General features: G+C 69.7%; 40 protein-coding genes and 2 pseudogenes. 22 read left to right on the forward strand and 20 right to left on the reverse strand.

From position 1 onward, the window contains the following. Window positions 1–63: 63 nt before the first annotated feature. Window positions 64–348, forward strand: a pseudogene (locus HV783_RS29675) (hypothetical protein); the annotation flags it as partial. Here HV783_RS29675 and HV783_RS22790 read toward each other — a convergent pair. From HV783_RS22790 to HV783_RS22800, 3 genes and pseudogenes are all read right to left on the reverse strand, one after another. Then, window positions 265–480 (reverse strand): annotated as a pseudogene (locus HV783_RS22790) (pentapeptide MXKDX repeat protein); the annotation flags it as partial. The pseudogenes HV783_RS29675 and HV783_RS22790 overlap by 84 nt on opposite strands. Window positions 481–527: 47 nt before the next feature. After that, a complete protein-coding gene (locus HV783_RS22795; protein ID WP_064523105.1) occupies window positions 528–1,319 on the reverse strand; it encodes a molybdopterin-dependent oxidoreductase in 792 nt (263 codons plus the stop codon). Between the two features lie 10 nt (window positions 1,320–1,329). Beyond that, window positions 1,330–1,968, reverse strand: coding sequence for a cytochrome b/b6 domain-containing protein (locus tag HV783_RS22800; RefSeq protein WP_175143813.1), 639 nt, complete (start codon window positions 1,966–1,968; stop codon window positions 1,330–1,332). Between the two features lie 211 nt (window positions 1,969–2,179). Between HV783_RS22800 and HV783_RS22805 the strand changes: the two genes are divergently transcribed. Then, on the forward strand, window positions 2,180–2,911 hold the full coding sequence (locus HV783_RS22805) for a response regulator transcription factor (RefSeq protein WP_049074082.1): 732 nt from the start codon (window positions 2,180–2,182) through the stop codon (window positions 2,909–2,911). Next, entirely contained in the window at window positions 2,908–4,380 is a 1,473-nt protein-coding gene (locus HV783_RS22810; protein WP_175189907.1) for a sensor histidine kinase, read from the forward strand. The genes HV783_RS22805 and HV783_RS22810 overlap by 4 nt, the downstream gene beginning before the upstream one ends. Window positions 4,381–4,429: 49 nt before the next feature. Here the strand turns inward: HV783_RS22810 and HV783_RS22815 are convergent, their stop codons facing one another. The 4 genes from HV783_RS22815 to HV783_RS22830 form a co-directional block, all read right to left on the reverse strand. Next, window positions 4,430–5,587, reverse strand: a complete 1,158-nt coding sequence (locus HV783_RS22815) for an NAD(P)H-dependent flavin oxidoreductase (RefSeq protein WP_054504273.1) — start codon at window positions 5,585–5,587, stop codon at window positions 4,430–4,432. A gap of 182 nt (window positions 5,588–5,769) precedes the next feature. Further along, a complete protein-coding gene (locus HV783_RS22820) occupies window positions 5,770–7,158 on the reverse strand; it encodes a tripartite tricarboxylate transporter permease (protein WP_175189908.1) in 1,389 nt (462 codons plus the stop codon). Beyond that, entirely contained in the window at window positions 7,155–7,628 is a 474-nt protein-coding gene (locus HV783_RS22825; protein ID WP_047990889.1) for a hypothetical protein, read from the reverse strand. Before HV783_RS22825 ends, HV783_RS22820 begins: the two co-directional genes overlap by 4 nt. Before the next feature lie 94 nt (window positions 7,629–7,722). Beyond that, complete coding sequence (locus HV783_RS22830) at window positions 7,723–9,012, reverse strand: hydroxymethylglutaryl-CoA reductase, degradative (RefSeq protein ID WP_175189909.1); 1,290 nt, start codon at window positions 9,010–9,012, stop codon at window positions 7,723–7,725. A gap of 141 nt (window positions 9,013–9,153) precedes the next feature. Between HV783_RS22830 and HV783_RS22835 the strand changes: the two genes are divergently transcribed. After that, entirely contained in the window at window positions 9,154–10,584 is a 1,431-nt protein-coding gene (locus tag HV783_RS22835; RefSeq protein ID WP_059270258.1) for an aminotransferase-like domain-containing protein, read from the forward strand. Here the strand turns inward: HV783_RS22835 and HV783_RS22840 are convergent. The 7 genes from HV783_RS22840 to HV783_RS22870 form a co-directional block, all read right to left on the reverse strand. Further along, window positions 10,575–11,366, reverse strand: a complete 792-nt coding sequence (locus tag HV783_RS22840; RefSeq protein WP_175189910.1) for an anaerobic ribonucleoside-triphosphate reductase activating protein — start codon at window positions 11,364–11,366, stop codon at window positions 10,575–10,577. The two genes, HV783_RS22835 and HV783_RS22840, sit on opposite strands and share 10 nt — an antisense overlap. Beyond that, window positions 11,332–11,514 carry an anaerobic ribonucleoside-triphosphate reductase gene (nrdD, locus tag HV783_RS22845; RefSeq protein WP_006395259.1) on the reverse strand — a complete coding sequence of 61 codons (183 nt, stop codon included), beginning with the start codon at window positions 11,512–11,514 and terminating at the stop codon, window positions 11,332–11,334. The genes HV783_RS22840 and nrdD overlap by 35 nt, the downstream gene beginning before the upstream one ends. A gap of 64 nt (window positions 11,515–11,578) precedes the next feature. Next, window positions 11,579–13,579: a ribonucleoside triphosphate reductase gene (locus tag HV783_RS22850; RefSeq protein WP_175189911.1), complete on the reverse strand. Its 2,001-nt coding sequence runs from the start codon at window positions 13,577–13,579 to the stop codon at window positions 11,579–11,581. A gap of 139 nt (window positions 13,580–13,718) precedes the next feature. Continuing rightward, window positions 13,719–14,069 carry a DUF3325 domain-containing protein gene (locus tag HV783_RS22855; protein WP_064525435.1) on the reverse strand — a complete coding sequence of 117 codons (351 nt, stop codon included), beginning with the start codon at window positions 14,067–14,069 and terminating at the stop codon, window positions 13,719–13,721. Next, window positions 14,066–15,679 (reverse strand): PepSY-associated TM helix domain-containing protein, encoded by a 1,614-nt coding sequence (locus HV783_RS22860; protein ID WP_081273492.1) that lies wholly within the window; start codon window positions 15,677–15,679, stop codon window positions 14,066–14,068. The genes HV783_RS22855 and HV783_RS22860 overlap by 4 nt, the downstream gene beginning before the upstream one ends. A 166-nt stretch (window positions 15,680–15,845) precedes the next feature. Beyond that, window positions 15,846–16,838 carry a Bug family tripartite tricarboxylate transporter substrate binding protein gene (locus HV783_RS22865; protein ID WP_054504269.1) on the reverse strand — a complete coding sequence of 331 codons (993 nt, stop codon included), beginning with the start codon at window positions 16,836–16,838 and terminating at the stop codon, window positions 15,846–15,848. Between the two features lie 12 nt (window positions 16,839–16,850). Then, window positions 16,851–18,275 (reverse strand): M20 family metallopeptidase, encoded by a 1,425-nt coding sequence (locus HV783_RS22870; protein WP_175189912.1) that lies wholly within the window; start codon window positions 18,273–18,275, stop codon window positions 16,851–16,853. Window positions 18,276–18,387: 112 nt separating this feature from the next. On the opposite strand from HV783_RS22870, the gene HV783_RS22875 reads away from it, so the two are divergent. After that, complete coding sequence (locus tag HV783_RS22875; protein WP_175189913.1) at window positions 18,388–19,314, forward strand: LysR family transcriptional regulator; 927 nt, start codon at window positions 18,388–18,390, stop codon at window positions 19,312–19,314. A gap of 28 nt (window positions 19,315–19,342) precedes the next feature. Here the strand turns inward: HV783_RS22875 and HV783_RS22880 are convergent, their stop codons facing one another. From HV783_RS22880 to HV783_RS22895, 4 genes are read right to left on the reverse strand one after another with little or no spacing between them, the layout of a single operon-like run. Then, window positions 19,343–22,411, reverse strand: a complete 3,069-nt coding sequence (locus HV783_RS22880; protein WP_175189914.1) for an efflux RND transporter permease subunit — start codon at window positions 22,409–22,411, stop codon at window positions 19,343–19,345. After that, the gene (locus tag HV783_RS22885) at window positions 22,408–25,485 is read right to left on the reverse strand and encodes a multidrug efflux RND transporter permease subunit (RefSeq protein WP_175189915.1); all 3,078 of its coding nucleotides are present in this window, start codon (window positions 25,483–25,485) and stop codon (window positions 22,408–22,410) included. The genes HV783_RS22880 and HV783_RS22885 overlap by 4 nt, the downstream gene beginning before the upstream one ends. Before the next feature lie 4 nt (window positions 25,486–25,489). Further along, on the reverse strand, window positions 25,490–26,662 hold the full coding sequence (locus tag HV783_RS22890; RefSeq protein ID WP_175143824.1) for an efflux RND transporter periplasmic adaptor subunit: 1,173 nt from the start codon (window positions 26,660–26,662) through the stop codon (window positions 25,490–25,492). A gap of 58 nt (window positions 26,663–26,720) precedes the next feature. Then, window positions 26,721–27,698: a LysR family transcriptional regulator gene (locus HV783_RS22895; RefSeq protein ID WP_054504263.1), complete on the reverse strand. Its 978-nt coding sequence runs from the start codon at window positions 27,696–27,698 to the stop codon at window positions 26,721–26,723. 128 nt (window positions 27,699–27,826) lie between these two features. Between HV783_RS22895 and HV783_RS22900 the strand changes: the two genes are divergently transcribed. Further along, window positions 27,827–28,981, forward strand: coding sequence for an FAD-dependent oxidoreductase (locus tag HV783_RS22900; RefSeq protein ID WP_175189916.1), 1,155 nt, complete (start codon window positions 27,827–27,829; stop codon window positions 28,979–28,981). Between the two features lie 70 nt (window positions 28,982–29,051). Next, window positions 29,052–29,867: a hypothetical protein gene (locus HV783_RS22905; RefSeq protein WP_175189917.1), complete on the forward strand. Its 816-nt coding sequence runs from the start codon at window positions 29,052–29,054 to the stop codon at window positions 29,865–29,867. A 23-nt stretch (window positions 29,868–29,890) separates the two neighbouring features. Here the strand turns inward: HV783_RS22905 and HV783_RS22910 are convergent, their stop codons facing one another. After that, window positions 29,891–31,141 carry an NnrS family protein gene (locus HV783_RS22910; RefSeq protein ID WP_175189918.1) on the reverse strand — a complete coding sequence of 417 codons (1,251 nt, stop codon included), beginning with the start codon at window positions 31,139–31,141 and terminating at the stop codon, window positions 29,891–29,893. A gap of 240 nt (window positions 31,142–31,381) precedes the next feature. Between HV783_RS22910 and HV783_RS22915 the strand changes: the two genes are divergently transcribed. The 15 genes from HV783_RS22915 (at window position 31,382) to ubiT (ending at window position 48,999) form a co-directional block, all read left to right on the forward strand. Then, a complete protein-coding gene (locus tag HV783_RS22915; RefSeq protein ID WP_026384268.1) occupies window positions 31,382–32,641 on the forward strand; it encodes an MFS transporter in 1,260 nt (419 codons plus the stop codon). Window positions 32,642–32,660: 19 nt separating this feature from the next. After that, window positions 32,661–34,046 carry a NarK family nitrate/nitrite MFS transporter gene (locus HV783_RS22920; protein WP_175189919.1) on the forward strand — a complete coding sequence of 462 codons (1,386 nt, stop codon included), beginning with the start codon at window positions 32,661–32,663 and terminating at the stop codon, window positions 34,044–34,046. 148 nt (window positions 34,047–34,194) lie between these two features. After that, window positions 34,195–37,950, forward strand: a complete 3,756-nt coding sequence (locus HV783_RS22925) for a nitrate reductase subunit alpha (protein WP_175189920.1) — start codon at window positions 34,195–34,197, stop codon at window positions 37,948–37,950. Then, a complete protein-coding gene (narH, locus tag HV783_RS22930; RefSeq protein WP_175189921.1) occupies window positions 37,947–39,509 on the forward strand; it encodes a nitrate reductase subunit beta in 1,563 nt (520 codons plus the stop codon). The genes HV783_RS22925 and narH overlap by 4 nt, the downstream gene beginning before the upstream one ends. 14 nt (window positions 39,510–39,523) lie before the next feature. Next, complete coding sequence (gene narJ, locus HV783_RS22935; protein ID WP_175189922.1) at window positions 39,524–40,171, forward strand: nitrate reductase molybdenum cofactor assembly chaperone; 648 nt, start codon at window positions 39,524–39,526, stop codon at window positions 40,169–40,171. 17 nt (window positions 40,172–40,188) lie between these two features. Further along, window positions 40,189–40,872 (forward strand): respiratory nitrate reductase subunit gamma, encoded by a 684-nt coding sequence (gene narI, locus HV783_RS22940; protein WP_054504255.1) that lies wholly within the window; start codon window positions 40,189–40,191, stop codon window positions 40,870–40,872. A 17-nt stretch (window positions 40,873–40,889) separates the two neighbouring features. Further along, entirely contained in the window at window positions 40,890–41,660 is a 771-nt protein-coding gene (locus HV783_RS22945; RefSeq protein ID WP_116791124.1) for a peptidylprolyl isomerase, read from the forward strand. Window positions 41,661–41,707: 47 nt separating this feature from the next. After that, a complete protein-coding gene (gene moaA / locus HV783_RS22950; protein ID WP_175189926.1) occupies window positions 41,708–42,703 on the forward strand; it encodes a GTP 3',8-cyclase MoaA in 996 nt (331 codons plus the stop codon). 3 nt (window positions 42,704–42,706) lie between these two features. Continuing rightward, window positions 42,707–43,366 carry a carbonic anhydrase gene (locus HV783_RS22955; protein ID WP_116791125.1) on the forward strand — a complete coding sequence of 220 codons (660 nt, stop codon included), beginning with the start codon at window positions 42,707–42,709 and terminating at the stop codon, window positions 43,364–43,366. Further along, complete coding sequence (gene mobB / locus HV783_RS22960; protein ID WP_175189923.1) at window positions 43,363–43,860, forward strand: molybdopterin-guanine dinucleotide biosynthesis protein B; 498 nt, start codon at window positions 43,363–43,365, stop codon at window positions 43,858–43,860. The genes HV783_RS22955 and mobB overlap by 4 nt, the downstream gene beginning before the upstream one ends. 100 nt (window positions 43,861–43,960) lie before the next feature. Beyond that, window positions 43,961–45,898, forward strand: a complete 1,938-nt coding sequence (locus HV783_RS22965; RefSeq protein ID WP_175189924.1) for a type IV pili methyl-accepting chemotaxis transducer N-terminal domain-containing protein — start codon at window positions 43,961–43,963, stop codon at window positions 45,896–45,898. A 12-nt stretch (window positions 45,899–45,910) separates the two neighbouring features. Next, window positions 45,911–46,582, forward strand: a complete 672-nt coding sequence (locus HV783_RS22970; RefSeq protein ID WP_116791128.1) for a response regulator — start codon at window positions 45,911–45,913, stop codon at window positions 46,580–46,582. 82 nt (window positions 46,583–46,664) lie between these two features. Continuing rightward, complete coding sequence (ubiU, locus tag HV783_RS22975; RefSeq protein WP_054504250.1) at window positions 46,665–47,681, forward strand: ubiquinone anaerobic biosynthesis protein UbiU; 1,017 nt, start codon at window positions 46,665–46,667, stop codon at window positions 47,679–47,681. Then, complete coding sequence (locus HV783_RS22980; protein WP_175189927.1) at window positions 47,678–48,568, forward strand: U32 family peptidase; 891 nt, start codon at window positions 47,678–47,680, stop codon at window positions 48,566–48,568. Before ubiU ends, HV783_RS22980 begins: the two co-directional genes overlap by 4 nt. Further along, window positions 48,565–48,999 carry a ubiquinone anaerobic biosynthesis accessory factor UbiT gene (ubiT, locus tag HV783_RS22985; protein ID WP_054504248.1) on the forward strand — a complete coding sequence of 145 codons (435 nt, stop codon included), beginning with the start codon at window positions 48,565–48,567 and terminating at the stop codon, window positions 48,997–48,999. Before HV783_RS22980 ends, ubiT begins: the two co-directional genes overlap by 4 nt. Before the next feature lie 38 nt (window positions 49,000–49,037). Here ubiT and HV783_RS22990 read toward each other — a convergent pair. Continuing rightward, on the reverse strand, window positions 49,038–49,796 hold a 759-nt coding region (locus HV783_RS22990), incomplete at its 5' end, for an amino acid ABC transporter permease (protein ID WP_175189925.1).

A 49,796-nucleotide genomic window follows, 5' to 3' on the forward strand; every position in this document is an offset into this window, starting at 1 on the left:
CCAGCAGCGGCGCCAGGCCGGCGGCGGCCGCAAAGGCGCCGCCCGCGCCCAGGAAATGCCTGCGTGTCAGTCTCATGGGGGCTCCTCGGGAAAGCGGGCCCGCGCGCGGCGCGGCCGGGGCGGCGCACGCGGGACGGTTGGCGGGCGGGCTTACTTGCCCATGCTGTCCTTGCTCATGGAGCCGCCCTTGGACATGCCGTCCTTGGACATCCCTTCCTTCGACATGCCATCCTTGGCCATGCCGTCCTTCTTCATGCCGTCGTGCGACATGCCGTCCTTGGACATGGAGTTCTTCGACATGCCGTCCTTGGACATGCCGTCCTTCGCCATGCCATCCTTGGCCATGCCATCCTTCGACATGCCGCTCTTGGCCATGCCGTCCTTCGACATGCCGTCCTTGGACATGCTGTCGGCCGCGTGCGCGGCGACCGCGCCAAAAGCCAGGCACAGCGAGAATGCGGCGGTGGTGAGTGTCTTCATGATGCGTTCCTCTGGTGTGTCGTGGTGGGAAAAAAAGTGAAAACCACCTAGCTGCCGCCGAACCAGTTGTAGCCCTGGTCCTCCCAGTAACCGCCCGGGTAGGTGTTGGTGACGAAAATCGCCTGGATGTGCTTGGGGTTCTTGTAGCCAAGCTTGGTGGGCATCCGCAGCTTCATCGGGAAGCCGTACTCCGGCGGCAGGGTCTTGCCGTCGTAAGTCAGCGCCAGGATCGTCTGCGGATGCAACGCGGTCGGCATGTCGATGCTGGTGTAGTAGTCATCGGCACACTTGAATCCCACATATTTCGCGGTCAGGTCGGCGCCCACGCGCTTCAGGAAGGTCGAGAACGGCACGCCGCCCCATTTGCCGATGGCGCTCCAGCCCTCGACGCAGATGTGGCGCGTGACCTGGTCGATCTGCGCCATGGCGCGCAGCTCTTCCAGCCGCCAGCGGCGCTTGTCCGCCACCATGCCGGTGACTTCCAGCCGGAAGCTCTCTTCCTCGACCTGCCGCACCTCGTCGATGCCGTAATAGGCATTGAACGGGAACGGGCGGGTGATCATCGATTCCGGGTAGGTGGGGGCCAGCTTGTTCGGATCGAAGATCCAGCCTTGCACCCGGTCGTTGAAGCGCGACACCGCGCTCAGTGCCTTTTCCACGTTTTCATCGTCGGACAGCGTGCAGCCGGACAGCATCGCCAGCCCGCCCAGCGTCAGGCTGCTGCGCAGGAAGGCGCGGCGCGAGGGCGCCTCGACCCGCTTGTCCAGGATCTTCACGGCTTCCTTCAGGATCGCCGGGCCATCCAGGCCCAGCAGCGACAGGCGTCGTTTTGCGCTCACGTCAGACTCCTTATTTGCCGCGGATCATGGCGATCAGGCTGCGCGGCACCAGCGCCACCATGACCAGGTGGACCGCCACGAACGCCACCAGCAGCGCCATGGCGAAGAAATGGATGCGGCGCGCGAATTCATAGCCGCCCAGCAGCGTGCGCAGCGTGTCGAACTGCACCGACTTCCACAGCACCAGGCCGGACAGGACCAGCACCGTGATATCCGCGATGACGAACAGGTAGGCCAGCCGCTGCACCTGGTTATAGTGGCGCGGGTCGGCATGCGACAGCTTGCCGCGCAGGGCGGCGGCCAGGTCGCGGGCGACGCCGCGCGGGCCGACCGGGAAGAACTTGCGCCACAGGCGGCCGGTGGTCAGGTTCAGCCCCAGGTAGAGCAGGCCGTTGACCAGCAGCAGCCACATGCCGGCGAAGTGCCATTGCAGCGCGCCGCCCAGCCAGCCGCCCAGGGTGGCGCCGTTGGGAAAGGTGAAGTCGAAGAACGGCGCGGCGTTGTAAATGCGCCAGCCGCTGGTCACCATGATGACCACGGCCAGCGCATTGAGCCAATGCATGATGCGCAGCCAGCCGGGATGGACCGGGCCGCGGCTGTCGGCCGCCGGGGCGGCGGGGGCGTCTGGGGTGGCGGGCGTGGCCATCATGGCGGGGCTCCTCGGGGAGGCGGTTGTTGTCGTTGGAGCCATTCTTCCCCGGGCCCGATATCGAAGTCCTCACGCAAACTTAAAATAAATGTGATAACTCGCCGGCCATGGATTGGCGACAATAGCGCTGCCGGGGGCGGATCGCCCGCGCCCGGCGTTGCCGGCCGCTGGCGGTCGGCTCACCCTGATTTCCACCCCTGACCGAGCCCCTATGGATACGCCCCGCCGCGTCCTGATCGTCGAAGACGACGCCCACATCGCCGAATTGCTGCGCCTGCACCTGCGTGACGAGGGGTACGCGGTCGAGCACGCGGCCGACGGCAACGAAGGCATGCGCCGGCTGGAGGAGGGCGGCTGGGACGCCCTGGTGCTGGACCTGATGCTGCCCGGCATCGACGGCCTGGAGATCTGCAAGCGCGCCCGCGCCATGACGCGCTACACCCCCATCATCATCACCAGCGCCCGCTCCAGCGAGGTGCACCGCATCCTCGGCCTGGAACTGGGCGCCGACGACTACCTGGCCAAGCCGTTCTCGATGCTGGAACTGGTGGCGCGGGTGCGCGCGCTGCTGCGCCGCACCGAGGCGCTGGAGCGCAATGCCCGCATCGACGCCGGCAGCCTGCGCCAGCACGGCGTGGCCATCGACCCCATTGCCCGCACCGCCTCGGTCGACGAGCGCCGGCTGGAACTGACGCCGCGTGAATTCGACCTGCTGCATTTCTTCGCCCGCAATCCCGACAAGGTGTTCTCGCGGCTGGACCTGCTGAACCAGGTCTGGGGCTACCAGCACGAAGGCTATGAGCACACCGTCAACACCCACATCAACCGGCTGCGCACCAAGATCGAGGCCGATCCGTCCAATCCGCAACGCATCCTCACGGTCTGGGGGCGCGGCTACAAGTTCGCGGCCGCGCCCGGCGCGCCGGCGGAGTCAGCATCATGAAGCGCCTGACCCTGACCCAGCGCCTGTCGGCCGTGTTCGCGCTGCTGCTGCTGGCGTGCTGCGGCGCGTCGGCCTGGCTGCAGATCTCGGCCCATGCGCGTTACGAGCAGGAAGTGGTGCAGCGCCTGTCCAGCGGACTGGCGCAGCATATCGCCGGCACCAATGAACTGATGGACGCCAACGGCTGGAAGCCGGACGCAGTGCGTTCGCTGTTCTCGATGCTGATGATGGTGAATCCCGCGGTCGAGGTCTACCTGCTGGACAACGACGGACGCATCGTCGGCGATGCCGCGCCGCCCGGGCAGATCAAGCGCGACCGGATCGACCTGGCGCCGGTGCGGCGCTTCCTGGCGGGCGGGGCGCTGCCGATCGAAGGCGACGATCCGCGCCACCTGGATACGGCCAAGGTATTTTCGGCCGCGCCGGTGCGGGTGGCGGGGCGCGACGAGGGCTATGTCTATGTGGTGTTGCAGGGCCAGGCGCATGACGCGCTGGCGATGGCCGCGTCGCGCAGCGCGGTGCTGCGCACCACCCTGTGGTCGATTGCGCTGGTGGCCTTGTTGGGCCTGGTGGCGAGCCTGGCGGCGTTCGGCCTGATCACGCGGCCGCTGCGCGGCCTGACGCGCGCGGTGCGGGCCTTTGGCGACGACGACGGCCGCGCGTTGGCGGCGCTGGAAAGGCCCGCCGACGCCACTGATGCGGGCGGCGACGAGATCTCGCTGCTGCGCCGCAGCTTCGTGCAGATGGGCCGCCGCATCTCCGAGCAATGGCGCCAGTTGACGCAACAGGACCAGCAGCGGCGCGACCTGGTGGCGAACATTTCGCACGATCTGCGCACGCCGCTGACCTCGCTGCACGGCTACCTGGAGACCCTGCGGTTGAAGGACGAGACGCTGGACGCGGCCGAGCGCCGCCGTTACCTGGACATCGCCCTGGCGCAGAGCCGCAAGGTCGGCCGGCTGGCGCAGGAACTGTTCGAGCTGGCGCGGCTGGAATCCGGGCTGGTGCGGCTGGAACCCGAGACCTTCTCGCTGCCCGAGCTGGCGCAGGACGTGATCCAGAAATTCGAATTGGCCGCCGAGGCGCGCCAGCAGCGGCTGACCACGGCGATTGACCAGGAACTGCCGCCGGTGCGCGCCGACCTGGGCATGATCGAGCGGGTGCTCACCAATCTGCTGGACAACGCCATCCGCCATACGGCGCCGGGAGGATGCATCGAGCTACGCCTGCGGCAGGCGCGCGACGGCGTGCAGGTGCGGGTCAGCGACAATGGCGCCGGCATTCCCGACGCCTTGCGCGCCGGCCTGTTCACCCGCGCCTCGGTGCTGGCGGACGGCCCGCGCGATGGCGGCGGGCTGGGGCTGGTGATCGTGCACCGCATCCTGAAGCTGCATCACAGCGATATCCGGCTGGTGCAACGGCCGGAGCCGGGCGCGGTGTTCGAATTCGACCTGCCGGCGGCGCGCTGACGCGGCGTCAGCCGCCCGCGCGCCGCCGTAGCCTGGCGCTGGCGTGCCGTCAGGCCGCTGTCGGCATCCTGCCGTTGAGCAGGTAGTCCATCAGCTCGCGCACGCTGCGCATGGCGTCGCCGAACGGCAGCTTCGACGCGCCGCGGAAGAACAGGCCACGGCTGACTTCGCCGCGCATGGCGGCGGCCAGCTTCAGGTCGATGCAGAACTGGCCGAAGCGCGCGATGCCGTCGCGCAGGCCGCACTGCGTCAGGCAGTCCATGCGCTGGCTGCAACGGCGTGCGTCGCAGCGGGTGCTCTCCTGCAGGGTCTTTTCCTGGCGCAGGTAGCGCGTCAGCCACGGCGTCGGCACGGCGCGCGCCGGCAGGCCGGCCACGCTGGTGAATTCGGCCAGCTTGTCGGGGTCGGCTTCCATCAGCACGCGCTTGAAGTTCTCGTGGGCATCGCCTTCTTCGGTCACGGCGAAAGCCGTGCCCACCTGCACGCCGTCGGCGCCGTGGCCGAGCCAGTGGCGCACCTGCTCGTGGCTGCCGACGCCGCCGGCCACGATCAGGCGCGGGGCGTCGCGGCCCAGTTGCAGGTCCTGGAACAACTGGCGGCATTCGGCCAGCACGCGCTTGAAGTCGAAGCGTTCGTCGTGGATGTCGTCCAGGCGCGCGGCGCCCAGGTGGCCGCCGGCGTAGCCGGGGTGTTCGATGACCACGGCGTCGGCCATGCGGCCTTTCTTCATCCACTTTTTCAGTACGGCGGCCACGCCGCGCGCTTCCGACAGGATGGGGACCAGCGCCACCTTGGGGTAGTCGGCGGTCATGTCGGGCAGGTCCAGCGGCAGGCCGGCGCCCATGACGATGGCCTGGGCGCCGCTTTCGCAGGCCTGGCGCACCAGGGCGGGATGGTCGCGCACCGCCTTCATGACGTTGACGGCCACCACGCCGCGCCCCTGCGCGGTGTCGAGCGCGGCGCGCACTTCGCGGTCCAGCGCGACGCGGTTGGCGCTGTCGATCTGTTCACGGTCGCGGCAGTCCTCGGTCTGCTCGATCAGATCGGGGTGGTGATGGCGCAAGTCCACACTGGCGATGGTGCCGACCGCGTTCTGGCTGGCGACCGCGCCGGCCAGGCGATGGGCGGATACGCCGACGCCCATGCCGCCCTGGACGATGGGCAGCAATTCGCGTCCGGCGAGAGTGAGGGATTTGAACCACGTCATGAAATGGGAGCCTTTATTGGGAACAGTGGCTCCGAGGCTAGAGCAATGCATGACGCGCCGCCTTGCGCGGGATCAAGCGGGCGGGTGAAAGCGGGGAGAGGGAACGCGGCAGGGGCGTGGCCCGGCCGGGCAGACAAAAAAGGGGCGGAGCCGGCGGGCTCCGCCCCTGGCCAATGGTGGCCTTACGCCACCAGCTTGACCAGCGCCGGCACCGTCAGCACGGCGGTGTAGTAGCCCATGAACTGCACGCCGGTGTTAAAGCCGAACAGGCGCGACAGCAGGCCGCCGAACAGGCCCATGGTCAGGATCACCAGCAGGCCCAGGAACTGGCCTTCCCACACGCTGATCACGATGATCAGGCCGACGAAGGTGGCGATGATGGCCTCGTGGCTGACCTTGCGCGACACGAACAGCGCGGCGCGGCGCGCGAAGTTCATGGCGAACGGATACGACACGATCGCCGCCAGCAGCACCGCCAGCATGCCGTAGCCCAGGAACTCCCAGTGGTTCAGCAGGTTGTGCAGGTTGTGCGTTTGGCCGCTGGCCGCGTCCACCGTGAAGCGCGGCGGCGCGTTGAACAGCGGCGCGGCCGGGCCGGCGGCCACCGGGCTGAGCGGCAGGCCGAAGGCGATCAGCGGGATCAGGGCCTCGGCGATGTAGGTCGCCTCGGTGACGCCGTTGCGCGCGCTCAGCACCGTGGTCAGGCGGTGATAGGCGTGCTTGATGCGCGAGCCCACCAGTTCGCCCAGCACCACCGTCATCGCCACCGGGCTGAACACGAAGGTGGCGCTGGAGATGGTGGCGGTGGCCAGGGTCCAGCGGGTCTGGATGCGGTCCATCACCTTGAGCGGATTGGGAAAGTAGCCCGACCAGCCCTTGACGTCCGGCGCCAGCGAGAACGTGCGCACCTTGTCGCGCATCATTTTGGCGCGGCCCTGTGGCGCGATCACGGTGAACAGGTCGGCGATCAGCGGGCCGATGGCGATGCCCAGGAAGTAGCTGATGCTGAGCTTGACGCCGTATTTGGCGGTCAGGCTCTGCAGCGCCACGATCACCACCACGAACGGCACCAGCAGCGCCACGGCCGCCCAGCGGCCGGCCGAGAAATAGGCGATCAGCACCGCCGCGGCCAGGAAGATCCACGGCGCCGACTTGGTGATGGCGCCGCCGAACGGCGCCAGCAGCACGGCGAACAGCACCGCCAGCGGCACCGCCACGAAGGCGGCGACGATGGCGCCCGACACCATCTTGCGCAGCGCGATGTGCGGCACGCCCAGCTTGCGCAGCATGTTGGCGTCCTGCAGCAGCGGCGTGGCGAGCGTGTCGCCGGGGATGCCCAGCAGCGCCGTCGGCACCGCGTGGGTCATGTGCTTGGCCACCGCGCCGGCCAGGAAGAAGGTGAAGACGCCGGCGGGCGGCACGCCCAGCAGCACCACCAGCAGCGTCAGCGGCGCCAGCGTGGTGGTCTCGTCGGTGCCGGACACCAGGCCGATGGCGGCGAACACCACCGCGCCCAGGAGGCCCATGCCGGCGGCCACCATGATCTGTTCAAGCAACACGGGATCGCTCATGCCGGCACCTCTTCACGCACGTTGCGCGGTTGGGCCTGCGGCGCCGGCGCCGCGGCGGGCGCGGCGAACAGCTCGTACAGGTCCAGTTCCTTCAGTTCCTTGACCACCGCCGGCGGCAGGTCCGCCAGCGTGCCCAGGCCGCCCGGTTGCGCGGCCAGTTCGGCCAGCACCTCGGCGCGCCAGGCCGGATCGTGCGAGGCGCTGTGCTCGACCACTTCGCGTTTGGGCGGGAACAGGCGGGCGCAGATCACGCCCGCCAGCACGCAGCCGGCCAGGCCGGCCAGCATGGCGTAGGCGTGCGCCAGCTCGGGCGAGGCGACCTTGTCGCGCAGCCAGCCGCTGGCGGCGTAGAAGCCCGCCACGCTGACGGCGATGCCGATGGCGATGGCCCACGCCAGGTGGCGCAGGTCGACCGTGTCGTTCCATACTTCGGCCAGGCGTCCGGCGGACGCCTTGCTGTCTCTTTCCATGTCTGTCTCCTTGATGGACGGGCGGCGCGGGAGGTTCCCGGCGCCGCCTCTGTTCTTGTGCGGCCGGCGTGCGTGCGCCGGCCGTGCCGCGCCGTCAGGCCGGTTTCCGCAGTTCCTCCAGCAGCGCCAGCGCGCGGTCGGCGCGCACGTCCCTTTCCTCGGCCATGCGGCGAGCCAATTGGTCGACCTCGGCGCCCACCGCGCCCACGGTCAGCGCGATGTTGCGCGCGTGCAGCGCCATGTGGCCGCGCTGGATGCCTTCGGTGGCCAGCGCCCGCAGCGCGCCCAGGTTCTGCGCCAGGCCCACGGCCACGGCGATCTCGCCCAGCTCCTGGGCCGAGCGCACCGCCATGATCTTTAGCGCCAGCCGCGCCAGCGGATGGGTCTTGGTGGCGCCGCCCACCAGGCCCACCGGCATCGGCATTTCCAGCGTGCCGACCAGGGCGCCGCTGGCGTCCTTTTCCCAATGGGTCAGCGAGGTGTAGCGGCCGTCGCGGCAGGCGTAGGCATGGGCGCCGGCCTCGACCGCGCGCCAGTCGTTGCCGGTGGCGACGATGACCGGGTCGATGCCGTTCATGATGCCCTTGTTGTGGGTGGCGGCGCGGTACGGGTCGGTGGCGGCGAACACGTAGGCGTCCAGCACGCCCTCGATGATCTCGGCGCCGCTGCGGTCCTTGGTGTCGAGGGTCTGCGGCGTCAGGCGCACGCGGGCCCGCGACAGGCGCAGGTCGGCCAGGTTCGACAGGATGCGCAGCCGCACCGTGCCGCCGGTGATCTCCTCGACCAGCGGCGCCACGGCCTCGGCCATGGTGTTGACGGTGTTGGCGCCCATGGCGTCGCGCACGTCGACGATCAGGTGCAGCACCAGCATCGGGCCGCGCGGCGTGTCGGCGAACACGTGCGCCTCGATGTCCTGGCAGCCTCCGCCCAGGCCGATCAGCACCTGGTCGCGGCTGTTGGCCAGCTTGACGATGCGCTCGCGCTCGCGCAGCAGGGCGACGCGCGCGCCGTGCGGATCGCTCAGGCCCAGCACCTGCACCTGGGCGCGCATCAGCGGCCGGGTGCTGGAGGTCTCGAACCCGCCGTTCTCGCGCGCCAGCTTGGCCATGAACGAGGCCGCGGCCACCACCGACGGTTCTTCCACCGCCATCGGCACCAGCACGTCGCGGCCATTGACCTGGAAGTTGCCGGCCACGCCCAGCGGCAGCTCGAAGGCGCCGATGACGTTCTCGATCATGCCGTCGGCGCGGTCCAGGCCGAGCGCGCCCGGCTCGGCCAGTTGCTGGCGTTCCTCGGGCGTCAGGCCGGCCGCGTCGGCGATGGCGGCGAGGCGTTGGGCGGGGGTGAGGGCGCGGAAGTTGGGCAGGCGTGAATCGGCCACCATGGCATGTGTCTCCATCTGGAAATCTAGGAATTGGGTGACCGGATTCTAGGTAAACTGTACCGGCATTCAGAGGTACAGTTTGGACGAACAGTACCATCGCACTGCACCAATTTTCGACTTTTTCCCGCTGGAAACCACGCCGTGGACGCCGACAATTCCCCGGGCCGCGCCCCGCGCGCCGCGCCCATCGCCGAAAGCCTGGCGCGCCTGATCGGGCGCCAGATCGCCGATGGCGTCTACCGCCCGGGCGATAAATTGCCGTCGCTGCGCGAGCTGGCGCAATTGCATCGCTACGCCAAGAACACCGTGGTGGTGGCGTTCGAGATGCTGGTGGCGCGCGGGCTGGTGGAGCCGCGCCGCGGCTCGGGCTTCTACGTGCTCGACACCGGGCCGGCGCGGCGCGCCGCCGATGAGGAGCCGGGACAGTTGAGCCGCGCCATGGACATCGTCTGGCTGATGCGCGAGCAACTCAAGACGCAGCCCGACGCCATCGCCGCCGGCGACGGCTTCCCGCCGGTGGAATGGCTGGCCGACATGCGCATGGACCGCTATCACCAGAAGGTGGTGCGCACCGGCCTGGGCACGTTGTTCCGCTATGGCAGCCGCTTCGGCTACGCGCCGCTGCGCGAGAGCCTGGTGCGCAAGCTGGGCGACGTCGGCATCAGCGCGGCGCCGTCGCAACTGGTGCTGACGCACGGCGCCAACGAGGCCATGGACCTGGTGATCCGCTACTTCCTGCCGCCGGGCGCGGCGGCGCTGGTGGACGATCCGGGCTACTACCCGCTGTTCGGTAAGCTCAAGCTGGCCGGCGTGCGCATGCTGGGCGTGCCGCGCCTGTCGGACGGCCCGGATCTGGCGGCGCTGGAGGCGTTGCTGCAGCGCGAGAAGCCGCGCCTCTTTTTCACGCAGTCGCTGGCGCACAACCCCACCGGTTCCGACATTTCGCCGGCCAAGGCCTACAAGCTGCTGCAACTGGCCGAGCGCCACAACCTGATCGTGGTCGAGAACGATCCGCTGGCCGACTTCAAGCCGACCTCGGCGGTGCGGCTGTCGGCGCTGGACCAACTGGAACGCACGGTCTACATCGGCAGTTTCTCGAAGTCGTTCTCGGCGGCGCTGCGGGTCGGCTTCATCGCCTGCGGCGCGGGCCTGGCCAGCGATCTGGCGGACCTGAAGGCGCTGGTGCACGTCAGCAGTTCGGAATACTGCGAACGCATGGTCGACGTGATGCTGCGCGACGGCCACTACGAACGCCATCTGGTGCGCCTGCGCCAGCGGCTGGAAGCGGCCACCGGCGACGCGCTGCGGGTGCTCGATTCGCTGGGCGCGACGGTCTACACGCGGCCCACCCGCTCGCTCTATCTGTGGGCGGCGTTTCCCGGCATCGACAATTCGCTGGCGCTGGCCGAGGACCTGATGCCGGAGAAGGTCATCATGGCGCCGGGCCGCGTGTTCAGCGTCGACCCGACGGCGGCCTCGCCCTGGTCGCGCTGCAATGTGGGCGCGGTGGCGTCGCCGCGCTTTCACGCCGCGCTGGCGGCGCGCCTGGGGCGCGGCGGCGCTCAGCGGTAGCTGAATTCCTCGAACCAGCCGCGCAGCAGGGCCTGCGCCTGCGCGCCCAGCAGCCGCGCCGGCGGGGTGCTGGGGCAATTGCGCGCGCCCTGCACCGCGAAGCGCTTGACGCCGCGCCGCGCCAGTTCGCGCGCCAGGCCCAGCAGCCGGGTCTCGTCGAGCCAGTCGGGATGCCAGGTGATGCGGCATTCGAAATCCACGCCCGCCGTCAGCAACTGCGTCAGGCAGGCCTGCGCCGGGCGGTGTGAATCGCGCCGGCCGGTGATGTCGTCATAGCCCTGCGCGTCGGCCTTGATGTCCAGGCCGACCCAGTCCAGGTAGCGCAGCACGTCGGCCAGCCGCAGCGGATAGATGCCGGCCGTGTGCAGGCCGATGCGATAGCCCATGCGCCGCGCCTCGCGGATCATCGACGGCAGGCGCGGCTCGCTCAGCGGTTCTCCGCCGGAGAACACCACGGCGTCCAGCAGCCCCTGGCGGTTGTCGAGGAAGGCGCGCACGTCGCGCCAGTCGTAGCGCGCGTTGCGCGTCTGCAGTTCGGGGTTGTGGCAGTAGTGGCAGCGCCACGGACAGCCGGCGATGAAGATGACGGCGGCCAGCGTGCCGGGCCAGTCCACGGTGGAAAACGGCGTCAGCCCGCCCACCGCCGGGGAATGGCGCGGCAGCGGCTGGGCCGCCGGCCGCGGCGGCGCGGCATAGGCCATGCGCGGCGGGTGGCGGGCGGGGGCGGCCTTGCGGCCGCCGCCCGCTTCAGGCACGTTGTTCGACGAAGAAGCGGCGTTCATTGAATTCGCCTTGTTTGCCGGTATTGAAGGAAGACACGGGGCGGTGGTAGCCCATGACGCGGGTCCAGACTTCGCAGCGCACGCGCTGGCTGTCGTCCAGGCGCAGCGCCTGCGGGGCGGCGGCTTCGGGAGAGATCACGGTTTGCATAACAGCTCCTTGGGGAAAGGCCGGGCGGGGATCGCCCGGGGAAAAAAGCGGTCGACAGCGGCGGTCAGGCCGGCGCGCAGCAAGACGCCTGCCTGGCCAGCAATTCGGCGTCGCACTTGGGGCAGAACTCGTGGTGCCCGGCCAGATAGCCGTGGTTCGGGCAGATCGAGAACGTCGGCGTGACGGTGATGTAGGGCAGGCGGAAGTTCGACAGCGCGCGCCGCACCAGCGCCTTGCAGGCGCCGGCCGACGACACGGCCTCGTTCATGTACAGGTGCAGCACGGTGCCGCCGGTGTACTTGCCCTGCAGCGCTTCCTGCAGCGCCAGCGCCTCGAACGGATCGTCGGTGTGGCCCACCGGCAACTGGCTGGAGTTGGTGTAGTAGGGCTGGGCCTCGGTGCCGGCCTGCAGGATGCCGGGATAGCGCTTGCGATCCTCGCGGGCGAAGCGGTAGGTGGTGCCTTCGGCCGGCGTGGCCTCCAGGTTGTAGAGGTGGCCGGTCTCTTCCTGGAACTCGGTCATGCGCGCCCGCACCCGGTCCAGCAGCCGCACCGCCAGCGCGTGGCCGGCCGGCGTGGTGACGTCGTCGGCGTCGTCGCTGAAGTTGCGGATCATCTCGTTGATGCCGTTCACGCCAAGCGTGCTGAAGTGGTTGCGCAGCGTGCCGAGGTAGCGCCGGGTGTACGGATACAGGCCCTGGTCGATATAGCGCTGCACCACCTTGCGCTTGGTCTCCAGCACGTCGCGCCCGAGGCCCAGCAGGTGGTCCAGGCGCGCCATCAGCGCCGCCTCGTCGCCGCGGCAGGTATGGCCCAGGCGGGCGCAATTGATCGTCACCACGCCCACCGAGCCGGTCTGCTCGGCCGAGCCGAACAGGCCGTTGCCGCGCTTGAGCAGCTCGCGCAGGTCCAGTTGCAGGCGGCAGCACATGGAGCGCACCATGTGCGGCTCCAGGTCGGAATTGAGGAAGTTCTGGAAGTACGGCAGGCCGTAGCGCGCGGTCATCTCGAACAGGCGCTCGGTGTTGGGATGGTCCCAGTCGAAGTCGGGCGTGATGTTGTAGGTGGGAATCGGGAAGGTGAACACGCGCCCCTTGGCGTCGCCGGCCATCATCACCTCGATGTAGGCGCGGTTGATCATGTCCATCTCGGCCTGCAGGTCGCCATAGGCGAACGGCATTTCCTCGCCGCCGACGTAGGGGATCTGTTCGCGCAGGTCGGCCGGGCAGGTCCAGTCGAAGGTCAGGTTGGTGAACGGCGTCTGCGTGCCCCAGCGGCTCGGCACGTTCAGGTTGTAGATCAGCTCCTGCATGCTTTGCTTGACCTCGGCGTAGGTCATCGCATCGCGCCGGATGAAGGGCGCCATGTAGGTGTCGAACGAACTGAAGGCCTGCGCGCCGGCCCATTCGTTCTGCAGCGTGCCCAGGAAGTTGACGATCTGGCCGATGGCCGCCGACATGTGACGCGGCGGCGTGGCCTCGATCTTGCCGGGGATGCCGTTGAAGCCCTCGGTCAGCAACTGGCGCAGCGACCAGCCGGCGCAATAGCCGCTGAGCATGTCCAGGTCGTGGATGTGGATGTCGCCGTCGCGGTGGGCCTGGCCGGCCTCGGGCGTGAAGACGTTGGACAGCCAGTAGTTGGCGGTGACCTTGCCGGCCACGTTCAGGATCAGCCCGCCCAGGCTGTAGCCCTGGTTGGCGTTGGCGTTGACGCGCCAGTCGCGCTGTTCCAGGTATTCCTCCATGGCGCTTTCCACGTCCACCAGGGTGTGGCGCAGCGCGCGCAGGCGGGCGTGCTGTTCGCGGTAGACGATGTAGGCGCGGGCGGTGCGCCAGTAGCCGGCCTTGACCAGCGTTTCCTCGACCTGGTTCTGGATGGTCTCCACGCCGGGGCAGACGTTGCCCTCGGCGGCCAGCGCCTCGATCACCGCGCCGGTCAGCGCCTGGGCCACGTCGGCGTCCAGTTCTCCGGTGCCGCGGCCGGCGGCGGCGATGGCCGTCGCGATCTTGGCGCGGTCGAATGCGACGACCCGGCCGTCGCGCTTGAGGATGTGTTGGAGTTGCATCACTGACACCATATGTTGTGGGGTGGAAAAACTCTACCACCACATATGGTGTCAAAGACCGGGTCGCCGAGGCGTTTGTCAGGCCGGCTTGATGCCGGTCAAACGGCCCCGGCCGGGCCGGGGCGGGCGCAATGCGGCCCTAGAAGCCGAAGCCGACCCCGGCGATCGAGATGACCACCGCCAGCGCCGCGGTGCGCATCGCCGGGCGCGGCGACCACGACAGCATGCCGACCCACAGCAGGGCGCCGGCCGACAGCCAGCCGAGCCAGGCCACCACGCCTACGGTGTTGCCCCACAGGCCGACGCAGGGCAGCAGCGCCAGCAGCAACAGCAGGATGCCGGCGCCGCGCAGCACGCGCGAATGGCCGGCGGACGGATCGCGGCCCCAGACCTGGTCATAGTGGCGCGGCATCGCCAGGCTCAGGCAGGCCATGCCGGAATAGGTCAGCAGCAGCGCCATGGCGATGCCGTATGCGTCGTTCAGATTCATGCCGTGGCTTCCTGGGGCGGGCGGGCGTTGCGCGGCGGCGGCGCCGACAACGGTTTCTTGCGCAATCGTAGCGCGGCCCAGCCGGCCGCCAGGCCGGTGGCCACGGCCGTCAGTTCGACGCCGGCGCTTTCCCAGTCGCCACGCGCGATCTGCGCCAGCGGATGGTCGCCGATCGTCGCCAGCGACAGCAGCGGCAGCAGCAGGCACAGCGCCGACAGCGTGGCCAATTGTCCGATCCACGCGCGCCGCGGCGCGCACAGCCAGGCGTGGGCCAGCGTCAGCGCCCAGACGATGAAGAAAGCGCGCAGCTCCCAGCCGGCGCGCTGCGGCAGCGCCACCGGCAGCAGGCGGTTGGCCCACAGGTAGGCGACGCAGGCGATCGCCAGGCCGGCCAGCGCGGCCACGTTCAGGCCTTCGATCAGGCGGTAGACGCGCGCGGTGGCGGCGCCGAACTCGTTGCCCATCTTGTTGCGGCGCTTGACCATGAACAGCACCGCGCCCGTGCCCATCATCGCGGCGCCGGCCAGGCCGCACAGGAAATACAGCCATTTCATGGCCAGGCCGCCGAACTTGACCATGTGCAGGTCGGCCATCACCTGGCGCGTGAGCGGCGCGGCGCCGCCTTCGACGCCGCCGGGCGCGCGCACGCGCAGCAGTTCGCCGCTGGCGGCGGAGAATTCGGCCATGCCGGTGGTGGTGCTGATGAGGACCTGCTGGTCGGCGGCCTCGTTCCAGCCATAGACCGCGATCCGCATCGAGCCGTCTTCGGGGTTGTTGATGACGACGGCGCGGGCGGTCTGCCCGATCAGTTGTTCGGCGCGGGCCACCAGCGGTTCCAGCGGCGGCACCGCCAGCGCGGCGCCGGTCGGCGTCGGCCGGTCTTCGCGGGAGAGTTCGGCCAGGTACTGGCGCGCGGCCTCGGCGCCGCCGCCATAGGCCGCCGTGATCGGCGCGGGCATCAGCGTCAGGGCCGAGATCACGATGCCGGTGTAGGCGATCATGAACTGGAACGGCAGCGTCAGCACCGCCGTGGCGTTGTGCGCGTCCAGCCACGAGCGCTGGCCTTTTTTCGCGCGGAAGGTGAAGAAGTCCTTGAAGATGCGCTTGTGCGTCACCACGCCCGAGACCATCGCCACCAGCATCGCCATGGCCGCGAAGGCCACGATCCAGACGCCCAGCGGCTGGGCATGCAGGTTGTAGTGGAAGTCGACGAAGTGACTGCCGCCGAGCGTGGCGCGGCCGGCCGCGTGGTGCGCTTGCTCTGGCAGTTCCTGGCCGGTCTCGGGATCGAGTTCGGCGTCGGCGTATTCGCCGTTCTGGTCCAACCAGTACGCCACCAGGCCGTTGTCGTGAAAGCGGTCGACCGGCCAGATCTCCCACATGCCGGCGCCGGGGTGATGCCGCGCCATGTACCGCACCGCCAGGTCGAGCCGGCGCGCGCGATCCACCTTGACGGGCTCGCGCGCCGCCGCCTCGGCCTCGGCCGCGTGATGCTCGGGCGTCATCCAATGGGTGATGGGTTCGGCGAATACCGCCAGGGTGCCGGTCAGGAAGGCGGCGAACAGCAGCCAGGAAAACCACAGGCCGACCCAGGTGTGGAGCCAGGCCATGGAAAGACGGAAAGTGGGTTTCAGAACGCGCCTCGTTATTTTTCGACGCGGCCGCGGACCGGCGTCCTTTATTGAGAATGGTTCTGATTCTAGTCGAAATGGGGCCAGAGTAGGACGAAATCCCTACGCGCTGGCCCCGCGGCGCAACGCGGGGCGCCCGCCGGCCTCAATCCAGTTTGATGTTGGCGCGCCGGCCCACTTCGCCGAAGGTCTGCAACTCTTGCTGCATGCGCGCCGTGAAGGCCGCGCCGTCCAGGTAGACCGGTTCCAGCGCCAGATCGGTGACGGCGCGCTGCACCTGCGGATCGGCCATGATCCCGGCCACCGCGCGGTTCAGCGTGTCCAGCACGGGCTGCGGCGTGCGGGCCGGCGCCACCAGGCCGTACCAGCCCACCATCGACACGCCCGGCAGGCCGCTTTCGATGAAGGTCGGCACGTCCGGCAGTTGTGGCACGCGGTGTTCGCCGGTGACGGCCAGCGCGCGCACCTTGCCGGCCTTGACCTGCGGCGCGGCCGACGACACCGTGTCCACGCCCAGCGCGATCTCGCCGCCGATCAGGGCGGTGATGAACTGCGCGCTGCCCTTGTAGGGCACCGGCGTCATTTTGGCGCCGGCGGCTTCGGCGAACATTTCGCCCACGAGGTGCGGCGCCGATCCCGGGCCGAAGGTGCCATACATCAGGCCGCCGCTGGCGGTCTTGTCGCGCGCCAGCTCGGCGGCCTGTTGCGCGGTCTTTGCCGGCACGCTGTTCTGCGCCAGCAGCACCACCGGCGCCAGGGCCACGATGGCGATGTGCTCGAAGCTGCGGCGCGGATCGTACGGCAGGTCGCGCTTGAGCGCCGGCAGCACGGTGTAGGTGGTGCTGCCCGACAGCATCAACGTGTAGCCGTCGGGCTGCGCCTGCGCCACGGCGTTGGCGCCGATGACGGTTGACGCGCCGGGCCGGTTCTCGACGATCACGGCCTGGCCCAGCTTGCCCGACAGGCGGTTGGCCAGCAGGCGGGCCACCGCGTCGGTGGCGCCGCCGGGCGTGAACGGCACCACCAGCTTGATGGCCTGTTCGGGATAGGCGGCGTGGGCGGCGGGCGCGCCCACGGCGGCTTGGAGGGCAAGGGCCGAAAGGCAGGCCAGCGCGGCGGCGCGGATTCTGGCGATCATGGTCGGGTCCGGTCAGGGTTGGGCAATGGTAACGGGGTTGCGGGCGGCCTGGCGCAGCGCGGCGCCCTGGTCGCCCAGGTCCCAGAACAGGCCGGCCATGATGGCCAGGCCCTCGCGCGCCACGCTGCCCAGCAGATGTTCGTTGGGGGCGTGCTGGGCGCAGGCGGGGTAGGAATGCGGCACCCACAGCGTGGGCAGGCCGAGCAGGTCGGCGAAGATGTCGTTGGGCAGCGAGCCGCCCAGGTTGGGCAGCAGCGCCGGCCGCAGGCCCGTGCTGCGCTCGATCGAGGCGGCGGCCCAGCGCGCCCACGGGTTGTCGGGCGACAGCCGGGTGGCGCCGGCCTGCATGCCGACGCGCACTTGCACGTCGCCGAAGCCGGCCTCATCGAGGTGGGCGCGCACGTGGCGTTCCAGCGCCTTCCAGTCGGTGCCGACCACGAAGCGCAACTGGCACCAGGCCGAGGCGGCCGGCGGAATGGCATTGACCGGCTTGGCCGGATCGCCGGCGCCGAAGGTCAGCACGTCCAGGCTGTTCCAGCCGAACACCTGCTCCGCGGGTGACAGCCCCGGTTCGCCCCAGTCATTGTCGATCTCGGGATCGTCGGGGCCGCCGCCGACCTCCAGGTCGGCCAGCGCCGCGGCCACCGCGGCCGGGATGGGCGGCGGGCGCAGGCCCGGCACCTGGATGCGGCCGCGCGCGTCCACCAGCGTGGCGATGGCGTGCGACAGGATGATGGCGGGGTTGGCCAGCAGGCCGCCCCAGTTGCCCGAGTGATAGCCGCGCTCGCGGGCGCGCAGCGACAGTTCGAAGTTGACCGCGCCGCGCGAGCCCATGAACAGCGTGGGGCGGGCAGCGGCCAGGCGCGGGCCGTCGCTGGCGATGAAGACGTCGGCGGCGAGAGTCTCGCGGTGCGCCTCGCAGAACGCCGCCAGGCCCGGCGAGCCGGCTTCCTCGCCGGTCTCGATCAGCCAGGTGGCGTTGAATCCCAGCTTGCCGTCGCGCGCCCGCAGGACTTCGCGCAGCGCCGCCAGGTTGATGGTGTGCTGGCCCTTGTTGTCGGCGGTGCCGCGGCCGTACCAGCGGTCGCCCTCGACCCGCAGGCGCCAGGGATCGCGGCCGGCGTCCCATTTGGCCGCGTTGCCGCGCACCACGTCGCCGTGGCCGTACAGCAGCACGGTGGGCAGCGCCGTGGACTCGATGCGCCGCGCCACCAGGATCGGCAGATCGACCCCGGCCGGGTTGGGATGGACGCGACAGGCAAAGCCGAGTTGTTCCAGGCCCGGCGCCAGCTCGTCGCTCAGGTAGGCGTGCTGGTCAGGGGCCTGGCTCGGTTCCTCGCTTTCGGTCTGGAAGGCGACGCGGCGGGCCAGGTCGGCCTGCAAGGTGCCATCGTCATAGGCGCCGGTGGCGTGGGCTAGGGCTTGTTCGCGGGTCACTGCGGTCTCGGGGGAAGGGGCGGAGGCACAAAGTTATTACGCTTATGGACATGCCACAATTAGATAATTCGCATTTGATCGTTGCCATTAAGGCAATGATTGGGGGAGCACCATGATTTCGCTGGGATTGCGGTATTTCCTGGAGGTGGCGCGCTGCGGCTCGATCGCCGGCGCGGCGGCCGCGCAGCATGTGGCGGCTTCGGCCGTGAGCCGCCAGATCGCCAAGCTGGAGGAAGAGCTTGGCATTGCGCTGTTCGAACGCCAGGCGCGTGGCATGGCCTTGAGCGAGGCAGGGCGCCAGTTGGCCGCCTACGCCAACGCCGCCGCGCTGGAGGCCGAGCGCGTCACCACCGCCATCCGCCAGCGCAGCGCGCAGGGCGACGTGACGGTGCGGCTGGCCTGTACCGAGGGCTTCGCGCACCGCTTCCTGCCGCAGTGCATGGCCGATTTCAAGCGCCTGCATCCCGAGGCGCGCTTCCATCTGCTGGTGGAGCGGCCGGAGGAGGTCAACCGGCTGATCCTGGAGGGCCTGTCGCAGTTGGCGCTGCGCTACACGGTGGCGCCCGACGAGCGCCTCAAGACCGAGCTGCTGTGCCGCGCGCCGGTCTACGCCATCATGTGCCGTCGCCATCCGCTGGCCGCGCGCCGCAGCGTCGGCGTGCGCGACCTGGCGCAGGCGCCGCTGTCGCTGGGCGATCCGGGCACCACGGTGCGCGACCTGTTCGACACGGCCTGCGCCAATGCCGGCGTGCACATCGAGCCGGCCTATGTGTCCAACCATTCGGCGGCCTTCCTGCCGATGCTGCCGGGCAGCCAGATCGTGGCGTTGACGGGCTACCTGACAGTGATCGGCCTGCTCGACAGCGCCGGCCTGGTGGCGGTGCCGTTCAGCAATCCCGAAATGCGCCAGCGCAGCATCCAGGTCGTGACCTTGCGCGGCGCCCACCTGCCGCCGCTGGCGCGGGCCTTCCTGGCGCTGCTGGCCGAACGCCTGAGCGTGGCGCCGCGGGCCCCGGAAGTGGAACGGGGCGCGGGCTGAGGCGTCGGGCGCGGTGTGGACGGGCGGATCAGGCGCGGCGCGCGCGCCAGCCCGCCACCTTCAAGCGCAGCCGCTCCAGCGCCAGGTACACGATCGGCGTGGTGTAGAGCGTCAGGAACTGGCTGATCATCAGCCCGCCGACGATGGTCACCCCCAGCGGCCGGCGCAGTTCCGAGCCTTCGCCCATGCCCAGCACCAGCGGCAGCGCGCCCAGCAGGCCGGCCAGGTTGGTCATGACGATGGGGCGCAGGCGCAGCATGGCGGCGCGATGGATGGCCTGTTCCGGCGTCAGGCCCTCGCGCCGCTCCAGGCCGAGCGCGAAGTCGATCATCAGGATGGCGTTCTTCATCACCACCCCCACCAGCAGGAACAGGCCGAGCAGCGCGATCAGGCTGAACTCGATATCGGCCAGCCGCAGCGCCAGCAGCGCGCCGACGCCGGCCGAGGGCAGGGTCGACAGGATGGTCAGCGGATGCAGCGGGCTTTCGTACAGGATGCCCAGCACCAGGTAGATCGCCACCAGCACGCCCAGGATCAGCCAGGGCTGGTCCTGCAGGCTCTGCTGGAAGCTGCGGGCGTCGCCGCCCAGCCGCGTCTGGATGTGGGCCGGCACCATCAGCCGCGCCATGGCGGCGTCGATGGCGGCCAGGCCTTGCTGCAGCGAGACGCCCTCGGCCAGCGAGAAGCCGACGCCGACGGCGGCGAACAGGCCGTCGTGGAACACGCGGTCATTGACCAGGCCGTGCTCGTAGGTGGCGAAGGCCGACAGCGGCACGCGGCTGCCGTCGGCCGCCACCACCTGCACCCGTTCCAGCACCTCGGGGTCCTCGGTGTAGCGCGGGTCCAGCTCCAGCACCACGCGGTATTGGTTCATCGGGTCGTACAGCGTCGCCACCTGGCGCTGGCTGAAGGAATTGCCGAGCACGCTGGCGATGGTGCGCATGTCCACGCCCAGGCGCCGGGCGGCGGCGCGATCGATGTTGATGACCACCTGCTGGGTGGCGGCGTCGCCCACCGCGTCGACGTCGCGCAGCTCGGGGATGTCGCGCATGGCGCGCGAGATCTTGCGCGACCATTGCCGCAGCGCCGGCACGTCGCTGGCCATGATGGCCAGCTCGTGGTCGCCGGAATTGCCGAAGCCGCCCGGCATGCGAAGGTCCTGGTCGACGTTCAGGAAGAACATGCCGCCCGGCACCGGCGGGGCGTTGGCGCGCAGCCAGTCGATCACCTGGGCCGAGGATTCGCGCCGCTCGGCAACCGGCTTCAGGCGGATCAGGAACAGCGAATTGCTGATGCCCAGGCTGCCGCCGTTGTAGCCGATCACGTCCTGCACGGCCGGATGCCTGAGCACCAGTTGGCGATAGACGTCGATCTTGGGCTGCATCACCTGGAACGAGAAGCCGTCGTCGCCGCGCACGAACCCCATCAACTGGCCGGTGTCCTGCTGCGGCAGGAAGCCCTTGGGCGCCTGCGCGTACAGATAGGCGTTCAGCGCCACCACCGCGGCCAGCAGCAGCAGGGTCAGGCGGGCGTGGCCCAGCACCCGCGCCAGCGACGCGCCATACCATTGGTGGATGCGGGCGAACACCGCGCGCAGCCGCGAGGGCCGCGTTTGGGTCTCGGCCGGCGGCCGCAGCCAGCGCGCGCACAGGCTGGGAATGATGGCGACCGACACCACCAGCGAGATCAGGATGGCGGCCACCAGCGTGATCGAGAACTCGCGGAACAGCCGCTCCACCAGCCCGCCCATGAACAGGATCGACACGAACACCACCGACAGCGCCAGCGTCATCGCCACCAGGGTGAAGCCGACCTCGCGCACGCCGCGCAGGGCCGCCTGGCGCGGACCCAGGCCGCGCTCGAGGTGGCGCGAGATGTTCTCCAGCACCACGATGGCGTCGTCCACCACCAGGCCCGCGGCCACGATCAGCGCCATCAGCGACAGGTTGTTGAGCGAGAAGCCCCACAGGTACATGACGGCGAAGGTGGCGATCAGGCAGACCGGAGTCGCCACGCTGGGAATGGCGGCGGCGCGGGCGCTGCCCAGGAACAGCCACACCACCAGGATCACCAGCCCCACCGCCAGCCCCAGCGTGACGTGGGCCTCGCGCAGCGTGGCGTGAATGCCGGGCGAGCGGTCCAGCACCACGGTCAGGTCGACGTCGGCCGGCATCAGCGCGCGCAGGCCGGGCAGGGCCTGGTTGATGGCGGCGATGGTCTCGATGATGTTGGCGCCCGGCTGGCGGCTGACGGTCAGCACCACCGCCGGGTTGTGGTTGTGAAAACCGCTGCTGTAGCGGTTCTCGACCGAGTCGCTGATCCGCGCCACCTGGGCCAGCCGCAGGGCGGCGCCGTCCTGGTGGCGCACGATCAGGCCGTTGTAGTCGGCCGCCGTGCGCGGCTGGCCGGGCGTGCCGACCTCCCAGCGCTGCGAGGCCGAGTCCAGTTGGCCCTGCGGACCCATGGGGGCGGCGTTGGCGATGGACTGGCGCAGGTCGTCCAGCGCCACGCCGTAGTGCGCCAGCGCATTGGGGTTGACCTGCACTCGCACCGCCGGCAGCGAGCTGCCGCCCAGCGTCACTTCGCCGACGCCGACGATCTGCGAGAGCTTCTGCGCCAGCACCGTGGCGCCCAGGTCGTAGAGCCGGCCGGCGGGTCGGGTGGGCGAGCTGAGCGCCAGCGCCATGATGGGCGCCTGCGACGGATTGACCTTGCGGTAGCTGGGATTGCCCGGCATGCCCGAGGGCAGCTCGGCGCGGGCGGCGTTGATGGCGGCCTGCACGTCGCGCGCGGCGGCGTTGATGTCGCGGTCCAGCGCGAATTGCAACAGCACGCGAGTGGCGCCCTGGTTGCTGGACGAGCTCATGGCGCTGACGCCGGCGATGCCGCCCAGCGCGCGTTCCAGCGGCGCGGCCACGGTGCTGGCCATGCTCTCGGGGCTGGCGCCGGGCAGTTCGGCGCGCACCTCGATGGTGGGGAAGTCGACCTGCGGCAGCGGCGCCACCGGCAGCAGGCGCCAGGCCACCGCGCCCAGCAGCGTCAGGGCCAGCGCCAGGAAGATGCAGGCGATGGGCCGGTGCAGCAGCGCGCGGATCATGGCGCCGGCCGGTCCGCGGGGGCGGGCAGGGCCTTGCGGCGGCCCGCGCCCAGTCGGTGGAAGAACAGGTAGACGGCGGGCGTGGTGAACAGCGTCAGCACTTGGCTGACCAGCAGGCCGCCCACCATCACCCAGCCCAGCGGCTGGCGCAGCTCGGCGCCCGAGCCGGTGGCCAGCATCAGCGGCAGGGCGCCGAACAGCGCCGCCAGCGTGGTCATCAGGATCGGCCGCAGCCGCAGCAGCGCGGCTTCGCGGATCGCCTCGCGCGGCGCCAGGCCGCGGCTGCGTTCGGCTTCCAGCGCGAAGTCGACCATCATGATGCCGTTCTTCTTGACCAGTCCGATCAGCAGGATGATGCCGATGACGGCGATCAGGTCCAGCGGCCGGCCGGTCAGCAGCAGCGCCAGCAGCGCGCCCACCGTGGCCGACGGCAGGGTCGAGAGGATGGTGACCGGATGGATCGCGCTTTCATACAGCATGCCCAGCACCAGATACATGGTGACCACGGCGGCCAGCATCAGCCACAGGGTGTTGGACAGCGAGGCCTGGAACGCGGACGCCGCGCCCTGCAGGCGCAATTCGACGCTCGCGGGCATGGCGATGTCCTGGCGCGCCGCTTCGATGGCGGCGATGGCCGCGCCCAGTGAACCGCCGGCCGGCAGGTTGAACGAGAAATTCACGGCGGGGAACTGCGACAGGTGGTTGACCGCCAGCGGCACGGCGCGCTCGCTGACCGTGGCCAGCGCCGATAGCGGAATCGGCTGGCCGTCCGCCGTGCGCAGGTGGATGCGTTCCAGCGCTTCGGGGCTGGCGGCCAGGCGCCGGTCCACCTCCAGCACCACGCGGTACTGGTTGGACTGCGTGAACAGGGTGGCGACCTGGCGCTGGCCAAAGGCGCTGTAGAGCGCCTGGGCCACGTCGTCCATGGTCAGGCCCAGGCGCGCGGCGGCGTCGCGCGAGACCTCCAGGTAGGCCTGGCGGCCATCGCCCTGCAGGTCCGACGAGATGTCGGCCAGTTGCGGCGCGGCGGCCAGGCGCTGGGTCAGGGCGTGGCTCCAGCGCGCCAGCAGCGCGCTGTCGGGCGAGGTCAGGGTGAACTGGTATTGGCCGCGGCTGACGCGATCCTCGATGTTCAATTCCTGCACGGGTTGCAGGTACAGCGAGATGCCCTGCACCTGGCGGGCGCGGGCGTCCAGCCGGGCCATGATGTCGGCCAGCGGCGCGCCGCGCTCGCTCCAGGGCTTGAGGTTGACCAGCAGGCGGCCGGTGTTGAGGGTGGCGTTCATGCCGTCGATGCCGATGAAGGACGACAGGCTGGCGACGTCGGGGTCTTCCAGCAGGCTTTGCGCCAGCGCCTGCTGGCGCCGCGACATGGCCTCGAACGAGGTGCTTTGCGCCGACTGGGTCACGCCTTGCAGCACGCCGCCGTCCTGCGCCGGGAAGAACCCCTTGGGCACCGCCAGGTACAGCAGCCCGGTCAGCGCGACGGTGGCCAGCATCGCCAGCAGCGTCAGGCGCTGGTGGCGCAGCGTGATGTCGAGCCAGCCGGCATAGCGCGCCTGCAGGCGGTCGAGCAGGCCGGGCGGGCGCTCGGCGTGCGGCGGCAGCAGGCGCGCGCACATCATGGGCGTCAGCGTCAGCGACACCGCCAGCGAGATCAGGATGGCCACCGCCAGCGTGATGGCGAATTCGCGGAACAGCCGGCCGACCACGTCTTCCATGAAGAGCAGCGGGATCAGCACGGCGATCAGCGACAGCGTCAGCGAGACCAGGGTGAAGCCGATCTGTCCGGCGCCCTTGAGCGCGGCCGCCATCGGGCTGTGGCCCTGTTCGCGGTAGCGGGCGATGTTCTCCAGCATGACGATGGCGTCGTCGACCACGAAGCCGGCGCCGATGGTCAGCGCCATCAGCGTGAGATTGTTGGTGGAGAAGCCCGCCAGGTGCATCACGCCAAACGTGCCGATCAGGGACAGCGGCACCGCCAGGCTCGGGATCAGCGTGGCCGGCAGGTTGCGCAGGAACAGGAAGGTCACCAGCACCACCAGCCCGACGGCGAAGGCCAGCTCCCATTGCACGCCGCGCACGGAGGCGCGGATGCTTTCGGTGCGGTCGGTCAGCACCCGCACCTGCGCCGCCGCCGGCAGGCTGGCGGTCAGTTGCGGCAGCAGCGCCTTGACCTGGTCGGCCACGGCGATGACGTTGGCGCCCGGCTGGCGCTGGATGTTCACCAGCACCGCCGGCTGGCGATCGACCCAGGCGGCCAGGTAGCGGTTCTCGGCGCCGTCCTCGACCGTGGCGACGTCGCCCAGCCGCACCGGCGCGCCGTTGCGCCAGGCCACGATCAGGTCGCGGTATTCCTGCGCGCTCTGCAACTGGTCGTTGGCGTCCATGATGACCGAGCGCACCGGGCCGTCGAAGCTGCCCTTGGGCTGGTTGGAGTTGGCCTTGGCGATGGCTTCCCGCACGTCGGACAGCCGCAGGCCGCGCGCGGCCAGCGCCATGGGGTTGGCCTGCACCCGCACCGCGGGCCGCTGGCCGCCGGCCAGGCTGACCATGCCTACGCCCGACAACTGCGCCAGGCGTTGCGTCATGCGCGTGTCGACCAGGTCGTAGACCTGCGGCAGCGGCAGCGAATCCGAGGTCACCGCCAGCGTCAGGATCGGCACGTCGGCCGGGTTGACCTTGCGGTACACCGGCGGCGTCGGCAGGTCGGACGGCAGCAGCGAGCCGCTGGCGCTGATGGCGGCCTGCACCTCCTGTTCGGCCACGCCCAAAGAGACGTCGAGCGAGAACTGCAGCGTGATCACCGAGATGCCGCTGCCGCTGGAGGACGACATCTGCTTGAGGCCCGGGATCTGCCCGAAGCGGCGCTCCAGCGGCGCGGTGACCGCGCGCGCGGTGACGTCGGGGCTGGCGCCGGGGTAGGGCGTCGTGACCTGGATGATGGGGTAGTCGACCTGCGGCAGCGCCGCCACCGGCAGCAGGCGCCAGGCAAGGATGCCCGACAGCAGCAGCGCCAGCATCAGGAACGAGGTGGCGACCGGGCGCAGGATGAAGGGGCGTGACAGGCTCATGGCGTTACGGCTGGGTTTCCACGATCCGCACCTCGCGGCCGTCGTGCAGGCGGTCCACGCCCTCGACCACCACGCGTTCGGCCACGGCCAGGCCGGAGCGGACTTCGACACGGCCGGCATTGGCGCGGCCCAGCGTCAGGTCGCGCCGGGTGGCGCGCTGGTCGTCGCCGATGACGAAGACAAAGGCGCCGTCGGCGCCGTACTGCACCGCCGCCGTGGGAATCGACAGCACCTCTTCCTGCCGCGCCAGCGCCAGGCGGATATTGACGAACTGGTTCGGGAACAGCGCCTCGTCGGCATTCTCGAACAGGGCGCGCAGCTTGACCGTGCCGCTGGCGGCGTGGATCTGGTTGTCCAGCGCCTGCAGGGTGCCCAGCGCGATCAGGCGGCGTTCGTCGGCGTCCCAGGCCTGCACCTGCAGGGCGGCGTCGCCGGCCTGCGCCTGGGCCTGGCGCAGCAGGTCCAGATGGGTCTCCGAAATCGAGAACAGCGCCGAGATCGGGCGCGTCTGCACCAGGGTGGCCAGGCCATTGGCGTCGGCGGCGCGCACGTGGTTGCCGGCGTCCACGCGCCGAAAGCCGATGCGGCCGTCGTGCGGCGCCTGGATGCGGGTCTGTGCCAGCAGGCGGCGGGCGTCGGCGACGCCGGCCATCAGGCGCTGGCGCTGCGCGGCGTAGCTGCGCGCCTGGGCCTCGGCGGTGTCCAGTTGCTGCCCGGCCACCGCTTCCTGGCGCGCCAGTTGCCGGTAGCGGCGCAGGTCGATCTCGGCATTGCCGAGCAGCGCCTCGACGCGCGCCAGCTCGCCTTCGGCGGCCGCCAGCGCCGCCTGGTAGGGGCGCGGATCGATCTCGGCCAGCAGTTGGCCGCGGCTGACCGCCTGGCCTTCGGTGTAGTGCAGGCGCTGCAACTGGCCGTCGACCTGGCTGCGCAGCACCACCTGCGCCAGCGGCGTGATGGTGCCCAGCGCATGCAGGTCGCGTGGCAGCGGACCGCGGCGCGCGGCGGCGATGCTGACGGGCACGGGTTGCTGGGCGTAACCGGGAATGGCGGCGGCGGGCGGACCTTGCAGGGCGTAGCGCCAGATTGCCCAGCCGGCCAACGCGGCCACGGCCAGGAAGGTGGCCAGCGCCAGCCGCTGGCGCAACGCGGCGGGGCCCGCGGAAGAAGGCAAGGGCATCTCGGTACTGCCGGGGGATAAGTTGGGGACAGTACGGATTCTAGCTGAATAATAATTATTAGCGTTTTTGTATCAGCTTATCGTCAGGTTTGATGCGGCCTCCCTTGCGCCGGTTTGCCGACGGCGCGCCCAGGCCGGCCTCGGCCAGCCGCGTCTGGATCAATTCAAGCAGCGCCCGGGCCCGCGCGCTGACCGAGTGGCGGTGGCTGTAGACACCGAGCAACTGCAGCGGCGCCGGTTGCAGGTCCAGCGGCACTTCGCACAGGCGGCCGGCGGCCAGGTCCTCCTGGCATGAGACGGCCGCCAGGATCGCGAAGCCGATGCCCTGGCGCGCGCCCATCAGCGCCAGTTCGCCGCTGTTGACGCGGTAGCGGCTGCGCACCGGCACCTTGACGATGTCTCCGGCCGCGTCCACGAATTGCCAGGGCATGCCCTTGAGCGCGCTCAGGGTGGTGATGCAGGGCAGCGCCTTGAGCTGGCGCGCCTGGCGCGGCACGCCGACGCGGGCCAGCAGCGCGGGCGAGGCAACCACGATGCTGGGCAATATCGCCAGTTCGCGCGTGATGAGGCTGCTGTCGTCCTGGCGGCCGCGATGGAACACGATCGACAGATCGACATCCTCGCGCAGCGCGTCGATGCCATCTAGGCGGGTGTCGCAGGCCAGGTCGATGCCGGGGTGGCGATCGCAGAACTCCGCCAGGATCGGCGCCAGCAACCGTGGCGCTTCGCCCGGCATGCACAGGTGCAGCGGCCCGCGCAGTTCCTGCCTGGCCGCGCCCAGTTCCTCTTCCGTGGCGGCCAGGCTGTCCAGCAACGGCTTGGCCCGCTGGTACAGCAACTGACCGGCTTCGGTCATGCGCAGATGGCGGGTGCTGCGTTCCAGCAGCCGCACGCCCAGCCGCCGCTCCAGTCCCGCGACATGGCGGCTGACGTTCGACGACGGCATGGCCAGGCGCCGCGCCGCGCCCGCGAAGCTCTGTTCATCCACCACCGCCGCGTAGACGCGAACGCTGTTCAGATCCAGGGCCTGACCCATGATTATCCCGTTTGCGATATGAAAGGAACCCATTTTTTCATACTAGTTCTCGCATCCGGCGGAATCTACGATGCGGATCCCGTGTGCGGCGTCGGGCCGGCACGCGGGATTTGAAGCAAGGATTCAGCATGGATATCGGAATACTGGGCGGTGGGATCGCCGGCCTGAGCGTGGCGCTCGCCCTGCATCGGTCGGGACATCGGCCGCGGGTCTACGAACGCGGCGCCGCGCCGGCCACGATGGGGGCCGGCGTGACGCTATGGCCCAATGCGGGTTGCGTGCTTGACCGGCTCGGGCTGCTGCCGGACGTCGCGGCGCTGGGGGGCAAGCCGGTGGCGATGCGCCGTTACGACCCCGCGGGCAATGCCCTGGGCGGACTCGACATCACCGCGCTGGATCGCCTGATGGGTTACCCGACCCATGCGATCCTGCGCCGCGACCTGCTGGCCGTGCTGCTGGCGCACACGGCGCGCGCCGGCATCACGGTCGAGTACGGCCATCGCGCGGTGGCGATCGAGCCGGGCGATGATGGCTGCGCCACGGCGCGGTTTGGCAATGGCGCCGCCATCCGGCCGGACCTGCTCATCGGCGCGGATGGCCGCATGGAATCGGTGGCGCGTCGGTTCGTCACGGGCGACAACACGCCGGTGTACCAAGGGTTCGTGAACTGGATCGGCGTCGCGTCGGCGCCAGGCCTGGCCGATGACATCGCCATCCAGGATTATTGGGGCGTTGGCGAGCGTTTCGGCTGCGTCGCGGTGCGGCGGGATCTGGTCTATTGGGCGGGCGCCCAGGTCCGGCCGCTGTCCGCCGCCGGGGAGGGGGCGGATCCGCGCGCGGAGGTTGCCGGCCTTTTCGCCGATTGGGCCGCGCCGGTCGCGCGCCTCATCCAGGCGACGCCCGCCGACGCCGTGCGCCTGATCGCCGTGCATGACCTGGACACGCCGGCGGTCTGGCATCGGGACAATGTGCTGCTGGTGGGCGATGCCGCGCACGCGCCGTTGCCGACCTCGGGCCAGGGCGCGTGTCAGGCGCTGGAGGATGCCTGGCACCTGGGCCAATGCCTGGCGGCCGGGCCGCGCGACCTGGAGGCGGCGCTGGCCGCCTTTACCGCGATCCGCCGGCCCAAGACCGCCGGCTTGACCGAGCTGGCCCGCGTCCATGCGCGCGGCCTGTTCGAGCGCGATCCGGAGATCTGCCGCCTGCGCGACCAGCAGGCCAGGGCGGCCGACCCGGCGGCGGCGCTACGAGGTTTGGCCAGCGCCTGGGGCGCAGGGCTGTGAACGGGGATAATACGGTTTTCCAGCCAGTTTCCGCCCCGGCGCGCGCCGGGCCGCTCATAGGGTTTCATCCATGCAAGAAAATACCTCCGCCGCCGCGCTGATCGACGCGCTGCGCACCGACCGCGCCGCGTTGCAGTTGTGGCAAACCGTGGCGCGCGAGTACCAGGGCAAGCATGCCGAGGTGCTGGCGCCGCTGGAGGTCACCGAGATCGAGCTAAAGGCCAGGCTGGTGCTCTGCTTCGACCATGCCGCCAGGCAGAAGGAGCTGACCAAGGCGGAACGTCAACTGGTGTCCGAGATCGCCGCGCAATTGGGGCAGGAGACGCTGTTCTCGATCCTGCTGGACGGCACGCCGGCCGAATGCGACGTCGAGCGCCTGAAGGCGGTCTACCGCAAGCACAGCGGTTCCGACATCGACGCCGAAGTGGCCGAGGAACGCGAGGCCGAGGCGGCCGAGATGGCCGAGATGACCGCCTCCGCGCAGGCCCAGGCAGACGCGCCCGCCACCGCCGCGACGTTCGCGCCGGACGCGCTGGCGCAGGCCGAGGCCTTGCTGGCGCTGGGGCCGGACGGGCTGGACGGCGTGGCCGAAGATAAGCTGGCGCTGGCCATTCCCGTGCTGCGGGAGCAACTGGCGGCCGTGAACCGCGAGCTGGCCGCGTTCGAACGCGACTTCAAGGCCGAATACCGCTTCGATCCGGAGCAGCCGATCGACCCGGCCGACCTGATGGAAGACCTGGACGCGGAAATCGCCGATGTGCAGGACTACATCGGCGAGCTGGAGTTCGAGCTGTCGCAGTTCGTCGACATGCAGCAGCTCAAGGCCTGGCTCAAGGCCATGAAGAAGCAACTGGAAGCGACCCGCCGGCGCGAAGCGCGCGGCTGATAAACGGGGCGGCCGCCCGCGCTTCAAGGCGCCCGGCGCGGCCCGGCGGGCACGATCTTCATCATCGGCGCCGCCGGCTTGGCCGCGGCGTCCGCGCGCGGCCGGATCATCCACGGCCAGAAGCGCCACAGGTACAGGCCGAACCCCAGCGCCCAGGCGCCGGCCGACGCATGCAGCAAGCCCAGCGTGGCGCCGGTCGGCACCAGGGCGGCCAGGCGCAGCAGCGCCGCCAGGATCACCAGCGCATAGCTCAGCACCATGCTGCGGTCGGCGCGCAGCGGCCGCCCCAGGTGACCCATCGCCGTGCGCGTGGCCATGCCGATGATCAGCACCGAGAAACCGGCCACGCCCATGACGTGCGCCGGCCAGGCGGGCCGCGCCACGTAGCCGGCCAGTTGCGCCGCGCCCGCCAGCAGGCCGAGGCCCAGGCCCAGATAACCCACGTACAGGATCCAAAGCAGCGGCACGCGGCGCGCGGCCCACGGCTTCCAGGCCAACCACTGCGCCAGCGCCAGGATGCCGGTGACCGCGAGCAGCAGTGCGGCGGCACGCGGCGCCCCGGCCAGCAGGCCGGCAATCGCCAGCACGCCGGCGCCGAGCTGCCAATGGCCGCTGCGGGTGTGGGGCGGAATTTCCAGGCCCTGCACGGCCCGCTTGGCGAAGAACGGCAGCACCCGGCGCGCGATCAGCAGCGTCAGCACCGCCATCACCAAAAGGCCGGTGTTGAAGTAGCGCATCAGCGCCAGGTAATCGCCCGCCAGCGCGGCGCGCAGATACAGCGCGTGGGCCGCGGCCAGCGCCAGCAGCAGCAATGGCACGCCGTAGTTGCGGCGATTGCGCGTGATCCAGACGGCGCGCGCCAGGGCAATGGCGGCGCACAGGAAGAACAGCAGGTCGGCCACGGCGGCGACGGTGAACGCCGTCATGCCGGGCGCCAGGTAGGCGCCGCGCGCCACCAGCCAGACCACACACAGCGCCGCCAGGGGAGCGCCGCGCAGCGGATTGCGGCCGGTCCAGTTGGCGCCGGCCGTCAGCAGGAAGCCGACCGCGATGGTGGCCACGAAGCCCCACAGCATCTCGTGGGCGTGCCACGGCATGGCGGTCAGCACGCCCGTCAGTCGGGCCGGCGCGAACACCCATAGCAGCACCGACAGCAACGCCCAGGCGCAGCCAGCCAGGTACAGCGGGCGAAAGCCCATTTCGGTGAAGGCGCGCCAATTCGGCCGCGCGGCGCCGTCAGCGGCGGGTTCTTCCAGGGTGAGCAGGGTGGACATGATGACCTTTGACCAGTAGCCGGCGGGGTGATTTTGAATGTGTATTTGAAATACATATTAATGCCTAAGAAGGCTTTCGGCCCATCGCGTGGATTTGATCCCGCGCAAACGCGGCGGCTTTTCCGGGGTGACTAGTCACATCGGCACCGCCGATATGGTCGGCCGGCGAATGGTGGCGGTGGGCGCGGATGCCTAGGCTTGGGGCTGTCGTATTCCGTGTGCAAAAAAGCGAGAACCACCATGGCATCAACCCACCCCTCGGCCAGCGCGCCCATGCGGGTCCTGGTATCCAGCACCTTCGCCTTCACCATCTGCTTCGCGGTATGGATGATCTTCGCGGTGCTGGGCATTCCCATCAAGACACAGCTTGGCCTGTCCGAGACCGAATTCGGCCTGCTGGCCGCCATGCCGGTGCTGACCGGTTCCCTGGTGCGCGTGCCGCTGGGCATCTGGACCGACCGCTACGGCGGCCGGCCGGTGTTCTTCGTGCTGATGCTGCTGGCGGTGGTGCCGATCTGGCTGCTGTCCTACGCCACCGAGTACTGGCAATTCCTGGTGCTGGCGCTGTTCGTGGGCCTGACTGGCGGCTCGTTCTCGGTCGGCACGCCCTACGTGGCGCGCTGGTTTCCGCGCAACAAGCAGGGCCTGGCCATGGGCGTGTTCGGCGCCGGCAATTCGGGCTCGGCCATCACCAAGTTCGTGGCGCCGGCGCTGATCGCCGCCGCCGGCGGCGCCTGGGTGATCGTGCCGCAGGTGTACGCGGTGGCCCTGCTGGTGACGGCGATCCTGTTCTGGCTGTTCTCGGCCTCGGATCCGTCGCACCGGGTGGCCGGCGGCGCCAGCCTGAAGGCGCAATTCGCGATGCTGAAGGACCCGCGCGTGTGGCGCTACTGCCAGTACTACTCGGTGGTGTTCGGCGGCTACGTGGCGCTGGCGCTCTGGATGACCAAGTACTACATCGGCGAATACGGTTTCGACATGAAGCTGGCGGCGCTGCTGGCCGCGTGCTTCTCGCTGCCGGGCGGCGTGCTGCGCGCCATGGGCGGCTGGATCTCGGACCGCTACGGCGCCTACAAGACCACCTGGTGGGTGATGTGGGTGTGCTGGGTGGCGTTCTTCATCCTGAGCTATCCGCAGACCCACTTCACGGTCATGACCACCGGCGGCCCGCGCCAGTTCGACATCGCCCTGGGCCCGACCAGCTTCACCATCCTGCTGTTCATCGTCGGCATCGCCATGGCGATTGGCAAGGCCTCGGTCTTCAAGTTCATCTCGGATGAGTTCGGCCAGAACATCGGCGCGGTCTCGGGCATCGTCGGCCTGGCCGGCGGCCTGGGCGGCTTCATCCTGCCGATCCTGTTCGGCGTGCTGCTCGACCTGACCGGCGTGCGCTCCAGCGCCTTCATGCTGCTGTACGGCACGGTCTGCGTCTCGCTCATCTTCATGCATTTCAGTTTCCGGCCCGAAAGCGCCGCCACCGCGCGGCGCCAAGCCGCCTGATCCCCACCGGAGAACACCTATGTCTTCCCATGTCCTGGCGCGCTGGGAGCCGGAAAACCCCGGCTTCTGGAAACAGACCGGCGCCCGCATCGCCAACCGCAACCTGTGGATTTCCATTCCCGCGCTGATGCTGGCGTTCAGCATCTGGATGCTGTGGAGCGTGGTGGTGGTCAACCTCGACCGCGCCGGCTTCATGCTGTCCAAGAACCAGCTGTTCTGGCTGACCGCGCTGCCGGCGCTGTCGGGCGCCACGCTGCGCATCTTCTATTCGTTCCTGGTGCCGGTGTTCGGCGGCCGCAAGTGGACCGCGATCTCGACCGCCTCGCTGCTGATCCCGGCGCTGGGCATGGGCTTCGCGCTGCGCGACCCGACCACCTCGTTCCCGACGCTGCTGATCCTGGCGCTGCTGTGCGGCCTGGGGGGCGGCAACTTCAGCTCCAGCATGGCCAACATCAGCTTCTTCTTTCCCAAGGACAAGAAGGGCCTGGCCACGGGCCTTAACGCGGGCATCGGCAACCTCGGCGTGTCGCTGGTGCAGTTCGTGGTGCCGGTGGTGATCTCGATGGGCGTGTTCGGCGCGCTGGGCGGCGAGCCGCAGGCGATTACCGCCGGCGGTGTCCAGCGCAGCCTGTGGCTGCAGAACGCCGGCTTCATCTGGGTCATTCCCATCGCGCTGGCCTCGCTGGCGGCCTGGTTCGGCATGAACGACATCGCCGACGCGCGCGCCTCGTTCGCCGACCAGGCGGTGATCTTCAAGCGCAAGCACAACTGGCTGATGTGCTGGCTGTACGTGGGCACCTTCGGCTCGTTCATCGGTTTCTCGGCGGGCTTTGCCATGCTGACCAAGACGCTGTTCCCGCAGGTCGACCCGACCACCTATGCCTTCCTGGGCCCGCTGGTCGGCTCGCTGACCCGTCCCGTGGGCGGCTGGGTCTCGGACAAGCTGGGCGGGGCGCGGGTCACGCTGTTCACCTTCATCGGCATGATCGCCGCGGTGCTGGGCGTGGTGATGTTCCTGCCGCTGAACGGGCAGGGCGGCGACTTCAACGGCTTCCTGGCCATGTTCATCGTGCTGTTCGCGCTGACCGGCGTGGGCAACGGCTCGACCTTCCGCATGATCCCGGTGATCTTCCTGCGCGAGCGCACCCAGGCCGCGCACGGCAAGGGCGCGGCCGCGCAGAAGCAGGCCCTGACCGACGCGGCGCGCGAATCGGCCGCGGTGCTGGGCTTTTCCGGCGCCATCGGCGCCTATGGCGGCTTTTTCATCCCGCGCAGCTTCGGCACCTCGCTGGAGCTGACCGGCAGCGCCCAGGCGGCCCTGTATTGCTTCATCGGCTTCTACGCCACCTGCGTGCTGATCACCTGGTGGTACTACGCGCGCCGCAACGCGCCGGTGCCCTGCTGAAGCGGGGCTGGCCGGGGTGACTAGTCACTCTGCCGCGCCCGCCCTGTGCCACCGGCGAATGGTCGGCGCGGCGGGCGACCACTAAAGTGATTTTGACAGCACGGATTGCAGTACGCGCCGGCCGCGCCGGCGCTCTTGGAGAAACGCAATGAGTCATTTTCTGGACCGGTTGAAGTTCATGTCGCGGGTGAAATCCACCTACGCGGACGGTCACGGGGCAGTGGTCAATGAAGACCGCAAGTGGGAAAACGCCTATCGCGCCCGCTGGCAGCACGACAAGGTGGTGCGCTCGACCCACGGGGTCAACTGCACCGGCTCGTGCTCGTGGAAGGTCTACGTCAAGAACGGCCTGATCACCTGGGAGACCCAGCAGACCGACTACCCGCGCACGCGGCCGGACCTGCCCAACCACGAGCCGCGCGGCTGTCCGCGTGGCGCGTCCTATAGCTGGTACGTCTATTCGGCGCAGCGCGTGAAGTACCCGATGATGCGCGGCCGCCTGATGGAAATGTGGCGCGAGGCGCGCAAGACCATGGACCCGATCGCGGCCTGGGAATGGATCAGCCAGGACCCGGCGCGCGCCAGACGCTACAAGTCGGTGCGCGGGCTGGGCGGCTTCGTGCGCACGGACTGGGACACGGCCACCGAGATGATCGCCGCCGCCAACGCCTACACCATCAAGAAGTTCGGCCCCGACCGCCTGATCGGCTTTTCGCCGATTCCCGCCATGTCGATGGTCAGCTACGCCGCCGGCGCCCGCTACCTGAGCCTGCTGGGCGGCGCCTGCCTGAGCTTCTACGACTGGTACTGCGACCTGCCGCCGGCCAGCCCGCAGATCTGGGGCGAGCAGACCGACGTGCCGGAATCGGCCGACTGGTACAACTCGACCTACCTGATGGTGTGGGGCTCGAACGTGCCGCAGACCCGCACGCCCGACGCCCACTTCTACACCGAGGTCCGCTACAAGGGCACCAAGACGGTGGCGGTGTCCAGCGACTTCGGCGAAATGGTCAAGTTCGGCGACATCTGGCTGGCGCCCAAGCAGGGCACCGACGCCGCGCTGGCGATGGCCATGGGCCACGTCATCCTCAAGGAATTCCACTTGTCAGGCGCCTCGGCCTATTTCCGCGACTACGTGCGGCGCTACACCGACATGCCGATGCTGGTCCTGCTCAAGGAGCGCGACGGCTTTTATGCGCCCGACCATTTCCTGCGCGCCTCGCAGCTTGACGGCGCGCTGGGCGAGCAGAACAACCCCGACTGGAAGACGCTGGTATTCGACGAAACCAGCGGCGACCTGGTGGCGCCCAATGGCAGCATCGGCTTTCGCTGGGGCGAGGGCGCGGTCAACGGCGGCGAGAAGGTCGGCCGCTGGAACCTGGAAGCGCGCGACGGCGGCAGCGGCCGCGCCATCGAGCCGCGCCTGAGCCTGCTGGAAGGCGCGGATGCCGTGGTCGGCGTGGGTTTCCCGTACTTCGGCGCCGAGCACGACGAACTGCTGGTGCGCAACGTGCCGGCGCGCCGCATCCGCCTCGCCGATGGCAGCGAGGCCCTGGCGGCCACGGTGTACGACCTGCAGATGGCCAACTACGGCCTGGATCGCGGCCTGGGCGGCGGCAACGTGGCCGCGTCCTATGACGACGACGTGCCCTACACCCCGGCCTGGCAGGAAAAGCACACCGGCGTGCCGCGCGCGCAGGTGATCCAGGTGGCGCGCGAGTTCGCCCAGAACGCCCACGACACCGAGGGCAAGTCGATGGTCATCGTCGGCGCCGGCCTGAACCACTGGTACCACATGGACATGATTTACCGCGGCATCATCAACATGTTGATGATGTGCGGCTGCGTCGGCAAGAGCGGCGGCGGCTGGGCCCATTACGTGGGCCAGGAAAAGCTGCGGCCGCAGTTCGGCTGGGCGCCGCTGGCGTTCGCCTCCGACTGGGTGCGCCCGCCGCGCCAGATGAACGGCACCTCGTTCTTCTACGCCCATACCAGCCAGTGGCGCCATGAAAAGCTCAACGTACAGGAAGTGCTGGGCCCGACCGCCGACCGCGGTCGCTATGGCGACCTCAGCATGATCGACCTGAACGCCCGCGCCGAGCGCATGGGCTGGCTGCCGTCGGCGCCGCAGTTGCGCACCAATCCGCTGGACCTGACCGCGCAGGCCGAAGCTGCCGGCAAGGACCCGGTGGCGCACGCCGTCGAGCAGCTCAAGTCCGGCGAACTGCGCATGTCCTGCGAAGACCCGGACGATCCCGCCAACTTCCCGCGCAACATGTTCGTGTGGCGCTCGAACATCCTGGGCTCCAGCGGCAAGGGCCACGAGTACTTCCTGAAGTACCTGCTGGGCACGCAGAACGCCGTCTTCGGCGACGAGGCCGACGCCATCAAGCCGGTCGAAGTCAATTACCAGGAAGACGCGGCCGAGGGCAAGCTCGACCTGCTGACGGTGCTGGACTTCCGCATGAGCACCACCTGCCTGTACGGCGACATCGTGCTGCCGACGGCCACCTGGTACGAGAAGGACGACCTCAACACGTCCGACATGCACCCCTTCATCCACCCGCTGAGCGAAGCGGTGCAGCCGCTCTGGGAAAGCAAGACCGACTGGGAGATCTACAAGCTGCTGGCCAGGAAGTTCAGCGACATCGGCGGCCCCTACCTGGGCAAGCGCCGCGACCTGGTGCTGACGCCGCTGATGCATGACACCCCGGGGGAACTGGGCCAGGCCTTCGAACCCAGGGACTGGAAGCTGGGCGAATGCGACCTGGTGCCGGGCAAGACCGCGCCCAACATGACCGTGGTCGAGCGCGACTACAACGACATCTACCGCAAGTTCACCTCGGTCGGTCCGCTGCTGGACAAGCTGGGCAACGGCGGCAAGGGCATCAACTGGAACACCGAGCATGAAGTCGGCGAGCTGGCCGGCATCAACGAGCGCGTGGCCGAAGCTGGCGTGAGCCAGGGCCGTCCGCGGCTGGACAGCGCCATCGACGCCGCCGAAATGATCCTGACCTTCGCGCCCGAGACCAATGGCCACGTGTCGGTCAAGGCCTGGGAAGCGCTGGGCAAGATCACCGGCCGCGACCACACCCACCTGGCGGTGGGCCGCGAGCACGACAAGATCCGCTTCCGCGACATCCAGGCGCAGCCGCGCAAGATCATCTCGGCGCCGACCTGGTCGGGCCTGGAAAGCGAAGAGGTCAGCTACAACGCCGGCTACACCAACGTGCACGAGCTGATCCCGTGGCGCACCCTGACCGGCCGCCAGCAGTTCTACCAGGACCACCGCTGGATGCTGGACTTCGGCGAGGGCTCGTGCGTCTACAAGCCGGCGATCGACACCAAGACCGTGGCGCCGATGCTGGGCCGCTATCCCAACGGTGAAAAGGAACTGGTGCTGAACTGGCTGACGCCGCACCAGAAGTGGGGCATCCACAGCACCTATTCCGACAACCTGCGCATGCTGACCCTGAGCCGCGGCGGTCCCCACGTGTGGATCTCCGAGGCCGAGGCCAAGCAGGCCGGGCTGGTCGACAACGACTGGGTCGAGGTGTTCAACGTCAACGGCACGCTGACCGCGCGGGTGGTGGTGAGCCAGCGCGTGCCGGTCGGCATGTGCCTGATGTACCACGCCCAGGAAAAGATCGTGAACGTGCCGGGCGCGGAGACCAGCGGCAAGCGCGGCGGCATCCACAACTCGGTGACGCGCACCGTGCTCAAGCCGACCCACATGATCGGCGGCTACGCCCAGCAGGCCTACGGCTTCAACTACTACGGCACCGTGGGCGCCAACCGCGACGAGTTCGTGGTGCTGCGCAAGATGAAGAAAGTGGACTGGCTGGAAGGCCCGCTGGTCGAAGATCCCGCCGTCCAAACGCAACAGGAAGAGAAGCAATCATGAGGATACGCGCCCAAATCGGCATGGTGCTGAATCTGGACAAGTGCATCGGCTGCCACACTTGCTCGGTCACCTGCAAGAACGTCTGGACCAGCCGCGACGGCGTCGAGTACGCCTGGTTCAACAACGTCGAGACCAAGCCCGGCATCGGCTATCCCAAGGAATGGGAGAACCAGGAGAAGTGGCAGGGCGGCTGGCGCCGCACGGCGGCCGGCAAGCTGGAACCGCGCCAGGGCGGCAAGCTGCGCATCCTGGCCAACCTGTTCGCCAACCCCAACCTGCCGCAGATCGATGACTACTACGAGCCGTTCACCTTCGACTACGAGCACCTGAAGAACGCGCCGCTGTCGCAGACGCCACCCACCGCGCGCCCGGTGTCGGTGCTGACCGGCAAGAAGATGGACAAGATCGAATGGGGCCCCAACTGGGAAGACGACCTGGGCGGCGAATTCGCCGCGCGCAGCCGCGACGCCCTGTTCGAGGGCGTGCAGAAGGAGATGTACTCGACCTTCGAGAACACCTTCATGATGTACCTGCCGCGCCTGTGCGAACACTGCCTGAACCCGGCCTGTGTCGCCAGCTGCCCGTCGGGCTCGATCTACAAGCGCGAGGACGACGGCATCGTGCTGGTCGACCAGGACAAGTGCCGCGGCTGGCGCATGTGCATCTCGGGCTGCCCGTACAAGAAGATCTACTACAACTGGCATAGCGGCAAGGCCGAGAAGTGCACCTTCTGCTACCCGCGCATCGAGGCCGGCCAGCCGACCGTGTGCTCGGAGACCTGCGTCGGCCGCATCCGCTACCTGGGCGTGATGCTGTACGACGCCGACCAGATCGAGCGCGCCGCCGCCGTCGGCAACGAGCAGGACCTGTACCAGTCGCAGCTGGACCTGTTCCTGGATCCGCACTCGCCCGAGGTGATCGCCGCCGCGCGCGAGCAGGGCATCCCGGAATCCTGGCTGGAAGCCGCGCGCCAGTCGCCGGTCTACAAGATGGCGGTGGAGTGGCGCGTCGCCTTCCCGCTGCATCCGGAATACCGCACGCTGCCGATGGTCTGGTACATCCCGCCGCTGTCGCCGATCCAGACCGCCGCCGAGGCCGGAAAGATGCCTCAGCGCACGCTCGGCACCAGCGCCATGATCCCGGATGTGGCCAGCCTGCGCATCCCGGTGCGCTACCTGGCCAACCTGCTGACGGCGGGCAAGGAAGCCCCCGTGCTGCGGGCGCTCGAACGGATGCTGGCGATGCGCGCCTACAAGCGTGCCGAGACCGTGCATGGCGAGCGCGATACGGCCCTGCTGGAGCAGGTCGGCCTGTCGGAAGAAACCGTGCAGGACATGTACCGCATCATGGCGATTGCCGACTACGAGGACCGCTTCGTGGTGCCCAGCAGCCACAAGGAAATCGTCGAGGACAGCTTCAACGAGAAGGGCAGCTGCGGCTTCACCTTCGGCAACGGCTGCTCGGGCGGCGTCTCGGAAGGCACGCTGTTCGGCCGCAAGCCGCAGGGCAGCGAGATCTTCATCGACATGCCGAAGTCGCGCAAGAAGGCCGCGGCCTGAGACCGGAGAACATCATGAGCCTTTATCGACTGCTTTCCGCGCTGCTCTGCTACCCCGAACAGGAGCTGCTCGACGCCCTGACCGAGGTCGAGGGCGCGCTGGCCACCTATCCGGAAGCCGAGGAAACCCTGCAGCCGCTGATCGGCCACCTGGCCAGCCAGGACCTGATCGCGCTGCAGGAAGCCTACGTCGCCACCTTCGACCGCAACCGCGCCCATTCGCTGCACCTGTTCGAGCACGTGCATGGCGAAAGCCGCGACCGTGGCCAGGCCATGGTCGACCTGCTCGAGACCTACCGCCAGCACGGCTTCGAGCCGGTGGTGTCGGAACTGCCGGACCACGTGCCGCTGTTCCTGGAGTTCCTGGGCGTGATCGACCCGGCCGTGGCGCGGGACCTGCTGGACGACGCCATCCACGTGCTGGCCGCCATCGGCTCGCGCCTGGCGCGCAACGAGAGCCCGTACGCCAGCGTCTTCGTCGTGCTGCGCGGCCTGTCGCGGGTTACGCCGCGCGAACAGACCGCGCCGCCGGTGCGCGACATGGACGAGGCCATGGAGACCTTCGGCGCCGGCGCCGACGGCGTCGAGCCGCTGCTGCGCCCGTTCTCGGGCGACGGCGCGCAGGCCGTGCGCTTCTATCCCCGCGCGCCGGTCACCCGCTAATTTCCAGGACACGCATCATGAATTCCCTGAACCAGTTCTTCTTCGGCATCTACCCCTACATTGCCCTGACGGTGTTCCTGCTGGGCAGCCTGGCGCGCTTCGAGCGCGAGCAGTACACCTGGAAGACCGACAGCTCGCAGCTGCTGCATCGCGGCCAGCTGCGGCTGGGCAACATCCTGTTCCACGTCGGCATCCTGGGACTGTTCTTCGGCCACCTGGCGGGCCTGTTGACCCCGGTGGCGGTGTGGGACACGCTGGGCGTGTCGCACACGCTCAAGCAGACCGTCGCCATGGTGGCCGGCGGCGTCATGGGCGGGCTGTGCCTGATCGGCCTCTTGATCCTGATCCACCGCCGCCTGAGCGACCCGCGCATCCGCAAGACCACCCGGCCCGGCGACAAGCTGTTGCTGCTGTGGATCCTGGTGACGCTGCTGCTGGGCCTGTCGACCATCGCGCTGTCGGCCGGCCACATGGATGGCGAGATGATGGTGCGCCTGATGCACTGGGCGCAGCACATCGTGACCTTCCGCAGTGGGGCCGCCGACTTTGTGGCCGAGGTGCCGCCGCTGTTCAAGGCGCACCTCTTCATGGGTCTGACGCTGTTCGTGATCTTCCCGTTCACGCGCCTGGTGCACGTGTGGAGCGGCTTCGCGTCGCTGGGTTACCTGGGCCGCGCCTGGCAACTGGTGCGCCCGCGCTGAGCGGCAAGGAGGCCGACATGCCTGTGACCATCAATGGCGTCGAACTGACCGACGCCGACATGGAACAAGAACTGCCGCTGCATGCGGACGCGCCCAACCCGATGCGCGCCGCCACCACGGCGCTGGTGCTGCGGCGGGTGCTGCTGGACGAGGCGGCGCGGCTGGGGCTGGGGTCGGAATCGGAGCCCTTGTCCGAAGACGACGCCATCGGCGCCTTGCTGGCCCGCCAGGCCCAGGCGCCCGAGGCCGACGAGGCGGCCTGCCGCCGCTACTACCAGGCCAATCCGCAGCGCTTCATCGTGGGCGAGCTGATCGAGGCCGACCACATCCTGTTCCAGGTCACCCCCGGGGTCAACCTGGACATGCTGCGGGCCCACGCCAGCGCGGTGCTGGCGGACCTGCTGGCCGACCCCTCCGGCTTTGCCGAGGTGGCGCGGCGGCAGTCCAACTGCCCGTCGGCGGCGGTGGGCGGCAACCTGGGGCAGCTGGGGCGCGGCGACACCGTGCCCGAATTCGAGAAGGCGGTGTTCGCCTTGCCGGCGGGCGGCTTGCTGCCGCAGGTGCTGGAGACCCGCCACGGGCTGCACATCGTGCGCGTGACGCGGCGCATCGAAGGGCGCCTGCTGCCGTTCGAGCAGGTGCGCGAATCGATCGCCTCGGCCCTGGCCGCCGCCAGCCGCGACACCGCCTGGCGCCAGTATGCCCGGCTGCTGGTGGAGCGCGCCGACGTGCGCGGCATCGACCTGGGCGGCGCCGAGGACGACCGGGTGTTCGGGAGCCCGTCATGACACCCGCGCCCGCCCTGGCGGTGGCCCCGGCGGCCCCGGTCGCCGCCATGGCGTCCGCCGCGCCGCGGGGGCTGATCGACGGCTTCGGCCGCCGCATCGACTACCTGCGGGTCTCGGTCACCGACCGTTGCGACCTGCGCTGCGGCTACTGCATGCCCAAGGGCTTCAAGGGCTTCGAGGAGCCCGCCAACTGGCTGCGCCATGACGAAATGGCGCGCCTGGCGGGCCTGTTCGCCGGCCTGGGCGTGCGCCGCTTGCGGCTGACCGGCGGCGAGCCGCTGCTGCGCCGCGGCGTGGCCGGCCTGGCCGCCGCCATCGCGGCGCTGCCGGGGGTGGATGACCTGTCGCTGTCGACCAACGGCACCCAGCTGGCGCGCCATGCTGCCGCCTTGCGGGTGGCGGGCGTGCACCGCCTGAACATCAGCCTGGACACCCTGGACGCGGCGGAGTTCGGTCGCATCACCGGACGCGATTGCCTGGATGCCGTGCTGGCCGGGCTGCGGGCCGCGCGCGAGGCCGGTTTCGCGCCGATCAAGCTCAACAGCGTGGTGCATGCCGCCACGCCCGAGGCCGACGTGCGCCGGCTGCTGGACTACGCGCTGGCGCAAGGCTTCATCCTGCGCCTGATCGAGCCGATGCCGGTGGGCGATTGCGGCCGCCGCTATGCCCATGCCGACCTCGGCGAGCTGGGCGCGCGGCTGGCGGCCGACGCCGGCCTGGTGCCGGCGCTGGTGGGGCAGGGCGCGGGCCCGGCGCGCTACTGGAGCAGCGGCGGCGGCGCGCCGGTGCTGGGCGTCATCACGCCCATGTCGCGCCATTTCTGCGCCGCCTGCAACCGCGTGCGGCTGGGCGTGGACGGCACCCTCTACCTGTGCTTGGGCCAGGAAGACCAGGTGCCGCTGGGGCGGCTGCTGCGCGAGGGCGCCAGCGACGCCGACCTGGAACGAGCGATCCGCGCCGGCATCGCCGCCAAGCCGGAACGCCACGAATTCACCACCCGGCCCGAGCGCATCGTGCGTTTCATGTCGCAGACCGGAGGCTGAACCATGCGCGACATCGAACGGCTGGTGGACGGCTTCCAGCGCTTCCAGCATCAATACTACGAAGCGGCGCCGTCGCTGTACCGCAACCTGCGCGACGGCCAGCACCCCAGCACGCTGCTGGTGGGCTGCTGCGATTCGCGGGTCGATCCGGCCATGCTGTTGGGCTGCGACCCGGGCGACATCTTCACCGTGCGCAACGTCGCCAACCTGGTGCCGCCGCCCGACCGCGACCAGGGCCACCACGGCGTGCTGGCCGCCATCCAGTTCGCGGTTGAGCAGTTGAAGGTCAGCCGCATCATCGTGCTGGGCCATGCCCAGTGCGGCGGCATCCGCGCGCTGATGGAGCGGCCGGCGCGCGGCGATGGCGAACCGGACTACCTGAACCGCTGGATGGATATCGCCGAACCGGCGCGCCAGCGCGTGTTGAGCGACATGCCGGCGGCATCGCTGGCGGAGCACCGGCGCGCCTGCGAGCAGGCGTCCATCCTGATCTCGCTGCGCAACCTGGAGGCGCTGCCGTGCGTGCAACGGCGCCTGCAGGCCGGCGACCTGACCCTGCACGGCTGGTACTTCGACCTGGTGGCGGGCGCTTTGCTGGCATACTCGGCCCGGGCGGACGCGTTCCTGCCCATTGTCTGTCCCTTGTTCACGGAGCCCGCATGACCCCCGTTTTCGGCATTGCCGGCCGCTCAGGCAGCGGCAAGACCACTCTGATCGAGGCCATGCTGCCGCTGCTGCGCGCGCGCGGCCTGAAGGTCAGCGTCATCAAGCACAGCCACCACGACTTCGAGATGGAGCCGCCCGGCAAGGACAGCGCGCGTTTCCGCCAGGCCGGGGCGCAGGAGGTGATGGTGGCGTCGCCGTTCCGCTATGCCATCGTGCACGAGCTGCGCGGGGCGCCGGAGCCGTCGCTGCAAGAGCAGTTGCTGCGCCTGGCGCCGGCCGACCTGGTGCTGGTGGAGGGTTTCAAGCGGGCGGCCATTCCCCGCATCGAGGTCTACCGCCCGGCGCTGGGCAAGCCGCCGCTGCATGCCGAGGACGCCGGCTTCCTGGCGATCGTGACCGACGCCGCGCTGACCACGGACCTGCCTTGCCTGCCCCTGGACGACCCGGCCGCGGTGGCCGATTTCATCGTCCGGGCGGTGCGGCAGGGTTGAGCGGAACGACTACACTGGAGTCTGCCAGCCGCGCGGCGTGCGCCTCACGGCTGGCAACCGCCCAACCCGCTTCAGGCACGCTCGCGCGCAAGCCCAGTCCATGACCACACCCGATTCCCCTTCCGACGCCCAGGGCCTGCCGTCGCCACGCCACCGGCTGTCGACGCGCATCGTCGCCAGTTCGCTGGTCGCGTTGATCGTGGTGCTCGGCATGATCGGCCTGACGCTGTGGCTGTCGTGGCAGCTGGAAGGCGCGGGCGCGGCCATCAACGACACCGGCAGCCTGCGCATGCGTGCCAATAGGGTGGCGGTGGAGCTGATGCGGCCCGAGGCCGGGCGCCAGGCGCGCACCGAAGAGCAGGTGCAGTTGATGGACGACACCATCGCCCGCCTGGCGCGCGGCAATCCGGCCCGGCCGCTGTTCATTCCCAACGATCCGACCATCCGCCAGCATTGGCTGGGCGTGGCCGACTACTGGCGCGACATCATGCGGCCGGCGGCAATGCGCGCCATCGCCCGCGAGGACGCGGCCGAATACCTGGAGACGCTGCCCGATTTCGTTGCCCGCGCCGACGAGCTGGTGCGCATGATCGAGCAGGACAACGCCGGCAAGACCACCTCGCTGCGGCTGTCGCAGGGCGTGCTGGCGGCCATCGCCAGCGCCGGCACCCTGGCCATGATCTACCTGCTGTACCTGTGGATCATCGCGCCCGTGCTGCGCCTGCGCGACGGCCTGCAGCGCATGGCGGCGCGCGAGTTCAGCACCCGCCTGCCGGTCGAGAGCCAGGATGAATTCGGCGTGCTGGCGCGCGGCTTCAACCGCATGGCCGACGAATTGCAGAGCCTGTACACCGGCCTGGAGCAGCGGGTGGGCGAAAAGACCGCCCAGCTCGCGGCGCAGAACCGCGATATTGGCGCGCTGTACGACATGGCGGCCTTCCTGAACCAGCCCAACGAGATCGAGGCAATGTGCCAGGGCTTCCTGCGCCGCGTCATGCTGCAGTTCGACGCCGAAGGCGGCAGCATCCGCGCGCTCGATCCCGACAACGAAAAGCTCAACCTGGTGGTGTCGGTGGGGCTGTCCGAGGAACTGGTCGAATCCGAGCACTGCATGCGGGTCGACGACTGTTATTGCGGCGTGGCCACGCGCCAGGCCGGCGTCGTCGTGATCCAGGATTTTCGCCAGGCGCCGCCGCAGATGGACCTGAACTGCCAGCGCGACGGCTTCGCCAGCGTGGCGGTGTTTCGCATCGTCACGCGTGACGAGGTGCTGGGCTCGTACTCGCTGCATTTTCGCAGCCAGCGCAAGCTGGCGCCGTCCGACTCGCAACTGCTGGAAACCCTGGGGCAGCACCTGGGCGTGGCGCTGGACAACCGCCGCCTGAGCGCCCAGGCGCGCCAGCTGGCGGTGGTGCAGGAACGCGGTCTGGTGGCGCAGGGGCTGCACGACAGCCTGGCGCAGGGCTTGAACTTCCTGAACCTGCAACTGCAGCTGCTGGACGCGGCCGTCAAGCGCGGCGACCAGGCCGAGGTCGAGGAAATCCTGCCGCTGCTGCGCACCGGCGTGGACGAAAGCTACAAGGACGTGCGCGAGCTGCTCACCAACTTCCGCGACAAGCTGGGCCAGGGCGACCTGAAGACCGCCATCCAGGACACGGTCGAACGTTTCCGCCGCCAGACCGGCACGCGCACCGAGCTGGCCTTCAGCCAGGGCGTCGGCGCGCCGCTGGCCCCGGAGCAGCAATTGCAGGTGCTGTTCATCCTGCAGGAAGCGCTGTCGAATGTGCGCAAGCATTCCGAGGCCGACCGCGTCGACGTGGTGGTGCGCAACGACCGCGATTTCAACCTGCTGATCGCCGACAACGGCCAGGGCTACGATCCGGACGAAGTGGCGCAGCGCGGCGAGGCCCACGTCGGCCTGCACATCATGCGCGAACGCGCCGCCCGGATGCATGCCTTGATTACAATGAAGTCCCGGCCCGGCGGCGGCACGCGCATCGCGTTGACCCTGCCCGACGCCGAACGCCAGGCCGCCTGACCCATCGAGACCATGCCCATCCGTATCCTGCTCGTCGACGACCACACCCTGTTCCGCTCGGGGATGCGCCTGCTGTTGCAGCGCCAGCCCGATTTCGAGGTCGTGGCCGAGGCCGGCGACGGCGTCGAGGGCCTCAAGCGCGCCAAGGAACTCAAGCCCGACGTGGTGCTGCTGGACCTGAACATGCCGGGCCTGTCGGGGCTGGAGACGCTGCAACTGCTGACCCAGGATCTGCCTTCCTGTGCGGTCATCATCCTCACCGTGTCGGAAGAGGCCGACGAACTCGGCCAGGCGTTGCGCGACGGCGCGCGCGGCTACCTGCTCAAGAACATCGACGCCGAGGCGCTCACCACCGCCGTCCGCCGCGCCGCCGGCGGCGAGCCGGTCATCGCCGAAAGCATGACGGCCAAGCTGGTCGAGCAGTTCCGCGGCCAGGCCAGCCTGGCCGCGCAGGCGCCGGCGGGGCAGGCCGAGCGCCATCGCCTGACGGCGCGCGAACGCCAGATCGTGCAGTGCCTGGCGCGCGGCGCCAGCAACAAGGTCATCGCGCGCGAACTCGACGTCAGCGAAAGCACGGTCAAGATCCATGTGCAGAACGTGCTGAAGAAGCTCAACCTGACCAGCCGCGTGCAGGTGGCGGTCTACGCCGTCGAACACGGGCTGCACGGCGACGACCCGGTCTGACGGCGCCGCGCCGGCTCGCGCTGGCCGCGCGGTTTGATCTGCGACAAGGCCACGGGCCGCGCCGGCCCCTAGACTGGCCGGCATGCAAATCCGAACCACTCCCCTGGAACTGGTGGCGCCGGCCGGCAGCCTGGCCGCGCTGAAGGCGGCGGTCGAGGCCGGCGCAGACACGGTCTACCTGGGCCTGAAGAACGCCACCAACGCCCGCAACTTCGCCGGGCTCAATTTCACCGAACGCGACATCCGCGCCGGCGTCGAACTGGCGCACAGCCGCCAGCGCAAGGTGCTGTTCGCCATCAACACCTTCGTGCAGGCCGGCCGCGGCCAGGAATGGCGCGAGGCGGTCGACGCCGCGCACGGGCTGGGCGCGGACGCGGTCATCATGGCCGATGCCGGCCTGCTGGCCTACGCCCGCGACCGCTATCCCGACCTGCGCCTGCACCTGTCGGTGCAGGGCTCGGCCACCCACACCGACGCCATCGAACTGATGAAGGAGCAATTCGGCATCCAGCGGGTGGTGCTGCCGCGCGTGCTGACGCTGGCCGAGATCGCCCGCATCTGCGCCAACGTCAGTGTCGAGGTCGAGGTGTTCGGCTTCGGCAGCCTGTGCGTCATGGCCGAAGGGCGCTGCCTGCTGTCGTCGTACGCCACGGGCGATTCGCCCAACAACAAGGGCGTCTGTTCGCCCGCCGGCGCGGTGCGCTGGGTCGAGCAGGACGGCCGCCTCGATGCGCGCCTGAACGGCATCCTGATCGACCGCTATGGGCCTGGCGAAGCCGCCGCCTATCCGACGCTGTGCAAGGGGCGCTTCGAGGTCGAGGGCCACGCCGACCACGCGCTGGAGGAACCCACCAGCCTGAACGCCATCGGCCTGTTGCCCAGACTGGCCGAGATGGGCGTGGCGGCCATCAAGATCGAAGGGCGCCAGCGCAGCCCGGCCTACGTCACGCAGGTGGTGTCCACGCTGCGCGCCGCGCTCGACAGCGCCCACGGCGACCCCAATCGCTACTCCCCCCGTCCCGAATGGAACGCCATGCTGGCGCGCCATGCCGAGGGATCCCAAGTCACGCAAGGCGCATTCGAACGTCCATGGAAATGAAACCCAAGGCTTTCCGCATCTCGGTCGGACCGTTGCTGTACTACTGGCCGCGCCAGCGCACGCTGGCGTTCTACGCTGAACTGGCCGACAGTCCGGCCGATATCCTTTACGTCGGCGAAACCGTCTGTAGCCGGCGCCACGAATTGCGCGCCGACGACTGGCTCGACCTGGCGCGCGACCTCGCGGCCGCCGGCAAGGAAGTGGTGCTGTCCGGCCGCACCCTGATCGAGACCGGCGCCGAGGCCTCGGCCCTGCGGCGCCTGTGCGAGCAGCAGGATTTCATGGTCGAGGCCGGCGAGGCCGGCGCCATGCGCCACCTGGGCGGCCGGCCGTTCGTGGCCGGTCCGCACATGAACGCCTACCACGGCGGCACGCTGGAATGGCTGGCCGCGCGCGGCGCGACCCGCTTCGTCGCGCCGCTGGAAATGCACGTCAATGCGCTGGCGCGGCTGCTGGCCGAGCGGCCGGCCGGGTTGCAGGCCGAGATCATGGTGTGGGGCCGCATGGCGCTGGCGTTCTCGGCGCGCTGTTTCACCGCGCGCCACTTCCGGCTGAAAAAGGACGAGTGCGGCTTTCGCTGCATCGAGCATCCCGACGGCCTGGACATGCGCACGCGTGAATCGCGCGAGTTCCTGGCGATCAACGGCATCCAGGTGCAGTCGGCCGCCTGTCTCGACCTGCTGGACCAGGCCGCATACCTGGCCGACATGGGCGCCGACGTGCTGCGCGTCAGCCCGCAGTCGGCCGGCACGCTCGAAGCCATCGCGGCGCTGGACGCCGCGCGCGGCGGCCGCGCGCCGGAAGCGGTGCAGCCGCCGGCCGGCATCGGCCGCTGCAATGGCTATTTCCATGGACAGGCGGGGATCGCCTGGCAGGAGGCGCTATGAGCGACAGCCGATTCGCCGTGCCGGGTCTGGTCGCGCGCCTGGGCCGGCGGCTGCCCGCGCCGCTGGTGTCGCTGCACTTCGTCGCCGGGCTGGAGTTGGCGCGGCGTTTGAACTGGCTCAGCCCGCCGCCGGAACTGGAGGGCCGCAGCTTCGCCATCACCATCGAGGACCTGGGCCTGTGCAGCCGCTTCACCGTGCGCGGCGGCGTCTTTCGACCGATGTGGAACCGCGAGGCCTGCGAGCTGGAGCTGGGCGCGGGCGTGGCGGAACTGCTGGCCCTGATGCGCGGCGAGACTGATGCGGACACCTTGTTCTTCCAGCGTCGGCTGCGCATTTCCGGCGACACCGAACTGGGGTTGATCGTCAAGAACTGGCTGGACGCGGCGCCGCGTCCGGCCTGGCTGCAGCGGCTGGGCGCAGGGGTGCAATAGGCGTGGCCGCGAAGGCGGCACGCGCCCGGCCGCGGATCTCAGGACGCCGCCGGTCCTTCCATGCGCCGCGCCACCCGCGACAGCGCCAGGCTGGCGCCGAAGTACAGCAGCGCCACCGCCAGGTAGACCTCGACGTGGTACGGTCGCCAGTCGGTGCCCGCCACCACCGCCTTGGCCGCGCCCAGGACGTCGAATACGCCGATGATGCTGACCAGCGAGGTGTCCTTGACCGCGCCCACGAACACGCCCAGCGCGGCCGGCGCCGCGATGCGGCGGGCCTGCGGCCAGATCACCGTCCAGTAGGCCACTGCCGGGCGCATGCCGAGCGCGCGCGCCGCCATCATCTGGCCCGGCGGAATCGCCTGCAGCGCGCCGCGCAGCACTTCGGCCAGCAGGCAGGCGGTATGCAGCGTCAGCGCGGCCAGCGCCATGCCGAACTTGGACACGCCGCCGCCCAGCAGCAGCGGCAGCACGAAGGATGCGAACAGCAATTGCGTCACCAGCGGCACGCCGCGCACGGCCTCGATCAGCGCGGCGGCGGCGAGCGACCCGCCCGGGCTGCCGCCGCGTCGTAGCAGCGCCAGGCCGAAGGCCAGCGGCAACGCGGCCAGCAACGCCGCGATCGCCAGGATCAACGTCACCAGCAGGCCGCCCCAGCGCAGCGGGCCGATGGCGCTGCCGCCCCACGGCCAGCCGCCCAGCGCGGCCGCCGTGACGGCGACCATCAGTGCGATCCACGCCAGGCGCGGGCGGGCCGCGAGCCGACCCACCCCCAGCGCGACCGCCACGGCGGCGAG

Source organism: Achromobacter dolens (assembly GCF_902859745.1).
Classification (GTDB): Bacteria; Pseudomonadota; Gammaproteobacteria; order Burkholderiales; family Burkholderiaceae_B; genus Achromobacter; species Achromobacter dolens.

Coding starts and splice junctions, on each gene's coding strand:
- HV783_RS22855 (WP_064525435.1), bottom strand. CDS start 14,069: ATGAATCTGAACGACGCATACGGCATCGCCATGGCGCTGCTGCTGACC.
- HV783_RS22890 (WP_175143824.1), bottom strand. CDS start 26,662: ATGCCCTTGCCTTCTTCCGCGGGCCCCGCCGCGTTGCGCCAGCGGCTG.
- HV783_RS22800 (WP_175143813.1), bottom strand. CDS start 1,968: ATGATGGCCACGCCCGCCACCCCAGACGCCCCCGCCGCCCCGGCGGCC.
- nrdD (WP_006395259.1), bottom strand. CDS start 11,514: ATGCAAACCGTGATCTCTCCCGAAGCCGCCGCCCCGCAGGCGCTGCGC.
- HV783_RS22895 (WP_054504263.1), bottom strand. CDS start 27,698: ATGGGTCAGGCCCTGGATCTGAACAGCGTTCGCGTCTACGCGGCGGTG.
- HV783_RS22900 (WP_175189916.1), top strand. CDS start 27,827: ATGGATATCGGAATACTGGGCGGTGGGATCGCCGGCCTGAGCGTGGCG.
- HV783_RS22955 (WP_116791125.1), top strand. CDS start 42,707: ATGCGCGACATCGAACGGCTGGTGGACGGCTTCCAGCGCTTCCAGCAT.
- HV783_RS22965 (WP_175189924.1), top strand. CDS start 43,961: ATGACCACACCCGATTCCCCTTCCGACGCCCAGGGCCTGCCGTCGCCA.
- HV783_RS22850 (WP_175189911.1), bottom strand. CDS start 13,579: ATGCAACTCCAACACATCCTCAAGCGCGACGGCCGGGTCGTCGCATTC.
- ubiU (WP_054504250.1), top strand. CDS start 46,665: ATGCAAATCCGAACCACTCCCCTGGAACTGGTGGCGCCGGCCGGCAGC.
- HV783_RS22915 (WP_026384268.1), top strand. CDS start 31,382: ATGGCATCAACCCACCCCTCGGCCAGCGCGCCCATGCGGGTCCTGGTA.
- HV783_RS22815 (WP_054504273.1), bottom strand. CDS start 5,587: ATGACGTGGTTCAAATCCCTCACTCTCGCCGGACGCGAATTGCTGCCC.
- HV783_RS22875 (WP_175189913.1), top strand. CDS start 18,388: ATGATTTCGCTGGGATTGCGGTATTTCCTGGAGGTGGCGCGCTGCGGC.
- ubiT (WP_054504248.1), top strand. CDS start 48,565: ATGAGCGACAGCCGATTCGCCGTGCCGGGTCTGGTCGCGCGCCTGGGC.
- HV783_RS22905 (WP_175189917.1), top strand. CDS start 29,052: ATGCAAGAAAATACCTCCGCCGCCGCGCTGATCGACGCGCTGCGCACC.
- narI (WP_054504255.1), top strand. CDS start 40,189: ATGAATTCCCTGAACCAGTTCTTCTTCGGCATCTACCCCTACATTGCC.
- narH (WP_175189921.1), top strand. CDS start 37,947: ATGAGGATACGCGCCCAAATCGGCATGGTGCTGAATCTGGACAAGTGC.
- HV783_RS22925 (WP_175189920.1), top strand. CDS start 34,195: ATGAGTCATTTTCTGGACCGGTTGAAGTTCATGTCGCGGGTGAAATCC.
- HV783_RS22810 (WP_175189907.1), top strand. CDS start 2,908: ATGAAGCGCCTGACCCTGACCCAGCGCCTGTCGGCCGTGTTCGCGCTG.
- HV783_RS22860 (WP_081273492.1), bottom strand. CDS start 15,679: ATGGCCTGGCTCCACACCTGGGTCGGCCTGTGGTTTTCCTGGCTGCTG.
- narJ (WP_175189922.1), top strand. CDS start 39,524: ATGAGCCTTTATCGACTGCTTTCCGCGCTGCTCTGCTACCCCGAACAG.
- HV783_RS22945 (WP_116791124.1), top strand. CDS start 40,890: ATGCCTGTGACCATCAATGGCGTCGAACTGACCGACGCCGACATGGAA.
- HV783_RS22805 (WP_049074082.1), top strand. CDS start 2,180: ATGGATACGCCCCGCCGCGTCCTGATCGTCGAAGACGACGCCCACATC.
- HV783_RS22980 (WP_175189927.1), top strand. CDS start 47,678: ATGAAACCCAAGGCTTTCCGCATCTCGGTCGGACCGTTGCTGTACTAC.
- HV783_RS22920 (WP_175189919.1), top strand. CDS start 32,661: ATGTCTTCCCATGTCCTGGCGCGCTGGGAGCCGGAAAACCCCGGCTTC.
- HV783_RS22820 (WP_175189908.1), bottom strand. CDS start 7,158: ATGAGCGATCCCGTGTTGCTTGAACAGATCATGGTGGCCGCCGGCATG.
- moaA (WP_175189926.1), top strand. CDS start 41,708: ATGGCGTCCGCCGCGCCGCGGGGGCTGATCGACGGCTTCGGCCGCCGC.
- HV783_RS22880 (WP_175189914.1), bottom strand. CDS start 22,411: ATGATCCGCGCGCTGCTGCACCGGCCCATCGCCTGCATCTTCCTGGCG.
- HV783_RS22885 (WP_175189915.1), bottom strand. CDS start 25,485: ATGAGCCTGTCACGCCCCTTCATCCTGCGCCCGGTCGCCACCTCGTTC.
- HV783_RS22970 (WP_116791128.1), top strand. CDS start 45,911: ATGCCCATCCGTATCCTGCTCGTCGACGACCACACCCTGTTCCGCTCG.
- HV783_RS22865 (WP_054504269.1), bottom strand. CDS start 16,838: ATGATCGCCAGAATCCGCGCCGCCGCGCTGGCCTGCCTTTCGGCCCTT.
- HV783_RS22910 (WP_175189918.1), bottom strand. CDS start 31,141: ATGTCCACCCTGCTCACCCTGGAAGAACCCGCCGCTGACGGCGCCGCG.
- HV783_RS22830 (WP_175189909.1), bottom strand. CDS start 9,012: ATGGTGGCCGATTCACGCCTGCCCAACTTCCGCGCCCTCACCCCCGCC.
- HV783_RS22825 (WP_047990889.1), bottom strand. CDS start 7,628: ATGGAAAGAGACAGCAAGGCGTCCGCCGGACGCCTGGCCGAAGTATGG.
- HV783_RS22840 (WP_175189910.1), bottom strand. CDS start 11,366: ATGAACGCCGCTTCTTCGTCGAACAACGTGCCTGAAGCGGGCGGCGGC.
- mobB (WP_175189923.1), top strand. CDS start 43,363: ATGACCCCCGTTTTCGGCATTGCCGGCCGCTCAGGCAGCGGCAAGACC.